The sequence below is a fragment of the Brevundimonas sp. P7753 genome, from assembly GCF_013386595.1.
In the GTDB taxonomy this organism is placed as follows: Bacteria; Pseudomonadota; Alphaproteobacteria; order Caulobacterales; family Caulobacteraceae; genus Brevundimonas; species Brevundimonas bullata.
Genome location: NZ_JACARP010000012.1, coordinates 56,525 through 112,322, shown reverse-complemented (window position 1 = coordinate 112,322; position 55,798 = coordinate 56,525). Strand labels below are relative to the sequence as shown.

Below are 55,798 nucleotides of genomic sequence, written 5' to 3'. Positions count from 1 at the left end.
GTCGGTGATGGCGGCGGCGTTTTTCAGGATGGGGACCAGGTTCTCCATGTCGTGACCGTCGATCGGCCCGATGTAGTAGAAGCCCAGCTCCTCGAAGAAGGTGCCGCCGACGATCATGCCGCGGGCGTATTCCTCGGCCTTGCGCGCCGCGTCGCGGAAGGGGCGCGGCATGTGGTCGACGAACTTCTTTCCGACCTTGCGGATGTTCTGATAGGCGCCGCCCGAGACCTGCTTGGCCAGATAGGCGCTCATGCCGCCGACCGGCGGGGCGATCGACATGTCGTTGTCGTTCAGCACCACCATCAGCTGGCCGCTGGTGGCCTCGGCGGCGTTATTCATCGCCTCATAGGCCATGCCCGCCGACATGGAGCCGTCGCCGATGACGGCCACGACGCGGTTCTTCTCGCCCTTGGCGTCGCGGGCGGCGGCGAAGCCCAAGGCCGCCGAAATCGAGGTCGAGGCGTGGGCCGCGCCGAAGGGGTCGTATTCGCTCTCGGCCCGCTTGGTGAAGCCCGACAGACCGCCGCCCTGACGCAGGGTGCGGATACGGTCGCGGCGCCCGGTCAGGATCTTGTGCGGATAGCACTGATGGCCGACGTCCCAGATCAGGATGTCCTTGGGCGTCTCGAACACATGGTGCAGGGCCACGGTCAGCTCGACCACGCCCAGCGCCGAGCCGAGGTGGCCGCCGGTGACGGAGACGGCGTCGATGGTCTCGGTCCGCACGTCGTCGGCCAACTGCTTCAGCCGCGCGATATCGAACCCGCGCATGTCGGCGGGAACGGTGACGGTGTCGAGAACGGGGGTGTCGGGCATCGTAAACGGGGGCCTTTGACGCGGATCGTCAGTCATTTAACCCGCGGACGGCGGGGGCGTTTCCTATCAGGACCTGCGCTTGAGCACAAAGTCCACGCTGGCCTTGAGGATTTCGGCCTCGTGGCCGAACAGGTCAAGATGGGAGCGGGCCTGATCGGCCAGGTGCGCGACCCTGTGACGCGCCGCGTCGACGCCCAGCAGGGTGACGAAATTGGTCTTGCCCAGCGCCGCGTCCTTGCCGCCGGCGGCCTTGCCCATCTCTTCGGCCGAGCCTTCCGCGTCCAGAACATCGTCGATGATCTGATAGGCCAGGCCCAGGTCGTGGGCGAAGCTGGTCAATGCGTGCCAGGCGTCTTCGCCGCCGCGCGAGATGATCAGCGGGATTTCGAAGGCGTAGGCGAACAGGGCGCCGGTCTTCAGCCGCTGCATCCGGGCCACGCCGCCCAGGTCGTCGCGGACGCCCAGCAGGTCGATCATCTGACCGCCCGCCATGCCGCGCGCGCCGGACGCAAAGGACAGGCGCCGGGCCAGCTCGCAGCGTACGCCTGCGTCGTCGTGCGTGTCTTCGTCCAGGATGATGTCGAAGGCGGCGGTTTGCAGGGCGTCGCCGGCCAGGATGGCGGTCGCCTCGTCATAGGCGATGTGCAGGGTCGGACGGCCGCGTCGCACCTTGTCGTCGTCCATGGCCGGCAGATCGTCGTGCACCAGGGAATAGGCGTGGACGCATTCCAGGGCGCAGGCGGCGCGCAGGACGGCCTGCTCGTCCACTTGCAGCATCCGGCCCGCCTCGATGGCGAAGAAGGGGCGCAGGCGCTTGCCGGGGCCGAGGGCGGCGTAGCGCATGGCCTCGGTCAGGCGCGATTCGGGGCCGTCGGCGCGGGGCAGCAGTTCGTCGAGGGCGACCGTGACCAGATCGGCGATCTCGCCCACCCGGTCGATAACGGCTTGTTCCGGGGAGTTGGCGGCGAGCAGGGTCACAGCCTCAGCCGAACTCGGCGGGTTCGACGCCCTTGGCCTGGCCGTCGGCGCCGACGACGATCTTCTCGACGCGCAGCTGGGCGGCTTTCAGGCGGGCCTCGCAGTGGGCCTTGAGGCGCGCGCCCTCTTCGTACAGGGCGATGGACTCTTCCAGCGGGGCCTGGCCGGACTCCAGTCGCGAGACGATGCCCTCCAGACGCGACAGGGCGTCCTCGAAGCTGAGATCGGTGGAAACGGCGGGGGAAGCGGGGGCGTCGGTCATGATGCGGGCAACCTAGAGACGCCCGCGCGGCGCATCAACGACGAAAGGCGCCGCACCCGCCCCCTTTGGGGCTCAGCGCTTCTCGAAGCGACGCTGGGACCAGTATTTGAAGCCTTGGTTCTCGGCCAGGCGCCAGCCGTGGAACTTCAGCTTCTGGCCGACCATGTGGTTGAAGTAGCCGTGGGCCAGGACCAGGACGTCCTGACCTTCGCTCGCGCGGGCGATCAGGATGCGGGCGGCCTGATCGGCGCGGACCTCGGCCTCGGCGCGGGTTTCCTGGCCTTCGTGGTGGTTGAAGACGTGCCACCAGAAGCGCGAGATCACGCCCCAATAGCGCGGCGACAGCTTGATCCACGACGGGAAATGCGGCGGCGGCAGGGGCGCCTCGATGAAGAGGGCGTCGACCAGGACCTCGCGGTCGCGGGCCACGGCGCGGGCCGTTTCCTGAGCGCGAAGACGAGATGAGGCGTAGATGGCGCCCGCGCCTTCGGCGGCGGTCAGCAGGGTCTGGGGCGGCGTCTGCCCGGCGCGCAGACCGCCGACCTCGTAGCGGCCCCACCAGTCACGATATTCGTCCGAGGTGATCAGACATTTGCGCGACAGGGCCGGTTCGCCGTGGCGGGCGAGGATAATCGCGCCGAGCGCCGGCGTCGCCTGGGCGGCGGAGGGCGCCTCTGAAGGCGTCGATGCGACGGATTCGGTGTGAGTCATGAGTGCGGGAGACGTCATAGCACGGGGAGCGGCCTGTGAAATCAAGGCTTTGGCGTCCCTCAATCCCCCCGAATGCGGTTGACGGGGCAGGCGTGTCGTCCGCCCCTTGGAACATGGTGGTAGCTCCCGCCGCCCGCCCCTGCAACCACCAAGCGATGACAGCCTCGCGAGCCCTCGACCGACACGCCTTGCGAGGCTATGGCCGAAGCCATGACCGAAGCCCTGATCCGCCCCGCCCGACCCGACGACGCCGCCGCCCTGGCCGTGCTGGGGCGGCAGACCTTCGTGGACACCTTTGTCGAGGGATTCGGCATCCCCTACCCCGCCGACGACCTGGCCGCCTTCCTCGACAAGAGCTTCAGCGTCGAGACCATTTCCGCGAAATTGGCCGAGCCCGGCGCCGCCTGGTGGGTAGCCGACCGCGACGGCGCGATCCTGGGCTTCGCCAACACCGGGTCGAACACCCTGCCCCATCCCGACGCGCGCCCCAGCCACGCCGAACTGCGCCGCCTCTACATCGGCCGCGACGCGCAAGGGCTGGGCCTTGGGACCAAGCTGCTGAAGCTGGCGCTGGACTGGATGGAGGCCCACACCGACGGCCCCCTGTGGGTCGGCGTCTGGAGCGGCAACGAGAAGGCCCAGAAACTGTATGCCGCCTATGGGTTCGAGAAAGCCGGCGAGTACGATTACCCCGTCGGGACCTGGAACGACCACGAGTTCATCTTGCGGCGCGGCTGATCGCGGCCCAGTCTGATCCCATGCTCCTGCCCTTCTTCACCGCCCTGCGCGAAGCGCGTGTTCCTGTTTCGCTGAAGGAATGGCTCCATCTGATGGAGGCCATGGACAAGGATGTGGCCGGGCGGGAGGTCGAGGCCTTCTATCACCTGTCGCGGGCGGTGCTGGTCAAGGACGAGAAGCACTATGATCGGTTCGATCAGGTGTTCGCCAAGGTGTTCAAGGGGCTGGAGACGGTCGGCGCGGGCGAGGACCTGACCACCGAAATCCCCGAGGACTGGCTGCGGCTGCTGACCGAGAAGTTTCTGACCGACGAGGAGAAGGCGCAGATCAAGGCGCTCGGCGGCTTCGACAAGCTGATGGAGACGCTGAAACAGCGTCTAGAGGAGCAGAAGGGCCGGCACGAGGGCGGCAACCGCTGGATCGGCACGGGCGGGACCAGCCCCTTCGGCCACGGCGGCTATAATCCCGAGGGCGTGCGCATCGGCGGGCCGGGGAAACAGGGCCGCGCGGTCAAGGTCTGGGAAAAGCGCGAGTATCGCAATCTGGACGACACGGTCGAGCTGGGCACACGCAACATCAAGGTGGCCCTGCGCCGTCTGCGCCGGTTTGCGCGTGAGGGCGCGGCCGAAGAACTGGATCTGGACGGCACCATCGACGGCACGGCGCGTCAGGGCTGGCTGGACATCCAGATGCGACCCGAGCGGCGCAACACCATCAAGGTCCTGCTGTTCCTCGACATCGGCGGCTCGATGGATGGACATATCAAGCTGTGCGAGGAGCTGTTCTCGGCGGCCAGGACCGAGTTCAAGAACCTGGAGTTCTTCTACTTCCACAACTGCCTCTATGAGGGGGTGTGGAAGGACAACCGGCGTCGTCACAACGAAAAGATTTCGACCTGGGACGTGCTGAACAAATACCCCGGCGACTGGCGCGCCATCTTCGTCGGCGACGCGACCATGTCCCCCTATGAGATCACCATGCCGGGCGGCTCGGTCGAGCACTGGAACGAGGAGGCCGGCGCCGTCTGGCTGAAACGCGCCCGGCAACAGTGGGACAAGTCGGTCTGGCTGAACCCCGTCACCGAACGCTACTGGAGCTATACTCAGTCGGTCGGCCTGATCCGCGAGGTCATGGACCAGCGGATGTATTCGCTGACGCTGGACGGGCTGGACAAGGCCATGCGGGCGCTGACGCGGTAGGGGGAGTTTCGACCCGTTGCAGACATTCGCCCTTTGGCGTTCACTCAAGCGATGGCCGACAACATCGCGCGATCAGAAGAGGCTATCCGCAACCATGTGATCAGCGCGCTGGACCGCATCACTATGCGAGGGGATGCAATCACCGAAACGACGGAACTATATTACGATCTGGGTCTCGCCGGTGAGGATTTGGGCAATGCCATAGACTCGATTAGGGAGCCGTTCGGCGCCGACTTTAGCCTGATGGACCTGAGACAATACGCACCGAACGAGGTGGCGCATAACTTCGGGCTAAACCTCTTTCGAGCCTTTCGCGAATGGCGCGGCGAGCGAACCTATCGCAGTCTGACCGTTGGTAGCCTCATCGCGGCGGTTCACGACGGATCATGGAACGTCCGCTAGCCACCCATAAGCGAACTTCGGTTCACGATCCTTTGGCGACCTTCTATCTTTCACTGTCACCCACGATAGGACTCACAAGCCAGACCATCCCCGTCTCCGTCCATGCTTTGGCGGTATGAGGGGTCCCATGACGGAATGTTTTCCCGTCCGGCGGCGCGTGCAGCGTTACATCCTGAGAAATGCTGATCGGGTATCGGTTCTGGGTTCACCCTGTCGATCATCATTTTCGCGGCGGCTATCGGGGCGGTCCAGTCGGCTATTGCGGCGACGAAGACGGTGACAAAGACGACTGCGGGCAGGACCACGCTGCGCCAACGCCACCTGTGGAGAGGACGTTGTTTCAAATCCAGAGGGCGGACGTAGGGAGCAATGCAGCCACATTCGGCTACCCCAGTTACTCAAGTTTTGAAATAGACGCTTAATTCCCCACGACACCGTGGCGAAGCCCGCTCTCCCTCGACGACAGACGCAGCCGGGGCTCTGGATGATGCGGACATGAAAAGGCCGCCGCTCCTTTCTGGAACGGCGGCCTGATCGGTGCAAACGGGGTTAGTTGCGGCCGTCGCGCAAAGTGTCCTTGAGGCCGCCGACGGCGTTCTGGACCTTGCCTTCGACTTGCTCGGCGCGGCCTTCAGCTTTCAGTTTTTCGTCGCCGGTCACCTTGCCGGCGGCTTCCTTGATCTTGCCGCCGATATTCTTGGCGGCGCCTTCGACACGGTCATGATCAGGCATGGGAAACCTCTGTAATGACGCCGTCGGACTGACGACGCTTCGACAGAAACAACCGTTCCCGCGCCGTCAGGTTCCCTGAATTCTTGACCGCAGCCATTTGGCGACGGCCCAGGCGTGGGCTTCGTGGCGCAGGTGAGAGAGGGCTTCCAGCGGGTCCAGCCAGACCAGTTCGTGGTCGGCCTCGCACTGGGTCGAGGCGTCGAAACCGGTGACGCGGGCGGTCCAGAAACCGCCGGCGTTGTTGACCGGAGAGCCATCGGTCTTGCGGAAATACTGGGCGGCTTCGGTCAGGCGATCCTCGGGCTCGACGATCAGGCCGGTCTCCTCGGCGAACTCGCGCACCAGGGCCTGCTGCTCGCTTTCCTCGCCGTCGACGGCGCCGCCGGGCAGGTCGAAATAGCTGCCCTCGCCCCGGTCCACACGCACGCAGGCCAGCTTGCCGTCCTGTTCGACCAGACCGAAGGTCGCGGCGCGGTGGATATAGTCGAGGCCGGGGCGGGCCGTTCCAAACTGAAGCTTCATTGACGCAGACTAACGCGCGTCGCGACCGATGCGAAAGGGCCTAAAGGTCAAATGGGGGGGGCGGCCCAGATTTGAGCCACGCGTTCGCCAGCGTCGTGCTTGCAGCCAAAGCACTGGATCCCGGCGTCCGCCGGGATGAGCGGTGAGAGGGAGGTGGACTGCTAAAGGTCGAAGACCAGTTGCGCCCGCACGCCGCGGTGCTCGGCGTCGAACTGAACGGCCGAGCGCAGGCCGCCGGCCATGGCGGAGACGATCTTGGCGCCCAGGCCGGTGCCCTTCGGCGTCCCGTCGCCCAGGCCAGGTCCGTCGTCCTCGACGGTCAGGATCGCGCGGCCCTCGACGGCGGCTTCCAGGACGACGCGGATCTCGCCGCCCACGCCCGGCTCGTAGGCGTATTTGACGGCGTTGGTGACCAGTTCGGTGACGATGACGCCCAGCGACACCGCCTGATCCGTGGTGACCCGCATCGGCTCGGCGCGCAGGCTGAGGTGCGGCGAGCCGTCGCCGGGTCCGATCGACTTGCCCAGTTCCTCGACCAGGCCGGTCAGGTATTCGTCCATCGCCACGGTGGCGAGGTCGGACGAGGTGTAGAGGCGGCGGTGGACGTGGGCCACGGCCTCGATCCGCACCTGGGCCTCGCGCAGGGCCGAACGCGCGCCCTCGTCGGCGAGTTGGCGCAGTTGCAGCGAGATGAAGCTGGAGACCAGTTGCAGGGAGTTGCCGACGCGGTGGTTGACCTCGCGCAGCATGGCCTCGGCGCGGTCGCGGGCCAAGCGGACCTCTTCCTGGGCGGCTTCGTTTTCGCGCTCCAGACGACGGCGCAGCAGGGCGTCCTCAAGCGCCGAGCGCAGCAGGGCGGTGAAGTCCTCGGAGACGTCCTTGATGACATAGTCGGCGGCGCCGGCGCGCAGGGCGGCCACGGCGATCCGGCCGTCCTGCGCCCCGGTGACGTAGACCACCGGCGGCGGGCTGGGCAGGTTCAGAATGTCGGGCAGGACGTCCAGCCCCTCGCGGCCCGGCATGTAGTGGTCCAGGGCGCAGACGTCGAACGCGCCCGCCTGAAGCGCGGCGTAACCGGCGTCGGCGTCGGGGGCGCAGGTCACGTCATAGCCGTGACGGCCCAGTTCCTTCTGGACCAGCCGTGACAGACCCCGGTCGTCGTCGATGTAGAGCAGGCGGATAGGGGCGCTCAAATCTCGGGCGCCTGCATGACGGACAGGAAGAGGCCCAGTTGCTGGATGGCGCCGGCGAAGGCTTCGTAGTCCACCGGCTTGGTGATGTAGACGTTGCAGCCCAGATCGTAGCAACGCTGGATTTCGATCTTGTCGTCGGTCGTGGTCAGGATGACGACGGGGGCGCGGCGCAGGCGCTCGTCCGACTTCACCTTTTCCAGGATGTCGGTGCCCGACATGTCCGGCAGGTTGAGGTCCAGCAGGATCAGCAGCGGCCCATGGGCGCGAACCTCGTCGCTGAACAGATAGTCCAGGGCGGCGTCGCCGTGATCGAAGTGAACGATGTCGTTGGCGATGTTGGCGCGGCGGATGTTCTTTTCGATGAGCTTGGCGTGGCCATGGTCGTCCTCGACCATGACGATCTTCACGGAATGGCTCATAGACGGTCTCCTGCGTCCCCCGACACGATCAATCGTGTGGGGAATTTCAGATGGAATGTCGAGCCTTGTCCCAGCTCGGACTCCAGCTCCATCACCCCGCCGAGGCGGCGCACGCTGTTGCGCACGAAGGCCAGACCCAGGCCCTCGCCCGGCTGATCCTGTTTGCCCGCCCGGCGGAACAGTTCGAAGATGCGTTCGTGGTCCCGCGCCGAGACGCCGCGTCCGTTGTCGGTGATGCGGTAGTGGACGCGCCCGTCGTCGGTCAGTTCGCCATCGACGACGATGCGGATGGGGCGGTCCGGCTGCTGATACTTGACGGCGTTGTCCAGCAGGTTGCCGAAGATCTGCTCGATCGACAGGCGGTCGCTCTCCAGCGTCGGCAGGTCGCGCACCACGATCTCACCCCCGTTTTCCACGACCTGATGATGCAGGCTGTCGGCGATGGACTGGACCACGGCGCTCATCGGCAGGACCTCGGGCGCCAAGGCCCGCCGCCCCTCTCGCGACAGCTTGAGGATGGCGTTGATCAGCCGGTCCATCTTGGCGGTCGAGGCGCGAATGAAGCCGACCGCCTCGGGCACGTCCTCGCGCACGGCGCGGATGGCTTCGGGTTCGATGTCTTCGGGGTGTCGCTCAGCCAGGGTCGTCAGCTGGTGGTCGAAGATCTTGCCGACCTGCTCCAGCTCCGACGTATAGCCCATGATGTTGACCAGGGGCGCGCGCAGGTCGTGGCTGACGATATAGGCGAAGCGCTGGATTTCCTCGTTGGCGCGGGTCAGTTCGGCGGTGCGGTCGCGGACCTGGTTTTCCAGCCCGGCGTTGAGCCGATCCAGCTCCAGACGGGCGCTCTCGATCTCATCGACATAACGGCGCACCAGCCAGACGCTGATCCCGGCCAGGATCAGGATCAGCAAGGCGGCCAGGGCGTTGACCGAGACCGTCACCGCCGAGGCGCGTTCGGACTGGCGGGTGCGCTCGGCCAGACGCCGGGCCTCGACGGCGTCGATAGCGGTCAGTTCGACCCGCATGGCGTCCATCAGGGCCTTGCCCTGACCGCTGCGGATTTGCGACACGGCCTCGCCGATCCGTCCCGTGCGGGTCAGGTCGATGGTGTGGTCCATCAGGGCCATACGCTGGCGATAGAGGGTCTGAACTCGCGCAATGCGGGGCTTCAACTCCTCGTCGTCGCCGATCAGGCCGTCCAGACGCGCCAGCACGGCCGGAAGTTCGGCCACGGCGCGGCGATGGACCCCCAGATATTCCGCGCGCGCCGTCAGCATGAAGCCGCGCTGACCCGTCTCGGCGTCGGCCAGCAGGCTGAGCACGTCCTTGGAGGCCAGGCGCACCTGCTGACTGTGATCGACGGTGTCGTTATAGGCCGACGTCCGCTGGATCATGACGAAGGTGGCCGCGTTCACCGCCAGCAGCAGCAGGATGGCCAGGGCCAACAGGGCGATGATCGAACGACTGAGGGTCGGCGTGCGCAGAAAGCCGCCAAAGGTGCGCAGGGCCAGCCGAATGCGTTTCATGACCGCCAGCTTATCGACCGAACCCCTTGAGTCCAGTCGTTAACCTCGATCCCGGTCAGACCGTGCCGACGGTCCGCAGCCGGGCCTTGGGGTGGACCTCGTTCTGGCTCATCACCACGGTCTGGCCGCGGAAACGCTCGATGATGGAGCGGACATAGGGGCGGACCTGGGGGCCGGTCAGCAGGACGGGATTTTCACCCGACATGGCGGCGCGCTCGAACACGTCGCGGACGTTGCGGATGAAGTCCTGAAGGCGGCTGGGAGCCATGGCCAGCTGCTTGTCCTCGCCGGGGCCGATCAGGCTTTCGGCGAAGGCCTGCTCCCAGTCGGGCGACAGGGTGATGATGGGCAGGGCGCCGTCGTCGCCGCGGTTGGCCCAGCACAGCTGGCGCGCCAGACGCGTGCGGACGTGCTCGACCAGGGTGGTGACGCTGGTGGTGTGGGGCGCGGCCTCGGCCAGGCCTTCGAGGATGGCGGGCAGGTCGCGGATCGAGACCTTTTCGCGCAGCAGGCTTTGCAGGACCCGTTGCAGGGTGGTGACGGTGACGACCGTGGGGATCAACTCCTCGATCAGCTTGGTCTCTTCGCCCTTCAGCTCATTGAGCAGCTTCTGCACCTCGGCGTAGGACAGCAGCTCGGCCATGTTCTCCTTGAGGATCTCGGTCAGGTGCGTGGTCAGCACCGTCGAGGGGTCGACCAGGGTGTAGCCGCGGAAGGTGGCCTCTTCGCGCAGGGATTCGTCGATCCAGGTGGCGGGCAGACCGAAGGCGGGCTCGCGCGTGTGCTCGCCGGGCAGTTCGACCTGACGGCCCGCCGGGTCCATGGCCATCAGGGATGACAGGCGCACCTCGCCGGCCCCGGCCTCCATCTCCTTGATGCGGATGGCGTAGCCCTGATTGGGCAGGCGCATGTTGTCGAGGATGCGCACGCTGGGCATGACGAAACCGTATTCCTGAGCCAGCGAGCGGCGCAGGGCGCGGATCTGATCGGTCAGGCGACGGCCCTCCAGATCATTGATCAGCGTCAGCAGGGCGTAGCCCAGCTCGATCTTGACCTCGTCGATGGTCAGGGCGGTGGAGATCGGCTCCTCCACGTCCTCCTTGGGCTTGCCCAGGTCCAAAGCCCCCTCGACCACGGCGGGCCTGAGCCGGTTGCGGCCCAGACGCCAGGCCATGAAGCCGGAACCGATGGCCAGGGCGGCGAAGGGGATCAGCGGCATGCCCGGGATCAGGCCGATCAGGCCCGCGGCGCCCGAGACGACGCCCAGCGACACCGGGTTGGTGGCCAGCTGCGCCACCAGGGCCTTGTCCGCCGTGCCCTCGACGCCCGCCTTGGACACCAGGAAGCCGGCGGCGATGGAGATGATGATGGCCGGGACCTGGGTCACAAGGCCGTCGCCGATGGTCAACTGGACATAGGTGTTGGCCGCTTCGCCCACCGGCATCTGGTGTTGCAGCACCCCAATCAGCAGGCCGCCGATGGCGTTGATGAAGGTGATGATCAGGCCGGCCACGGCGTCGCCGCGCACGAATTTGGAGGCGCCGTCCATGGCCCCGAAGAAGGTGGATTCCTGTTCCAGCTCCTTGCGGCGAAGCTTGGCCTGTTCCTCGTCGATCAGGCCGGACGACAGGTCGGCGTCGATGGCCATCTGCTTGCCCGGCATGGAGTCCAGGGTGAAGCGGGCCGAAACCTCGGCGATGCGGGTCGAACCCTTGGTGATGACGACGAAGTTCACCACCAGGACGATGGCGAAGATGATCACCCCGATGATGAAGTTGCCCCCCATCATCAGCTGACCGAAGGCGTTGATGACCTCGCCGGCGGACTCGTGACCTTCGTGGCCGTGGGTCAGGATCAGGCGCGTCGAGGCCAGGTTGAGGCCCAGGCGGAACAGGGTCGAAACCAGCAGCACCGTGGGGAAGATGGCGAAGTCCAGCGGCCGCTTCATCATCACGGCCGTCATCAGGATCAGCACGGACGAGACCAGCGAGATCGCCAGCAGCAGGTCCAGAAGCATCTTCGGGACCGGCAGGATCAGCAGCATGATGACGCCGATCACGCCGACCGCCATCATCACTTCGCCGCGCATCACCCAGCCGAGCGCGTCACGCCCGGTGGGGCGCGCATAGCCGTCCTTCATCAGGATCGGCGCATCAACCATGGCGGCGGGCGAAGCTCATCCCGCCTGATGACAGGATTCGCGCGGTCTCAACCATGGCCGAGGGCTTTCAACGCCAGACGGGTGGCGTCGGCGATGACCGCCTCGCGCTGGGCGTCGGTCGAATCCCGCGTGGCGTGGAAATAGACGGCGATGACGATGGACGCGCCTTTGGGCGGCTGGATCAGGCCGATGTCGTTGGTCGGGCCATAGCCGCCGGTGCCGGTCTTGTGCGCCACGGTCCAGCCGGCGGGCACGCCGGCCTTGATGCGGCCCTGCCCGGTCGGCGTGTCGATCATCCAGCGCATCAGCAGGGCCTTGGAGGCGGCGTTCAGCGGGGTTTCCGGCGAAACCAGCAGGCGGCTGATGTTCTGAACCGACTGGATCGGGGTGATGGTGTCCTTGTCGCCGTCGGCGCGGTTCATCTCGGGCTCGAGACGATCGACGCGGGTGCTGTCGTCGCCGATGCCGCGATAGAAGGCGCGCAAGGCCTCCAGCCCGCCCATCTCGCGGATCAGGATGTTGGCGGCGGGATTGTCGCTCAGCTCGACCGTGGCCTTCATCAACTGCTCGACCGTCAGGGTCGAGCCGACCGCCGGTTCCGTGGTCGGGGCGTGGTTGATCATGTCGGCGGCGGTGATGGGGATGGCGCGATCCAGCCGCTCCTGCCCGGCCTGGACGCGCAATAGGGTGGCGGCGGCCAGGTACATCTTGAAGGTGGAGCAATAGACGAAGCGTTCGTCGCCGCGCCAGGCGGCGTTGACGCCCGCCGAGGCGACCGCCAGGCCGAGGCGGCCGCCGTGACGGGCCTCGAGATCCGACAGGTCCAGATCCAGCGCTGCGCCGTCCGCCGCCATGTCGGCGTCGAGATCGGTCTCGGCGGACTTCACCTCGCGCGAGCAGGCGGCCAGGGCCAGAGTCAGCGTCAAGGCGCCGGCGCCCAGCAGGAGGGTTCGACGGTCGGCGCGCATGGCCCTAGCCCGCCGCGCTGTAGGCGGCGGCGACGCCCGACTGCGGCGCCGGGATGGCCGTGCCTTCGTCGGCGTATTCGTTCAGCTTGTTGCGCAGGGTGCGGATCGAGATGCCCAGGATGGTGGCCGCATGGGTGCGGTTGCCCAGGCAGTGGTTCAGGGTGTCGAGGATCAGGGTCTTTTCCATCTCGGCCACGGTCTGACCGACGAAGCTGCGGGTCATGGCGTCGGCCATCTGGGCCGCATGACCGGCGACGCCGGCGTCATAGGTCGAGGCGGTCGGCGACGGCGCGGTCGAGCCGCCCTCCAGCAGCGGACGACCGTCCGGCAGGCGGATGGCGTCGATGTCGATCTCCGGCCCCGTCGCCAGCAGGACGGCGCGGTGCATGGCGTTTTCCAGCTCGCGCACGTTGCCGGGCCAGCGGTGGCCGACCAGGGCGCGGCGGGCGTCGACCGAGATCGGGCGCGGCGGCACGCCGTTGGCGGCAGCGTACTTGCGGATGAAGTGGTCCGACAGGACGGCGATGTCGCCCGGGCGTTCGCGCAAGGACGGCAGGCGCAGGTTCACCACGTTCAGGCGATAGAGCAGATCTTCGCGGAAGGTCCCCTCGGCCACGGCCTTGGCCAGGTCGCGGTTCGAGGTGGCGATGATGCGGATGTTGACCGGCACGGGCTTGGAGCCGCCGACGCGGTCGATGACCCGCTCCTGGATGGCGCGCAGCAGCTTGGCTTGCAGGCGGGCGTCCATCTCGCTGATTTCGTCCAGCAAAAGCGTGCCGCCGTCGGCCTCTTCGAACTTGCCGATGCGGCGGGCCACGGCGCCGGTGAAGGCGCCCTTCTCGTGGCCGAACAGCTCAGATTCCAGCAGGTTGTCGGGAATGGCGGCGCAGTTGACGCTGATGAAGGCGCGGTCGGCGCGCTTGGAGCCGTTGTGCAGGTGACGGGCCATCACCTCCTTGCCGACGCCGCTTTCGCCGGTGATCAGGATGGAGGCGTCCGAACGCGCCACCTGATCGGCCAGGGCCACGACGGCCTTCATCGCCGGATCGGCGGAGATCATCGGCCGTTCGTCGTCTGCCACGGCGGACAGGACGGCGGCGATTAGGTCCGCCTCGGGCGGCAGGGGGATGAACTCCTTGGCCCCGGCGCGGATGGCGTCGGCGGCTTCCTTGGCGTCGGCGTCCACGCCGCAGGCGACGATGGGCACGAAGATGCGCTCGGCGTCGTTGGCGGCGATCAGGGCGGCGATGTCGATGCGGTAGTCGACCATCATCAGGTCGGCCCCCTGCCCGCGACGCAGTTGCTCGGTCGCCTGATCGGCGCGCTCGACGTGCTGAACCTTGGCGCCGTGCGCCATGGCCATCTTCACCGCCGTCGCCAGCTGTCCGCTGAGCCTGCCAACCACCAGAAGCCGCATGGGTCTTCTCCTCTAGATCTCTACTTCGAAAACCGGGCCGCCGTCACTTTGCTGCGCAATGCCTGCGCGGCATTGCTCTAGGCGCCCGAGTCCTCGGTCTTGATGATTTCCGTCATGGTCACGCCCAGGCGATCCTCGACGACGACGACCTCCCCGCGCGCGACCAGACGGTTGTTGACGAAGATGTCGATGGCCTCGCCGACCTTGCGGTCCAGCTCCAGCACCGAGCCGCGGTTCAGCTTCAGCAGTTGGGCGACCGACATATGGGCCTTGCCCAGCACCGCCGAGATATTGACCGGGACGTCGAAGACGGTGGCCAGGTCGGCGGCGGACTTGTCGCCGCCCTCGTCGGCGAGGTTCAGGGCGGTGGAGTCGCCGAACTCTTCCAGGGCGAGATCATCGGTGGCCATCAGAAGGCGCTCCTGTCGAGGGGTTCAGCATGGCCGGCCTCGGCGGCCAGGGCGGCCTCCAGGGCGGCGGAGACGCGGGCGGCGACGCCCTCGGGATCAAACTCGGCGCGACCGTCGGCCCATTCCAGAGTGAAAGCGGCGGCGGGGGCGCCGGCGTCCTCGCGGAAGGCGATCAGGCCGCTGAAGCCGGCGTCGGCGCACAGGGCTTCGATATGGGCGCGGGTCGTCTCATCCAGCCCGGCGGCGCGAACCTGCAACCGCGGCGAGGCGTCGATTTCCTGGGCCAGTTGTTCGATGGCGGCCTCCAGCGGACGACGCGGGAAGCGGTCGAAGGCGGCGGAGGCCAGGGTGCGGGCGGCGGCCACCGACAGTTCGGCCGACTGGCGACGATGTGCCTCGGCGACCGTGCTCAGGGCGCCGGCGGCGTGAGAGACGGTCTGGGCCAGGGCCGACAAGGCGTCGGCGCGCAGGGCCTCGACCTCGGCCAGGGCCTGCTGACGCGCCTCCAGCCGCGCCTGCGCCACCAGGGCCTCGACCTCGGCGGGCGCGAACGAACGCTTGGTCGGCTGCCAGGTCGAGGGGCGAACGACGTCGCCCGCCGCATCGAACTCGGTGTCGAAGATGAAGGGCCGAGCCGTGGAAAGCAAAGCGGTCATGTCAGTAGATCAACTCGTCGTCGCCGCCCTGGCCGGTCAGCATGATGTCGCCGCGCGCGGCCAGATCCTTGGCCACCTGGACCATGGTCATCTGGGCGGCGTCGACGTCCTTGAGGCGGACAGGCCCCATGGATTCCATATCTTCGCGCATGATCTTCGAGGCGCGCTCGGACATGTTGGAGAAGAACATCTCGCGCAGGGCGTCCGACGCCCCCTTGAGCGCCAGCCCCAGTTGATCCTTCTCGACCGCGCGCAGCAGGGTCTGGACCCCGCCGGGGTCGAGCCGCGACAGGTCCTCGAACACGAACATCAGGGCGCGGATGCGTTCGGCGGAATCGCGGCTGCGTTCCTCCAGAGCGCCGATGAAGCGGGCCTCGGTCTGGCGGTCGAAGCTGTTGAAGATGTCGGCCATCAGTTCATGGCTGTCGCGCTTGGACGTGCGCGCCAGGTTGGACATGAACTCGGTGCGCAGGGTCTGTTCGATCTTGTCGAGGATGTCACGCTGGACCGGCTCCATGCGCAGCATCCGCTGAACGCATTCCAGAGCGAAGTCCTCGGGCAGGGCCGTCAGCACGCGCGAGGCGTGGTCGGGCTTGACCTTGGACAGGACCACGGCGACCGTCTGCGGGTATTCATTCTTCAAATAGTTGGCGAGAACGGCCTCGTTCACATTGCCGAGCTTGTCCCACATGGTCCGACCGGCGGGGCCGCGGATTTCCTCCATCAGGGCGTCGACGCGGTCGCCGGACATGAAGGAGGCCAGCAGGCGCTGGGTCTGTTCATAGCTGCCCATCAGGGCACCCGAACCGCCGATGCCCGAGACGAATTCGACCAGGACTTCCTCGACCACCGAGGCCGTGACGGCGCCCAGACCGGCCATGGCCTGAGAGACCTCCTTGATCTCTTCCTCGTCGAGCTGCTGCCACAGGATCGTGTGCTCTTCTCCGAGCGACAGCAGGACCACCGCGGCCTTTTCAGGCCCCGTCAGCTTACGGATATCGTCGACTGCGCCCTTTTTGCTCACGAGACGGGTCATGAGGTCTCATGCACCCACGACCGGAGGATCGCGGTCGATTCCTCCGGGTGGGAGTCCACGAAGTCGGCGACCTTCTTGATCGAGGAGGCCTTCACCTGTCCCTCGATGCGGGCGATGTCGATCCGCTGGTCCATCTCCGACGGCCCGGCCAGCATCTGCGGCGCGCCGGGCAGGGTTCCGCCGACCAGCTGGGTGTCCAGCGGCGTGACCGGCAGGCCGTTGGCGCCAGCCAGGGCGGGCACGCCGCCGCCGCCCGAAGCGGTCTTCAGCAGGGGGCGGACGACGAAGAAGATCAGCAGCAGGCCAGTGACCAGCAGGACCAGCAGCTCGACCCCGCGCATGATGTCGTTCTTGTCGAAGTTGAACATCGACGAGCCTTCGTCCGCGCCCGGCGCCGCCGAGGGCTCGCGGTTGAAGCGGACGTTGACCACCTCGATCTTGTCGCCGCGCGTCTCGTCGATGCCGACGGCGGCGGCGACCAGGGTCTTGATCTGCTGGACTTCTTCCGGCGTGCGCGGGGCGTAGGTCGGCTCGCCCTTGCCGTCAGCGGCAGGGGTGTACTTGCCGTCCACGGCGACCGAGACCGACAGCTTCTTGACCTCGCCCGGCTCCTTGACCGTCGTCGTCGTGGTGTTGGAGATCTCGTAGTTGGTCGTCTCGGTGTTTTCCGAGTTGGTCGAGCCGACCGGCGTGGCGTTCGGGGCCTGACCGCCGGGGATGTTGTTGGTGGCGGTGACGCCGCCGTCGGCCTGACCCGTCGTGTCCTGCGACTGCGAGCCGTTGGTCGAGGTCGAGCGGACGACCTGGCCGTCGGGATCGAACTTCTGTTCCTGGGTGGTCGAGCGGCTGTGGTCGATGTCGGCCGTGACCTGGACGCGGGCCGCGCCGGCGCCGACGACGCCCTCGACGATGTCCTTGATGCGGGTCTGCAGCTGGGACTCGGTCGTGGCCTTGGCGGCCTCGGCGTTGGCCGAGGTGAAGCCGGTGTCTTCCGAGCCCGCCGCCAGGGTGCGGTTGGACTGGTCCGTCACCGTGACCTTGTCCGGCTTCAGGTTCGGCACGGAGGAAGCGACGACGTTGCGGATGGCGCGGACCTGATCGGCGCTGAGGTCGCGACCGCCCACGCCCACGACCACGGCGGCGGTAGGATCGGTGGCGGCGGCCTGGAACATTTCCCGGCGCGGCATGGTGATGTGGACGCGGGCCGAGGTGATGCCGCGCATCGACATGATGGTGCGCGACAGCTCGCCTTGCAGAGCGCGCTGCTCGTTCAGATTCTGCTGAAACTCAGTCTGGCCCAGCACCGACTGGTTGTCGAAGATTTCGTAGCCGACGCTGCCCGAGGTCACGAGACCCTTGCCCGCCAGCAACAGGCGCGCGGTGCCGACTTCGTCGCGGCTGACGAAGATGGTCGAGCCGTCGCCCTTGGAGCTGTACTTGATGCCCGCCTGGTCCAGGGCGGCGCTGATCTCGGAGGCTTCGCGCAGGTCGAGGTTGGAATAGAGCAGAGCGTCGGGTGCCTGGCCCACACGCAGCATGACAGCGACCAGCACGGCCGCGACGCCGGCGGCGACGCCTAGCACTGCGGCCAAGCGGCCGATCCCGAACTTCTGCAACGCCGCCGTGAAGCCGCCCACGCGTCCCCGCCCATCCACTGGCGGGTCGAACTGGCCCCGCTAGGCAGAAACTGCCGCCTGGATGGTAAACGCCGCGTTAAGATGCGTTAAAGATTGAGGGAATCTCTCTCCCCTTCTCCCCTTGAGGGAGAAGGTGGCTCGCGCAGCGAGACGGATGAGGGGTGTCAGCGCGACCGCCTCCCGTTAGGCGCACCCAAACACGAAAAAGGGGTGCGGCCCTGCCGGAAACGGCAATGCTCACACCCCTCATCCGAGCGCCTGCGGCGCCCACCTTCTCCCTCAAGGGGAGAAGGGCTTTATTTAGCCTTAGGCCGCCTTCAGCAGCTCGGCCTTCTGGTCCGCCGCCGCCTTGATGCGGGCTTCGGCGATGGCGTCGGCGATCAGGTGGGTCGGCTTGTTCTCGGCCACCGAGCGCTCGAGGATTTCCTCGAAGGTCTCCATCAGGCGCGACAGCTTGCCTTCGACCCAGGAGGGGTCATAGGCGCCGCCCGACTGGCGGGCGTTCATTTCCGAGGCGACGTTGATGATGCCGCCCCCGTTGACGACGTAGTCCGGGGCGTAGAGCACGCCGCGACGGAACAGCTCGTCGCCGATGTCGGCCGTGGCCAGCTGGTTGTTGGCGGCGCCGCAGACGGCCTTGACCTTCAGACGGTCGAGCGTCTGCAGGTTCAGCGTCGCGCCCAGGGCGCAGGGCGCATAGATGTCGGCGGCGACGTCATAGATGGCGTCGGGCGCGACGATCTCGGCGCCGGTCTTGGCGGCGACGGCGTCCAGGTTGGCCTGGTTGACGTCGGTGATGATCAGCTTGGCGCCGGCCTTGTGCAGCTTCTCGGCCAGATAGGCGCCGACATGGCCCACGCCCTGGATGGCGACGGTAAGGCCGGTCATGTCGTTCTGGTTGAACAGGCGACGGGCCACGACCAGGTTCGAGCGGAACACGCCCTCGGCGGTGACGGGGCTGGGGTCGCCCGAGGCTTCGGGGCCGTCTTTGAGGCCGAGCACGTATTCCGTGACCTTGCGGGCCTCGGCGATGTCCTCGACCGAGGTGCCGACGTCTTCAGCGGCATAGTAGTTGCCGCCCAGGCCGTTCAGGAAGCGACCGAAGGCGCGAAACAGCTCCGGCGACTTCTGGGTGCGGCTGTCGCCGATGATGACCGACTTGCCGCCGCCCATTTCGAGGTCGGCGACCGCGTTCTTGTAGCTCATGCCCTTGGACAGACGAAGCACGTCTTCCAGCGCTTCCTCAGCGGTGGCGTAATTCCACATGCGGGTGCCGCCGACGGCGGGGCCGCGCGCGGTGGAGTGAACCGCGACGATGGCCTTCAGGCCGGTTTTCTCGTCATGGAAGGCGTGGACGCCTTCATGGTTCGCGAAAGAGGGAGAATCAAACAGCGTCTTGCCCATGACAGGCCTTTCCTGGGGTATTTTTTATTGCGCGAGGAGATACGCCGCGCCCGCCTAAACGGCAAGCATGACGGTTTCGCGTCAGGAAAAGACTCAGCGCGCCTTGGGATCAGCCCGCAGCGCCGGGAGCACCGGCCCGGCCCCCGACGGCAGGGGCGCTACAGCGTCGCGCAGCCAGGCCTCGACGTCGCGATAGACGACCTCGCCTTGCAGGTCGCGGTTCAGGATGTGCCAGCCGTTCGGATAATAGGCGGTGCGCAGGTTGGGCCGCTCGCCCGCCCGCTCCAGCGCCAGACGCATCGGTCCCTTGCGCACGATCTGGTCATGGGCGCCGTAGAGCAGCAGGGTCGGTTTCTCGATCGCGCCGAGACGCATCGAGGCCGCCTCCATCAGATCGACCAGGCCGTGCATGGAATCGAAGCGGGTGGAGAGGATGCTCTGCGGATCGCGCCCGTTGCGGATCAGCTCCAGCGTATTGTCCGAGGCGCGGATGTTGCGGACGGCGAAGGCGGGGGGCTCGACCGCCCTGTCGCCCATCAGACGGGCGGCGGCCCAGAGACCTGCGCGGTTGAACGGGCTCTGGCTGGACCAGCCCCAGACGCCGGGGGCCAGCAGGATCACCCGGTCGGCGTCGGGCGGGGCCGCGCCCCCGAAGGCGGCGATGGTCGAGGACCCGCCCATGCTCTCGCCCGCCACAACGATCATAGCATTGGGGCGCTCGGCGCGGACCAGGGCGACGATGGTGCGCAGGTCGGCGCTGGTCAGGCTTTCGGGGGCAAACTCGCCGCGATGGGGCGACAGGCCAAAGCCGCGCTGGTCATAGGCCCAGGTCTCGATGCCGCGCGTCGCCCACCACGGCCCGGCCAGGCGGAAGGAGGCGTAGTGGTCGTTGAAGCCATGCAGGGCGACGATGACGGCCCAGGGCTGCTGGCCGCTCTCGGGGCTCCAGCGCAGATAGGGCAGCCGGGCTCCGTCCTGCACGACGAAGGCGCCGCGGCCGAGGGTTCCGGCCTCGATGCGCGGGCCGTTGAAACCGTTGGGCGGGGTCTGGGGCGTCTGAAGATGGGGCGTGGCGCAGGCGGACAGGGCGAGAGAGAGAAATAGGGCGGCGATCAGTCGTCCTTCTCCCCTCGCGGGAGAAGGCGGCGCGCGCAGCGAGACGGATGAGGGGGCGGCCAGCCGCATCCACACCGTCAGCCGCTTTACGAGCAGATAAAGCCCCCTCATCCGAGCGCCTCCGGCGCCCACCTTCTCCCACGAGGGGAGAAGGGCCATAAAGCGTCGCATCACGCCAATATCTCCGCTGTCCTCTGGCGAAGGTAGGGCAGAACCTCGGCCTCGAACCACGGGTTTTTGCGCAGCCAGGCGGTATTGCGCCAGGACGGGTGCGGCAGGGGCAGGATGGCGGGGGCGTAGTCGCGCCAGGCACGGACGGTCTCGGTCATGTTGGACTTGGCCCGGTCGCCTAGCGCCCAAGTCTGGGCGTAGCCGCCAACCAGCAGGGTGAGCTCGACGTTCGGCAGTTCGGCCAGCAGCCGGGGCCGCCACAGCTCGGCGCAGCGACGCGGCGGCGGGTAGTCGCCGCCCTTAGGGTTCGTGCCGGGAAAACAGAAGGCCTGGGCGGCGACGCCGAGACGCGGATCGCCGTAGAAGGTCGCCTCATCGACGCCCATCCAGTCGCGCAGACGGACGCCGGACGGATCGGTGAAGGGCAGACCGCTTTCATGCACCCGCCGCCCCGGCGCCTGACCGCAGATCAACAGGCGCGTTTCGGGCGCGACCATGACCACCGGGCGCGGCGTGTGGGGCAGATGACCCAGGCAGGCCCGGCAGGCGCGGATGTCGGCCAAGACGTCGGCCAGGCCGTTCTCCGGGCCGGTGTCCGGTTCAGTCGAAATCGTCATCCGATTTTTCGACCGGCGGCAGGGCCGCCAAGGCTGCAGCCGTCTCGGCCTCGGTCGGCAGGCGCAGACGAATCACGCCCTTGAAGGCGTTGGGGTCGACCGCCTTGCCCTTCTTGGTGATGGTCAGCTTGCCCTGACGCATCAGGCCCAGGGCCGTGGCGCGCACCTTGGGCAGCATCCGCTGCCACTGCTCGGGCTGCAGCTCTTTGGCCACGTCCGAGGGTTCAATGCTCTTGCCGCCGACGTTCTTGGGGTCGGCCTTGGCCAGTTTTTCAAAAATGGCCGCTTCGATTGGATCGCTCATTGCGCCTATATGCTGCACTGCAGGACCGGAAAGAAGGCGAAACCGACATGGTTGAGAAAATCACAGTCACCGAAGGCGAGTTCGCCGGCTGGACGACCTATGAAATCTCCAACACCACCTTCGACTCCACCGTCGGCCCCTTCTATCGCAAGCCAGACCCCGACGGGTCGATGCGCTGCGCCTTCCGGGCCGAACAGAAGCACATGAATTTCGGCGGCCGGATGCACGGCGGCTGCCTGATGACCTTCGCCGACATCGCCATGTTCCAGATCGCCTATCAGGAGATGGAGGGCGCATCCGGCGTGACGGTGCAGCTGGATTCCACCTTCATCGACGGCGCCTATGTCGGCGAACTGATCGAAGCGACCGGCCAGGTGACGAAGGCCGGCAAGAGCCTGATCTTCGTGCGCGGCCAGATCAACACGGGCGAGCGGCTGCTGATGACCTTCTCGGGCGTGATTCGGAAGTTCACGCCGCGCGACTGAGGCCGCCTACTTCGCAGGCGCTGCGTAAACCACGCGGCATTCGCCGTCGACGGTGGTGTAGCGACCGTTGGCGGCGTCCACGAAGGCGATGCGGCCGCCGTCGTTGTATTCGACCTTGCCGGTCGAGCGGCCCTTGAAGGTCTCGACGCCATAGGTCCAGCAGGTGATGTCCGCCGGGCGGTCGCTGAAGGTCGCGTCATTGCGCGCGCGTCGGCTTTCGGTGCAGGCGGCGGCGGAGACGGCGAGACCCAGGGCGAGGGTGATCGTGAAAGCTCTGTTCATGCCGCCCAGCTTGGCATGACGAACAGCGTCCGAAAAGCGCTTAGACGCCCGCCTTGGCCGCCGGGCGCGCGCGGCAGTCCTCCATCCAGCGGGCCAGATGGGTGAACTCTTCCGGCGGGCGGTATTTGACCAGACGGGCGAAGTCCAAACCGACCGCCGCGACGATGTCGGCTATGGTGAAGCGGTCGGCGGCGATGAAGGCGTGCTCGGCCAGTTGGCGGTCCAGCAGACGCATGAACTTCTCGGCGCCGACGCGGCTGTATTCCGCCACCTGCGGCTGAGGGGCTTCCAGAGCGGCCAGGGCCGGGTGGCTGAAGCGGACGTTCAGCATCATCGGATTGGCCAGGTAGATTTCGCAGCGGCGGGTCCACATCTCGATCAGCGCCTGTTCCCTGGCGTCATGACCGAACAGGTTGGGCTCTGGATACAGGGCCTCCAGATAGCGGCAGATGGCGATGGATTCCGAGATGCAGGTCCCGTCGTCCAGTTCCAGCGCCGGGACGTGGGGCACGCCGACCTTGGCGCGGTAGTCCGCCGTGCGGTGCTGACCGGACAGCAGGTCGATCTCGACGAACTCAACGTTGTCGACGCCCTTCTCGGCCATGACCCAGCGGACCCGGCGCGGGTTGGGCGCGCGATGCGAGGTGTAGAGCTTCATCCGACGATACCCCCTCAGTTTCTGGAAAACGCTTTACTGGCCGAACACCGAGGCCGGCATGGCCCCGACGATGCAGGCGGTCATCAGGGTGGCCAGGAAGCCGGCGAACAGGGCCTTCCAAACCAGACCCAGAACCTCTTCGCGGCGCTCGGGCATCAGCACCGACAGGCCGGTGACGGTGATGCCGACCGAGCCGATGTTGGCGAAGCCGCACAGGGCGTAGGTCATCAACATCCGCGTGCGCTCGCTCATGTCGCCGGCGGGCACCTCGCCCAGTTTGATGAAGGCGACAAACTCGGTCAGCGTCAGCTTGACGCCCAGCAGCCAGCCCGCGGTATGGGCGTCGGCCCATTCCACCCCGATCAGCCAGGCGACCGGCGAGAAGACCACGCCCAGGATGCGCTCGACGCTCAGTTGCTCGCCGCCGATCCAGAAGGCGCCCAGCATGACGTTGGCCAGAGCCACCAGGGCCACGAAGACGATCAGCACCGCCGAGATGTTCAGCACCACCATCAGGCCGTCCGAGGTGCCCTTGACGATGGCGTCCACGGCCCCGTCGTATTTCAGGGCCGAGTTGTAGTCGGCGACCGCCCCGCCCTGCCCCGGCTTCTCGGGGATGATGATGCGGGCCAGAAGGATGCCCGCCGGGGCAGAGACGATGGAGGCGACCAGGACGTGGCCCGCCGCATTGGTCAGGACGGGGCCGAGGATGGTGGCGTAGGCCACCATGGTCGAGCCGGCGACGGTGGCCAGACCGACCACCATCATCAGGAAGACTTCCGACCGGGTCAGCTTGTCCAGATAGGCGCGGATGACGATGGGACTTTCGATCATGCCCAGGAAAACGTTGGCCGCGACCGCCAGGGCCGAGGCGCCGCCCAGCCCCATGGTCTTCTGGAACAGGAAGCCGAAGCCCAGGGTGATCCACTTCAGGATCTTCCAGTGCCACAGCAGGGCCGACAGGGCCGAGATCACCAGGATCAGCGGCAGAACCTTGAAGGCGAAGGTGAACAGGGCGCCCTCGTTGGCGACGGCATAGGGCTGAGCCCCGCCCGCCAGATAGCCGAAGACGAACTTGGTCCCCTCTTCGGTCGCCAGTTCCAGCCCCTTCACCGCATTGTTGATGCCGTCCAGCACCACCTGGGAACCCGGAATGGCGAAGGTCGCCAGCACCAGGGCCGCCTGAACCGCCACAGCGCCGATCGCCAACCGCCAGGGGAAGACCTTGCGGTTCTCGGACACCGCCCAGCAGAGGGCGATGATGACGACCAGGCCGAACAGGCTCTGGAGGTTCAGGAGGGTGAACATGGGAAAGGCGGCTCCGGGAGCGACCGACGGCCGAGAGCCGCCTTTAAAATCTGCTTGAACGCTACCGCGCGGCTTCTGGTCAAGTGCGCATGCGGCGTCCTGCCGCGCCGAAGCCTCGCTGCAGTCTAAACTTCGCCGTTATGCAGGCGGCCAATCACCGTTACGTCATCAATGGGGAGAGGTCGGATGCGCAAGGAACTGATCTGGGCGGCGGCGGCGAGCGCCCTGCTCGCGGGGTGTCAGGACGGGTCGCGCCAGTACGCCGACGCGTCGGTGGACGTGGCCCTGATGGAGGCGGCGCCGCCAGCCGATGCGGCGGCTTCAGCGCCGACGGCCGCAGCCAGCGCTGCGCCGGTTGTCGCGCCCAGCATCGCCTACGCCTATCGCTTCGGGCTCGAGCTTCCGGCCGAAGCGGCGACGCGCCTCATGGCGAAACACGAACAGGCCTGCACAGCCGCCGGCCTGTCGGCCTGTCAGGTGATCGGTTCGAACTCCAGCCGCGTCGGTCGCGATTCCGTCGAGGCCCGTCTGGAGATGCGCGCCACGCCCGCCTACGTCGCCCGTTTCCGCGCCGCGCTGGACGGCGAGGCCAAGGGGGTCGGCGGCCGGGTGGCCGAACAGGCCGTCGAGAGCGAGGACCTGACCCGACAACTGGTCGACACAGAGGCGCGGATGCGGGCGATGGAGACCCTGCGAGACCGGCTGCAGCAGCTTCTGGCCACCCGCAGCGGCCCGCTGGAGCAACTGCTGCAGGTCGAACGTGAACTGGCGCGGGTGCAGGGCGAACTGGACGCGACGCGTTCGGCCCTGGCGGTCATGCGGACGCGGGTGCAGACCTCGAAGCTGGACGTGACCTATCGCGCGGCGGGGCAACTGGCGCCCGACAGCGCCCTGAGGCCTGTCACCGACGCCCTGGGCCAGGTGGCCTATCTGTTCATGTCGACGTTGGGCGCGCTGATCATGCTGCTGGCCGGGGCCCTGCCGCTGTTGCTGGTGTTCGCGCCCCTGGCGTGGCTGGGGTGGCGCTGGCGTCAGAAACGCGCCGCGCAGCGCCGAGCCGCCGAGGCGGCGCGCAAGAAAAAGGCGGAGGGTGAGCCCTCCGCCTGATCACTTCGTTCTTCTTTCCTCCCCATGGAATGGGGAGGAAATCCCTTCGCTTACAGCTGGCCGCGGACCAGCTTGCCGTAGTCGTCCATCAGGGTCAGCGACAGGTCGCCGGGCGTGAAGCGGTAGTCGCCGATCTCGCTGACCGGCGTGACCTCGGCGGCCGAGCCGGTGAGGAAGCATTCTGAGAAGTTGGACAGTTCTTCCGGCAGGATGTCGCGGACCACGACCTCGATGCCCTTGGCCTGGGCCATCTCGATGATGGTTTGGCGGGTGATGCCGTCCAGGATGTGATCGACGCGCGGCGTGTGCAGAACGCCGTTCTGGACGAAGAAGACGTTGGCGCCGGTGGCCTCGGCGACATAGCCGCGCCAGTCCAGCATCATGGCGTCGGCGAAGCCGCGCTTTTCAGCCGCCGTCTTGGACATGGTGCAGATCATGTAGAGGCCGCCGGCCTTGGCCGTCGAGGGAGCGGTGGCCGGGTCGGGGCGGCGCCACTTGGCCCACTCCAGACGGATGCCCTTCTTCTTGACCTCGGGGTCGAAATAGCTGGGCCATTCCCAGGCGGCGATGGCCAGGTGGACCTTGCTGTTCAGCGAGGAAACGCTGAGCTGTTCGGCGCCCAGATAGGCCACCGGGCGGATGTAGCACTCGGTCAGGCCGTTCTTTTCGCAGGTTTCCTTGCAGGCCGCGTCGATCTCGGCCACGCTGTAGGGAATGTCGAAGTCCAGCAGCTCGGCCGAGCGTTTCAGCCTTTGGCTGTGCGCCGTCAGCTTGAAGATTTCGCCGCCGTACATACGCTCACCCTCGAACACCGACGAGCCGTAGTGAAGGCCATGGGTCAGAACGTGCGTTTTCGCGTCCCGCCAGGGCACGAATGCGCCGTCAAACCAGATCCAGCCGTCACGATCGTCGAAAGGAACGAAGGCCATTGAATAACGTCTCCCGGGGATGTGATCCGGTTACACTCTTCTCTCCCGCCGCCGTCAACGCCTTGCGTTCGGCAGGATCGCCCAAAGCATGACTGACACCCGTTCTTCCAGCCGTTCCGGCCCCGTCGCAGCACCCGGCACGGGTCGCCATCTGCTCGTGGTCGATGACGACGACAGAATCCGCGAACTGCTGAAAGAGTTCCTGGCGCGCGAGGGCTATCGCGTCACCGGCGCCGCCCACGCGGGCGCGGCGCGACGGCTGGTGGAACTGATCGAGTTCGACCTGATCGTGCTGGACGTGATGATGCCGGGCGAGAGCGGGTTCGACCTGACCACCTGGATCCGCAGCCAGGCGGCCCTGTCCAAGACCCCGGTCCTGCTGCTGACCGCCAAGGGCGACCCCAACGACCGGATCGAGGGCCTGTCGCGCGGGGCCGACGACTATATGTCCAAGCCCTTCGATCCGCGCGAGCTGGCGCTGCGGATCGAGGCTATCCTGCGCCGCACCGGCGGCAAGCCGCTGACGCCGCGCGAAATCCACATGGGACCGGCGGTGTTCGACATGGAGCGGCTGGAGCTGACCCGCGACGGCGTGCTGCAACGCCTGACCGAGGCCGAGGCGCAACTGTTGAAGACCCTGGCCATCCACGCCCACTCGCCGGTCGAGCGCATGAACCTGTCGCCCGACACCGCCGATATCACCGGGCGCGCGGTGGACGTCCAGGTGACGCGCCTGCGCCGCAAGCTGGAGGCCGACCCCAAGAACCCGCGCTATCTGCAAACCGTACGCGGCGTCGGCTATATGCTGGCCCCGGATTGATCCGCCGATGAGGCTGCTGCCCTTCAACGTCTGGGCGCGGATGATCAAGCGCCGCCTGCCCTCCTCGCTGTGGGGGCGGTCGCTGCTGATCATCGTCCTGCCGGTCCTGATCATGCAGGGGGCCGTGACCTGGGCCTTCTTCGACGCCCACTGGCAGGCCGTGACCGCGCGCCTGTCCGAGGGCCTGGCCGGGGACGTGGCCTGGGCCGCCGAGAGCTATCGCGACCAGCCGACGCCGCAGAACCTGACCGTCATCGCCGACCGGGCCGAACGGTCGATGCAGCTGTCCATCGCGTTTCAGGAAGGCGCCGTCCTGCCCAAGGAACAGCGGCGCGGGGCTTTGGGCGTCGTCGACCGGACCCTGGAGAAGGCTCTGGCCTCCCGGCTGGATCAGCCCTTCTGGTACGACACCACCCGCTATCCCGCCTATGTCGACATCCGGGTGCAGGAACCAGGCGGGGTGCTGCGCGTCATCGCCCCGCGCGAACGGGCCGTGGCGACCCAGGCCCACATCTTCGTCCTGTGGCTGACGGTGGCAACGGTGCTGCTGCTGGGGGTGGCGGTGCTGTTCATCCGCAATCAGGTGCGGGCCATCGAGCGTCTGGCCGACGCCGCCGAGGCCTTTGGCCGGGGCGAGACCGTGCCGCGCTTCAAGCCCCACGGCGCGCGCGAGGTGCGGGCCGCCGCCAGCGCCTTCCTGGATATGCGCGCCCGCATCCAGCGCCATATCGAGCAGCGCACGGCCCTGCTGGCCTCGGTCAGCCACGACCTGCGCACGCCCCTGACTCGTCTGCGACTCGAACTGGCCTTGGCCCCGCCCTTCAAGCGGGCCGAGGCGATGAAGGGCGATCTGGACGAGATGGAGCACATGATCGACGAATACTTGGCCTTTGCGCGCGGCGAGGCCGGTGAAGCGATCCAGGCCGTCTCTGTGCCCGAGATGCTGCGCCGCGCCGCCGAGGACGCCCGCCGCGCCGGCGCCGAGGTCACGGTCGAGACGCCCGATGAACTGGACACCCAGTTGCGCCCCCTCGCCTTCCGCCGCGCCCTGAACAATCTGGCGGGCAACGCCGCCGTCCACGGCGAGCATGTGCGCCTGTCGGCCCGCCCCCTGCCCTCCGGCGGGCTGGAGATCGCCGTCGAGGACGACGGGCCGGGCATTCCCGAGGACATGCACGAAGAAGCCTTCCGGCCCTTTTCCCGGCTGGACGCCTCGCGCAATCAGAACAGCAAGGGCGTGGGTCTGGGCCTGGCCATCGCCCGCGACGTGGCGCGCGGTCACGGCGGCGACATCACCCTGAGCCGCAGCGACCTGGGCGGCCTGAAGGCCTCGATCCGCCTGCCGGGATAAATCGTCGCGGCCTCTAGCGTGACTGTAAAATCAGGCCCATCTTGCCACTGTTCCAGGGGGGCCTGGATCAGGAGACCTATCATGCGTCGTTTCGCATTCCTTGCACCGCTCACCGCCGCTATGGCCCTGGCCGGCGCTGTGGCCGCTCAACCGTCAGCCGTCGTCGTCACGGTCAGCCCCGACTTCGCCAAGACCGCTGCTGAACTGGGCGAGCGTGAGGTCCAGCAGCAGGCCGATGACCTGGCCCGCACCGTCGAACGCGTCCTGAACGAGCAACAGGCTCTGGACGGCGCCCGGATCGAGCTGGTCATCACCGACTTGAAGCCCAACCGCCCGACCATACAGCAGGCCACCGACAAGCCTGGGCTCGACATGATGCGCAGCATCTCGATCGGCGGCGCCGCTATCGAGGGCACGATCACGACCGCTTCGGGCGAGGTTCAGCCGGTGAAGTATGAACGCTATTCCAACAACCTGGCCGACGTGCGCGGCTACAGCACCTGGCAGGACGCTGGCACTGCGTTCAACCGGCTGGCGCGCAACCTGGCTGAAGGGCGCTACGTCGTCCGCTAAGGATCAGCCGCTAAGCTCGGTCGACTTGGCCACAGCCGCCTGAACGGCGCTCTCGACCGCCCGGTCGAGGGCGCCGTCTGCGTTCAGGGCCACAAGACCGGCCTGGGTCACGCCGCCGGGCGAGGCCACGCGGTCGATCAGGGCGTCCAGCGCCTCGGTTCCCTCCATGCCCGCCGCGGCGGAACGCAGGGTGGCGCGCGCCAGCCGCACGGCGGCGTCGGGCGACAGGCCCTCCTCGACCCCGGCCTGGGCCAGGGCGCGGGTGAAGGCGAAGAAGTAGGCGGGGCCACAGCCGGACACGGCGGTCGCAGCGTGCATGGCGGCTTCGTCGTCCAAATGGACGGTCTCGGAGATGGGGGCGAACAGGGCCTCGCCCACGGCGCGGGCGGCGGCGTCGGCGGCCCAGATGGTCGCCACGCCCTGAGCCTGGGCCACGCCGGTCGTCGGCATGATGCGGACGACGGAACGACCGTCGAAGCCATCGGCAATCGTCTGCCCCCTCACCCCGGCCATGACCGAGACGATCACGGCGTCGGGAGCAAGATGAGGCAGGACCGGGCGCGAGGCCTCGAACCACTTGGCTGGCTTGACGCCGATGACGAAGGCGCGGGCGTCCTTCAGGGTTTCCAGCGGCGGATTGATCCGCGCGCCCAGGGCCCGTGCCGTCTCGGCGGCGGGCTTTTCGGACGGGGTCAGGATGATGAGGTCGGCGGGATCGACGGCGCCGGTCTTCAGCCAGCCTTCGAGGATGGCCGAGCCCAGCCGCCCTACGCCTTGCAGGACAACAGGCCCCATCTTCCCGCCTTTGACCATGTCAGGCGGTGCCGACGGTTTCGAACAGGCAGGCGTCGATCGCCTCCTGCGGCTTCTTGGACCCGCGCACCATGAAGTCGAAGGCGGGGTAGTAGCGGTCGGCGGCCTCGATGGCGGCGTCGATCATGGAGGCGGCCTGGGCCAGGGTCGGACGTTCGCTGTGCGGCAGGGCCAGCGAATGACGGAAGACGATCTCGCCCTCGTCCGGCCAGACCTCGAAATGCCCCAGCCAGGTGCGCTGATTGATCATCGCCACCAGTTCATATGCGGCTGCGCGGCGCGTCTTCATGACCCGCAGATCCAGGGCGCAGCACAGCTGAAGGCAGTCGCCCTCGGGACGCCAGGCGAACCACAGCTCATAGTCCTTCCAGTCGCCGGCCAGCGCGAAGGCGAGGTCGCCGTCGTCCGTGCGGTCGAACGGCAGGTTCTCCGCGTTGAGGACATGCTCCACGACATCCAGGGGGTCGTAGGGAACGTCGACCTCTTCGGGTCGGGCTGCATCCATCAGGGATTCACATTCTTACTCAGGGGTCGCGACTCACGACCTGCAAACGAACGGTAAACGTGTTCGGAGATTCGGCTCAACCGGCTGTATGGGCGTCAGGCGCCGCAGCTGTGGACGTTCCGCTCGACGCTTTTTTCGCGGGCGATTTCTGAGCCTTAAGCTCAGCGATCTCGGCGCGCAGGGCGGCGATCTCGTCTTTCAGCACGTCGAACTCGTCGCGGCGGACCAGATCCATCTCGGCGACGAAGCGGTCGGTCTGGGCGCGCCAGGCGGCCTTGGCCTCGTCGCCCGCGGCCTGGGCCAGGCCCATCGCGCCGGTGGTCAGCTTGGCGAACTCGTCGAGGATCGGATTGCGCGTCTGCATGATGAAATCTCGCGTCTCTGCCGCACCAGTATATGGTTAATGGCGTCTTAAATTGGGTGAACGAAACCTTTCCGTCCGAACCGGCTATAAACTGCTTCGCTGGAAAAGCGCGCGACGAATGCAGTCTCACTTGCTAGAGATTTTCGGTCCCAAACGGCGCTGACGGAGGCCCTGTGCCCTTCCCCGAATTCGACCCTGTTCTGATCCATCTCGGCCCCTTGCCCATCCGCTGGTACGCCCTGGCCTATGTCGCCGGGATCGTGCTGGGCTGGTGGTACGCCTCGCGCCTGGCCAAGACGGAGCGGCTGTGGTCGCCCGGCAAGCCGCCGGTGACGGGACCGCAGCTGGACGACCTGGTGCTGTGGATCACGCTCGGCGTCATCCTGGGCGGGCGTTTCGGCTACGCTCTCTTCTACAAGCCGGCGATGTTCGCTCAGTTGTTCACGGGCGACAGCTGGGGCGAGCGGCTGGAGCTGCTGCAGCTATGGACCGGCGGCATGAGCTTCCACGGCGGTTTCCTGGGCGTCGTCGTCGCCATCGCCCTCTACGCCAACCGCCAGAAGATCAATCCGCTGAGCCTCGGCGACCTGATCGCCCCGGTCGCACCCATCGGCCTGCTGTTCGGGCGCATCGCCAACTTCATCAACGGCGAGCTGTGGGGCCGCGAGACGACGGCGCCCTGGGCCATCCGCTTCTGCAACGCCCGCATTGAACAGATGTACGGCTTCTGCCCCGCCGGCAATGAACCGCGCCACCCCAGCCAACTGTATGAAGCCGGGCTTGAGGGCCTGTTGCTGCTGATCATCCTGTCGCTGGCCATCTGGAAGTGGAAGATGCTGAAGCGTCCGGGCTTCGTCACCGGCCTGTTCCTACTGGGCTACGGCGTCTGCCGCGCCGCGCTGGAGAACGTGCGTCAGCCGGACGCCGGCCTGGAGCACCTGCCGCTGGGCCTGACCATGGGCATGATCCTGTCGATCCCGATGATGCTGGTCGGCGCCTGGCTGATCTGGCGGGCGCTGAAGAAGCCGGTCGTGGCGGAGGCGTAAGGCATCATGGCGGAGACGCTCAAGGACCGGCTGGTCCGCGAGATCGTGCTGACTGGGCCGATGACGGTGGCGGACTATGTCACCCGCTGCCTTCACGACCCAAAGGGCGGCTATTACTCGACCCGGCCCGCGCTGGGCGAAGGGGGCGACTTCATCACCGCGCCCCTGGTCAGCCAGATGTTCGGCGAACTGATCGGTCTGTGGGCCATCGAGGTCTGGAGCCGTCTGGGCGCGCCGGAGCGGGTGCGGCTGGTCGAGGTCGGGCCGGGCGACGGGACCTTGATGTCCGACGTGCTGCGGGCGGCGCGGCTGGTCCCCGGATTCCTTGAGGCCGTGGACCTGATCCTGATCGAGCCCAGCGCGCCGCTGCGGGCCGAACAGGCGCGGCGGCTGGCCGACGCCGACGTTCACCCGCGCTGGCTCAGCGCCCTGCACCAGATCGAGACCGACGCCCCCGTCATCCTGATCGGCAACGAGGTGCTGGACTGCATGCCCGCGCGCCAGTTCATGAAGACCGAGGGCGGCTGGGCCGAGCGGCGCGTCGGCGTCACCGACGACAACGAACTGACCTTCGGCCTGGTCGCCATCTCCGGCGGCTTCGAGCGCCCCGAGTACGAGGTCGAGCCGGGCCAGGTGGTCGAGATTTCGGAACAGCAGGCGGCCTTTGCGCGCGACCTGGCCGCGCTGGTCAAGGCGGCCTCGGGCGCTGCCCTGCTGATAGACTATGGCCGCGCCAAGCCGGGCGCAGGCGACACCTTGCAGGGTCTGCGACGGCACCAGAAGGTCGATCCGCTGTCGACGCCGGGAGAGGCCGACCTGACGCAGTGGGCTGATTATCCGCTGGTGCTGGAGGCCGCCGTGCGCAGCGGCGCCGACGTTACCGGCTGCGTCAGCCAGGGCGCCTTCCTCAAGGCCCTGGGGATCGAAGCCCGCGCCCAGAAGTTGATGCAGGCCCGCCCCGACGCCGCCCCGGCTATCCAGCGCCAGTTGGACCGCCTGACCGCGCCGGACCAGATGGGCGAACTGTTCAAGGCGGCGGCGATCTTCTCGCCCCGTTCGCTGGCCCTGCCGGGTTTCTGAGGACTGCGGCCTGTGTCCGCAGGGAGTGTACGATGCGTTTTTCCGAGCAGGAACGGGCCATTCTTCTGTCCGTAAAGGGCGTGGGGCCCAAGGTGGTCGAGCGGCTGGAGGAACAGGGCCTGGGCGGCTTTGAACGCCTGGCCCAGGCCGATCCCGCCGTCGTCTGCGCCGGCGCCGCCGCCAGCGTCGGCTCGACCTGCTGGAAGAACAGCCCCCAGGCGCGCAAGGCCGTGGAAGCCGCCGTCGCCGCCGCCCGTTCGTCGCTGGAGGCCGCATGAGCCTGAACCCCATCACCCACCCCCTGCTCGACAAGGCCGGGGTGCGCCACGGCTTCTTCACACGTGAGGGCGGCGTTTCTGAAGGCATCTACTCCGGGCTGAACGCCGGCGTCGGGTCCAAGGACGATCCGGCACTGGTGGCCGAGAACCGCCGCCGCGTCGCCGAATGGATGGGCGGGGGACTGGACGACCTGTGCGGCTGCTATCAGATCCACTCCGCCGTGGCCCGCGTGGCCGAGAGCGGCTGGGCTGGCGAGCGGCCGGAGGGCGACGCCGTCGTCAGCGCCGTGCGCGGCCCCATCGCCTCCGTCCTGACCGCAGACTGCGCGCCGGTCCTGTTCGCCGACGCCGAGGCTGGGGTGGTCGGCGCGGCCCACGCGGGCTGGAAGGGGGCGCTGGGCGGGATCATCCACTCGACGGTGGCGGCCATGGAGGCCCTGGGCGCGCGGCCCGAGCGCATGGTCGCCGTGGTCGGCCCTTGCATCGCCCAGGCCAGCTATGAGGTCGGCGCCGACTATCAGGCGCGGTTCGCCCACCACGACCCCGGCAGCGAACGTTTCTTCGCCCCCGGCGCCGCCGAGGACAAACGCCTGTTCGACCTGCCCGGCTTTGTCCTGTGGCGGCTGGAGCAGGCTGGCGTCGGCGACGCTGCCTGGACCGGCGACGACACTCGCGCGGACACGGTGCGGTTCTACTCGAACCGGCGGGCGTTTCTGACGAGAGAGCCGGATTTCGGGCGGTTGGTGAGCGCGATCGCCCTCACCTGATCATTCCTCCCCATGAAATGGGGAGGGGGACCGCGTAGCGGTGGAGGGGGCGACACAGAGGGCTGACGTCGAGACGCCCCCTCCGTCACGTCGCTAACGCGCCGCGCCACCTCCCCATGAAATGGGGAGGAAAGCGTGATTAGCCCGCCATCGCCATGTCGAAGACGCGGGTGGTTTCGCGCCAGGCGTCGGGCTGGGCCAGCAGGGCGCGGACCAGTTTATTGTTCAGGGCGTGGCCGGCCTTGACGCCTTCGTAGCGGCCCAGCAGGGGGGCGCCGAGGACGTAGAGGTCGCCGATGGCGTCCAGGGCCTTGTGACGCACGAACTCGCGTTCCATGCGCAGGCCGCCGGGATTCAGGATCTCGTCGCCGTCTATGACCACGGCGTTTTCGAGGCTGCCGCCGCGCGCCAGACCGGCCTGACGCAGAGCCTCGACCTCGTGGGCGAAGCCGAAGGTGCGGGCGGCCATGATGTCCGAACGGAAGGTCGCCTCGTCCACGACGAAGTCCACCACCTGATTGCCGATGACCGGCGTGGGGAAGTCGATCTCGAAACGCATCTCGTAGCGGTCGCAGGGCAGAAGGACGGCGGACTTGTCGCCCTCCTCCACCCGAACCGGCTTGAGGATTTCGATGTAGCGAACCGGGGCTTCCTGACGGCGGAAACCGGCGCGGTCCAGAAGCTGCACGAACTGAAGCGCCGAACCGTCCAGGATCGGCAGCTCGGGGCCGTCCACCTCGATCACGGCGTTGGAGACGCCCAGCGCACACAGGGCGGCCATCAGGTGCTCGATAGTCGACAGGCGCACGCCCGCCGCGTTCTCGATCATGGTGTTCAAACGGGCGTCGACGACGGCCTCGCCCGAGACGGGGATGCGGTTGTCGCGGTCGGTGATGTCGGTGCGCACGAAGGTGATGCCCGTGCCGGACGCGGCCGGACGCACGACCAGCTTGACGCGCTGGCCGGTGTGAACGCCGACGCCGGCGCAGATGGCCGGGGCGACGATGGTCTGTTCGTGATGGTCGTTACGGACCGACAAGGGGAAGCTCTCTGTGTTGCGCGGCTCCGCGCAACGGGTGCGGAGTTCGCCTCGCCTGTCGTTTAACCACGACGGCTCAAGCGCGAAATGAAAGATGGGTTTCGAAATGTTTCGGTCTGGCGACAGCCGACCGTGCAGCGCCACAAAGCAAAACGCCCCGGAGCCTGGCTCCGGGGCGTTTCGATCAGCGTTTGGTCCGATCAGTTCGCGAGGCGGCGAAGAAAGGACGGGATTTCCAGGTCGTCGTCTTCAGCGTGACCGGCCTGATACTCCTGGGTCGGCTGAGCCGACTGGGACTGACGCAGTTGCTGGGTCGTGCGGTTCGACGACGGCTGCGGCGCGTAGGACGGCTGCTGCTGTTGCGGCTGCTGGCGCTTCTTGCCGAACAGGCTCCAGCCGCTGCGGCGGTGATCGCGGTCGTCATAGTATTCTTCTTCAGCGACCGGCTCCTCGCGGCGCGGGGCCGGACGGGCTTGCGGCTGCTGTTGCTGGCCGCGGTCGAAGTAGAGGTCGCCCTGCTCGGCCGAAGCGGCCGCCGGCTGAGCGCGGACGGCGCCGGATTCGTATTCCTCGACCCAGGGATCGACGATGGGCTCCAGATTGCGGGGCGCGTCGTGGATTACCGGCTCAGGGCGCGGCTCGGGCGCGGTGCGGGCGGCCGGGGCCTCATAGACCGGGGCCGGCTCGGGCGCGCGGGCCGTTTCGCGAACCGGGTCGATGCGGACTTCGGGCTGGCGCGGGGCCATCGTTGTATTGGGGCGGCGGTCCGAGAAGGCCGAACCCTGGGGCTCGATCTTCTGGATCACGGCTTCATCCATGCCGGTGGCGACGACCGAGACGCGGATCTTGCCGTCCAGAGCAGGGTCGAAGGCGGCGCCGAAGATGATGTTGGCGTCGCCGTCCACTTCGGCGGCGATGGCGTTGGCGGCCTCGTCCACTTCCAGCAGAGTCATGTCCAGACCGCCGGTGATGTTCACCAGAACGGCTTTGGCGCCCTTGAGGCTGGTTTCATCCAGCAGCGGGTTGGCGATGGCGTTCTGAGCCGCCAGCAGGGCGCGGTCGTCGCCCGTGGCTTCGCCCGTGCCCATCATCGCCTTGCCCATTTCGGACATGACGGCGCGGACGTCGGCGAAGTCGAGGTTGATCAGGCCCGGCAGGATCATCAGGTCGGTGATCGAACGGACGCCCGAGTGCAGCACCTGGTCGGCCATGCCGAAGGCGTCGGCGAAGGTGGTGCGCTCGTTGGCGACGCGGAACAGGTTCTGGTTCGGAATGACGATCAGGGTGTCGACGTAGCGTTGCAGCTCGGCGACGCCGGAGTCCGCCAGACGCATGCGGTGACGGCCTTCGAAGGTGAAGGGCTTGGTGACGACGCCGACGGTCAGGATGCCGCGGTCACGGGCGCACTTGGCGATGACGGGGGCCGCGCCGGTGCCGGTGCCGCCGCCCATGCCGCAGGTGATGAAGACCATGTGCGCGCCGTCCAGGTGCGCGTGGATTTCGTCAGCGCTTTCCTCAGCGGCGTTCATGCCGACTTCGGGGTGGGCGCCGGCGCCGAGGCCCTGGGTGATGGTCTCGCCCAGCTGGATGCGACGGTCGGTCTTGGCGAAGCTCAGGTGCTGAGCGTCGGTGTTGGCGACGACGAACTCGACCCCTTCAAGGCCGGCGTCGATCATATTGTTCACGGCGTTCCCGCCCGCGCCGCCGACGCCGAAGACGACGATCCGGGGCTTCAGTTCCGTGTGTTGCGGCTTCACCAGCGAGAGAGACATGATTGTTGTTCCGAACTTTCCGACCCTGCCCGTTAACCCCAGTGCGAAATCCCCGCCGAATCGCATTGGTTATGAGCGCGTTAAGGAAAACCCCTTTTGCGTTAACGGAGTGTTACCCCGGTACTATGAGTCGGCGGATTTCAAAGCCCGCTCCCCTAGCTTGGCCGCAGATTTTCTTCATTTTTCCAACCCCTGATCCGGAAAGCAAAAAGGGCGGCCCTTGCGAGCCGCCCTTTTCACTGGATGATCAGACCAAACTTACCAGGGACGGTAGTTCAGGCTGATCGAGTAGCGACGACCGAAGGGGTCGAAGTTCGAGTAGACGGCGGCGCCCAGCCAACGAGCCTGTTCAGCATCGAAGACGTTCTGGACCGTGGCCGTGACCGCCAGATTGTCGCGAACCTGATAGCGGGCCGACAGGTCGTTCCGCACGAAGTTCTCAGTGTTGGCGTACCGGGCTTCGCGCTGGTCGGCATTGTTCACGAAGTCGCGCATCTGGACGATATCCTGGGCCGTTTGCCAGTCAGCCGTCCACGTCACGCGCAGAGGTTCGTGCGGGGTCTGCCAGGCAAGGGTCGAAGTCATACGCACACGCGGGTAGTAAAGCGTGCTCGACAACTCCGTATAATCCGCCGGGTTGTCGATGTTGTTGAAGTTTTTCTGCTCAATCAACCACGAGCCATTCAGCGTGTGGCTGAAACGACCCCAGTTACGACCCAACATTTCTTCAGTGTCGAAACGATAGTTCGTAGTGAAGTCGAGGCCGCGAACGTTACGCTTCGCATAGTTGATCGAGGACTGAATGAAGTCGACCAGCAGGAACTTGTCGTCAGCGGGCGTGACGGGGTTGTCGACCTTCGAACGCGTCAGAGTGGCGCAGGCGCTTGCGTTCAGGCCCGGGCCGTCGACGCAGTTGTTAGCTGCAACCTGAGCCGTAACGGCTGCAATGACGTTATCAATCCGGATTTCATAGTAGTCGAGCACCAGAGAGAAGTTCGGGATGAAACGCGGCTGCAGAACGGTCGAGAAGGTGAAGGATTCCGACTCCTCAGGCTTCAGGAAGGGGTTTCCGCCGTTATTGCCCGGAACGCTAGACGCGTAGACCGGCTTGTAGGCGTCGGTCGCGGTCGGATCGGAGAAGTCGAACTTAAGGCCGTATTGAGCCGCCAAGGCGGCGCAGTTCTTGATACGGTTTGCAGCCTTCGTACGATCGCCGAGGTTCTGAATATTCTGAGTGGCGCAGGGATCGGTGAATTGCAGGAAGGTCTGCGACAGGGGCGCATTGGTTTCCGACAGGGTCGGAGCACGGACCGAGGTGTTGAAGCTGGTCTTGAATGCGATGTCGCGGATCGGGCGATAAACCAGGTTCACGCCGTACACTTCGCTACCGCCGAAGGTCGAGAAGTCGCTGTAGCGGTAAGAACCGCTCAGTTCGGCATACTCACCCAGGACGGAGTCGCGAATCAGCGGAATGGAGATTTCCGCGAAACCCTCCTTGGTTTCGTAAGAGGCCGGCAGGAAGTCGCCGCCGCCGTTCAGCTGGGCGTAGGTTGTGCCGAGCGAGGAGCTGCGACCCAGACCTTCAGTATACTCGCGACGATATTCGGCGCCGAGCGCGACGCCGATGCTGCCTGCTCCCCAGAAGTCCCACAGCTGACCCGAAACGCTACCCAAGACGTCGTGCTGTTCGTTCAGTTGCTTGATCGACAGCTGTGCGCGGACGTAGTCGATCGCTTCTGCGCTCTGATTGCCGGCGCCGAACACGTTCAGCGGCTTACAATCCTTAACGATTTGCGAGTTTGCCGTCAGCACGCCCGGAACCTTCGGGTTGCGGCTCGCAACTTCGTAAGGCAGGCCCGTATTCGGGTCGATACGCGAGGTTAGGTCTTGTACGCGGCAGACGATCTGGCCCTGCGCGTTGCGAACAGCGTCCATCGCGTACGAGAAGCGCTCGATGTCCAGACCACGTTCAACGTTCTTGTTGTCAACGCGACCGTAGGTGTAGCCCAGATCCCAGTCGATGTTCTTGATGAAGCCGAAGTCACCGGCATCGCCGTTCAGACCGATGACGTAGCGTTGCATTTGCTTGTCGTTGGTTTGAGAGCGGTCAAGTAGCCAAGCGCTGTAGCGGGCGAACGGAGCAGCGACAGTACCCGTAACGGCGCCCGGCGAATTCGCCGACGCCGGACCGTAGGTCACGGCCATGTTGTCGCGGATAGCAGCAGCCAAGTTTGCGGGCAGGAAGGCGTTGTCGGTGCGCGTCGTATAGGCCGACGTGCTAAGAACCGCCATCGAGTTGTTCGGGTTATACGTATCCGAAATATAGATGTCGCCGAAAGAATTACCTGTAGCTAAATGGGTACGTTCTTGAACGTATTTAGCTTCGACGTACAGATTGATGTTCGGCGTGACCTTGAAGTTCGCTCCGACTTGGAAACGCGAGCTTTCAGACTGCGGCAGGGTCGAGTCGACGTTAAACGTCGTGTTCGGGTTTTCGCCGTCGCCGCCAATGCTGATGGCCTTGTTGGTGCCGGTTCCGCTGATGATCTGACCGAAGTCCGCCAGACGTGCGGAGCCTCCCTCGAAAATGTAGGTCTTGCCTGGCATGACGCCGAAGCACGATGACGTCGTAATCGTGGTCGTGGCGCAGTTTGCAACCGGGATCGTCAGCGGGTTGTTCAATTCGCTCGGCTGGTAGTTGTTCGCCAGGGTGACCTGACCCCACTTGCGCATCTGCATGCTGCGGCGATCACGATAAAGAACCGAGTCCGTTACGCCGTCGTACGGCTGCGACACCGGGTCGGCATCACGCCCCACCAAGCCCCAGGCGTCTCCCAGCCAATCGATGTCCGACGCCAGAACTTCGTCCAGGCGCTCGTATTCAGCGAAGGCGTAGACGTTCAGGCGACCGTCAAGGAGGTTCTTGCCGCCCAGGACCGAAAGGCGTTGCGAGTCTTGGCCACCGTCGTTCAATTGACCCCAGCGGGTGTCGACTTCCAGGCCGTCAAAATCTTTGCGCAGCTTGAAGTTCAGAACACCCGAGACGGCGTCGGCGCCGTAGACCGACGACGCACCGCCAGTGACGATCTCGACGCTTTCGATCAGAAGACGCGGAATGGTGTCGACGTCGACAGCCAGGGTGCCTTGCGGCGAACCGACATGACGACGACCGTCGACCAGGGTCAGCGTACGACCCGAACCCAGCGAACGCAGGTTGGGAAGCGACAGGCCGCCAGCATTCAGCGAGCCCGTCGTATCCGACGGAACCTGCGAGTTCATCAGGGCCGGAACCGTGGCCAGGTAGTCGATGACCGTATTCTGGCCCGTGGTGAGCAGCGCTTCACGGCTCACTTGGATCAGGGGGGTCGGGGCGGTCGTCGGGTCGCGACGGATACGCGAACCCGTGACGACGATCTCCTCGACCATGGTGGCTTCTTCGTTCTGAGCCGCCGGTGCGGTCTGAGCAAAGGTCGGAGCCGAGGTGGCGATAACGCCAGCCAGGACCGTGGTCCCGAACAGATGGCTACGCTTCAAATTCATACTAACTTCCCAACTAAACATACTCGGCGGTGTCCGCCTTGGGCGCTCTGAGCACCTCACCCCGTTCCCTAGTCGGAAGAACGAAGAAATCCAGCATCTTGGCGAAAATCCGCCCGTTAAACGACAATATGTAGCAGCTTTGACACAATGTAGCCCAGCAACAATAACCCACGTTCGATGAACGAAAAGATTCGATACCATTGATATACTTGAAGCTAGCGCGTTGCCTCTAGGTGCGAAAATAGAAAATCGCAGTTAGGCGAACTATGATTGAATATGTTTTCTAAGAGCGCGCCAATTAAACTTGGATCATCTGTCACACTAAGCATGCGCTCTGGATGCAGACGCCAAGCACGCTTTCAAGGTCGCCACGCACAGGCTGGCCTGTCCGCCTATCAAGGCCGCCACGGCACAATACGTGCCTCCCGGCAGACGTCTTACAGATTGTCGCGTAGCCAGCCGGCGGCGCGGGCGACCATGCCGCCGCGGTGGACCTTGGGGGCGTCGGCGGCGGTGATCTGACGGGACATCAGCTTGCGGGCCGAGACGGCCTCGCGCGGGCCGTAGGCGGCGCGCAGCAGGACGCCGGAGGCCGAGCAGAAGGCGGGGCCGGAGGCGGCGTCGGCCAGGTGGGGCGCGCGTTGCGGCTTGCCCAGGCGGACCGGGCGGTCGAAGACGCGCACGGCCAGTTCACGCACGCCGTTCAGCTGGCTGGCGCCGCCGGTCAGGACGATGCCCGCGCCCGGGTCCATGCCGACGCCGGCGTGCTTCAGCCGGTCGCGCAGCAGTTCGAGGGTTTCCTCGACGCGCGGGGCGATGACGGTCTTGAGCATGGCGCGCGGGACGATGACGGGGCCGGCGGACGGGTCCTCGCCGCGCGGCGGGGCCTCCAGCATCTCACGGTCCTCGTTGGCGCTGGCCATGGCCGAGCCGTGCAGGGTCTTCAGGCGCTCGGCGCCGACCTTGGAGGTCGACAGGCCGCGCGCGATGTCGGCGGTGACGTGATCGCCGCCGACGTTCAGGCTTTCGATGTGGAGCAAGGACCGTCCGCCCCAAACCGCCGCCGAGGTCGAGCCGCCGCCCATGTCGATGCAGACGCTGCCCAACTCCATCTCATCCTCTTCCAGCGCGGCGAGCGAGGAGACGACGGGGGCGGCGGCGACGCCTTGCAGGTCCAGGTGGGCCAGTTCGAGGCAGTGGCTGAGGGCGCCGAACGAACCTTCGGACATGGAGACGACCAGCAGGTCGAGACCCAGCGAGCCGCCGCGCATCGAGCGCGGGTCATGCACGCCGCGCGCCCCGTCCACCGACCAGGCGATGGGCAGGACGTGGATCGGGCGGCGGTTGGGCAGACGGATCTGGGCCAGGGCCATGCCGATGGCGCGGGCCAGGTCGCCGTCGCTGATCGGATGGGCGCCCAGGGAGACGCGGGCCTGGACCCGGTGGCTGGCCATCTGGCCGATGGCCGTGGTGACGATGACGCCGGAGACGGGCGAACCGGCGGCGCGCTCGGCGCGCTCGACCGCGTGGCCGATGGCCTGAGCGGCCTCGTCCATGTTGACGATGGCCCCGCCGCGCACGCCGCGCGACTGGACGTGACTGGCGCCCGCGACGCGGATGGTGCGGTCGGCGTGGCGCACGCCCTCGGGCTTCATGATGAAGCAGGCGACCTTTGACTGACCCAGGTCGAGCGCGGCCACGGCCGGAGCGCGCGGGGCGCCCTTGGCTTGATCCGTGTTCGTGTCTCGGCTGCGTCCGGCCATGATGATCGTGTCCTGGATATTCGGTTCAGACGGCGCCTTCGGAGGGCCGGACGGCGACCTCCTCGGGCGTGCGGAGATCGACCCGGGCGAAGCCCAGGTCGAGAAGGCGTTCGCGCTGGTCCAGCGCGTCGAGACGGATCAGGGCGCTGTCCTGATCGACGGCGGGCAGTTGGATCAGACTGCCGTCCTTGAGGCGCAGGTCCCAGCGGCGCTCGTCCACCCGGACCAGGGCCTCGATGCGCGCCATCAGGCGCGGGCGCTGGGCCAGAAGCGGCAGGATTTCAGACGCGGTCTGATCGGCGCCCTTGCCGACCACCAGCGGCAGCTTGGGATAGCGACCGGCGTCGGCGCCCTGAATGACCTGGCCCCGGCTGTCGATGACATAGGCGTGGCCGCCGGTCTGCCAGACGGCCAGGCGGTCGTGTTCCTTGACGTCGACGATCAGGGTGTCGGGCAGCAGGCGCACCACGCGCGCCTCCTTGACCCAGCCCACGGCCTGGACCCGGTCGCGCACGGCGTTGAGGTCCAGACTGACGATGGGCTGATCGGCGCGGACGCCGACGGCCTGCTGGATGGCGGCGCGGGCCTCGGGCGAGGCGCCGGTGACGTGGACCTGCCTGACCTTCAGGCCCATGCCCGAGGTGACGCTGTCGAACTTGTTGGAGACCGAGTTGGAGATGCGCTCGGCCCGCGCGCCGGTGGCCAGGACCCCGCCCAGCACCACGACGCCCGCCACAATAGAGATCAAGACGGCGCGCGGCGACAGGTCCAGCCGACCGATGGCGGCGACCTTGCCCGGCGTGGCCGGCACCTTGCGGGACCCCTGCCCCTTGCCCTTTGTCGAACCCTGTCGCCGACCGCCACGCACTACCGCGGGCATGAGGCGTCCTCCACCATCCACCGAACCAGATCACGATACGCCATCCCGACATAGGCCGCCTGCTCTGGACTGAGCGAGGTCGGCGTCATGCCGGGCTGGGTGTTGACCTCCAGAAGAACGAGAACGTCGTTAACATCGTCATAACGGAAGTCGGATCGGGACACGCCGCGACAGCCCATGGCCGTGTGGGCCAGCTCGGACTGACGTAAAGCCTTGTCAAAGACGTGGGCGGGCAGTTCGGCGGGCAGGACATGCTTGGAGCCGCCCGGCGCGTATTTGGCCTCGTAGTCGTAGAAGCCCTTGGTCGGAGTGATGTCGGTGACGGTCAGGGCGCGCGGGCCAGCGGCTTCGCCCAGGACGGTGACGGCCAGCTCCTTGCCCGCGATGAAGGGCTCGACCATGACCAGGTCGCCATAGGTCCAGCTGTCGTCGCCGACGATGGCGCAGGGCGCGTCGCCGGGCTGGATGACATAGACGCCGACCGAGGAGCCCTCGGCGTTGGGCTTGATGACATAGGGGGGCGGGATGACGTGGTCCGCCGCCACCGCCTTGCGGTCAAACAGACCGCCGCCGGGGACGACGACGCCCGCCGCGCGCAGCACGGCCTTGGACTTATCCTTGTCCATCGCCAGAGCCGAGGCCAGGACGCCGGAGTGGGTGTAGGGAATGCGCAGGGTCTCGAGAATGCCCTGGACGCAGCCGTCCTCGCCCCATTCGCCGTGCAGGGCGTTGAAGACGACATCGGGTTTCAGGGCGGTCAGAACCTGGGCCAGATCGCGACCGGCGTCGACACGCGTGACCTTGGCGACCTGCCCCTCCAGGGCGTCGGCGCAGCCGCGACCGGAGGACAGCGAGACCTCGCGTTCCGACGACAGGCCGCCCATCAGGACAGCGACGTGAAGAGTGTTCAGGGGCGCGCGCATGGGACGATCCGACTACTAGCCCGCCCCTATGCCCTGAATACGGTTAACCGGTTGGAAACGATAGCGGGGCGGGAGGGGGAATTTCAGCGCCTTCCTGCGGTAGAGCCCCTCTCCCGATGGGAGAGGGCTTGAGCCTCCGAGAGCGCCAGCGATTGGTAAGGCGAAAGGGTGAGGGTTCTCGCCAACCGTCGGCGCAAGCCGCGACGCGACGGCGGACGCCGACTGAACCCTTAGCCCCTCACCCTTTCGCGCAAGAACGATCCCTTCGCTCTCGTGCGCTCAAGCCCTCTCCCGCCGGGAGAGGGTTAGGGGCGGCCGATGCGCTTGATTTCCCAGTCCAGCTGGACGCCGGTCTTGGCCAGGACGTCGGCGCGGACGGCTTCACCCAGGGCTTCGATGTCGGCGGCGGTGGCTTCGCCCGGGTTGATCATGAAGTTGGCGTGCAGTTCGCTGAACTTGGCGCCGCCGCCGGTTTCGGCGCGCAGCTTGCCGCGCCAGCCCGCCTCGTCGACCAGCTTCCACGAGGAATGGCCTTCGGGGTTCTTGAAGGTCGAGCCGCCGGTCTTTTCACGGATCGGCTGGGTCGTCTCGCGGCGGCTGGTGATCTCGTGAATGCGGGCGGCGACGGCCTCGGGCGCGTCGGGTGTGCCGCGATAGGTCGCCTCCATCCAGATGATGTCGGCCGGGGCGTTGGAGTGGCGGTAGGTGTAGCCGAAGTCGGCCAGCGTCAGCTCGATCCGCTCGCCTTGACGCGTCAGGCCCCAGGCCGAGACCAGAACATCCTTGGTTTCCGCGCCGTAGCAGCCCGCGTTCATGGTCAGGGCGCCGCCGATGGTGCCGGGAATGCCGGCGTAGAACTCCAGCCCGGCGATGCCCGCCTTGGCCGAGGCCTTGGCCACCATGGAATCCAGCGCGCCCGCGCCGACAGTGATGGTCTCGCCTTCGGTCGTGATGGCGGCGAAGGCGCGGCCGGCCAGACGGATCACCACGCCCTCGACCCCGCCGTCGCGGACGATCAGGTTGGAGCCGACGCCGATGATGGTGACGGGGACGCTTTCGGGCAGGGCCTTGAGGAAGTCGGCCAGATCGTCCGCGTCCGCCGGAATGAACAGGGCGTCCGCCGCCCCGCCGACGCGGAACCAGGTGTAGGGCCCCAGCGGTTCGTTCAGCAGCAGCTTGCCGCGCACGGTGGGGAGGTTATCGCGCCAGGACATCGTTATTTCCGCTCATCCCCGCGGAGGCGGGGACCCAGTAAGAGCTACTGCGATGCCCGGTTGGGCATTTCCGCGCAAGACCCTGAGCGTCGCGGCTGGAGGCCAAAGCACTGGGTCCCCGCCTCCGCGGGGATGAGCGGATGGTGGAAAGCTTCAGGCGAGGGCCTCCAGCTGCGCCGGCAGGGCATAGGCCCAGCTGGTGATGTCGCCGGCGCCCAGCAGGACGACCAGATCGCCCGGCTTGGCTTCGTCCTTGATGACGCGCGGCAGGACGGCGGCGTTTTCCAGGGCGGCGACGTTGCGGTGGCCGTAGCGACGGATGCCGTCGGCCAGGGCGTGCTTGTCCACGCCCTCGATCGGCTGTTCGCCCGCCGGATAGACGTCGGCGACCAGGACGACGTCAGCGTCCGAGAAGCAGGTCGAGAACTCCTCCATCAGGTCGCGCAGGCGGGTGTAGCGGTGCGGCTGGACCACGGCGATGACGCGGCCGGGATTATCCGCCGACTGGACCACCTGACGCGCGGCCTTGAGGACGGCAGCGATCTCGACCGGGTGGTGGCCGTAGTCGTCGATGACGCGCACGCCGCCGACGACGCCCGTGGTGGTGAAGCGGCGCTTGACCCCGCCGAAGCCGGCCAGACCGGCGCGCAGGGCGTCGTCGTCCACGCCCAGTTCGCGCGCCACAGCGATGGCGGCCAGGGAGTTGGAGACATTGTGCCAGCCGGCCATGGGCAGATAGAGGCCCTCGATGCGGATCGGCTCGTCCAGGGCGGCCAGACCCTGGCCCTGCACCACCACGTCGAAACGGGCGCCGTCGGGCGACATCTGCACGTTCTCGGCGCGGACCATGGCCTGGGGGTTCAGGCCGTAGGTGACGAGGCGGCGGTTGTCGATCTGAGCCGCCAGCTTCTGCACTTCCGGGTGGTCCAGGCAGACCACGCCGAAGCCGTAGAAGGGAATGTCTTCGATGAAGTCGCAGAAGGCCTTCTTGACCGCGTCGAAGTCGCCGTAGTGGTCCAGATGTTCAGGGTCGATATTGGTAATGATGGCCACGGTGCATTTCAGGCGCAGAAAGCTGCCGTCGCTCTCGTCGGCCTCGACCACGATCCAGTCGCCCTCGCCCACCTTGGCGTTGGTGCCGTAGGCGTTGATGATGCCGCCGTTGACCACGGTGGGGTCCATGCCCGCCGCGTCCAGCAAGGCCGCGACCATCGAGGTCGTCGTGGTCTTGCCGTGGGTGCCGCCGACGCCGATCGAGAATTGCAGCCGCATCAGTTCGGCCAGCATCTCCGCCCGGCGGACCAGGGGGATGCGGCGCTCGCGGGCGACGACCAGTTCCGGGTTCGCCGCCTTGACCGCCGTGGAATAGACCACCGCCGAGACGCCCTCGGTCACGTGCGCGGCGTCATGGCCGATGTAGATGCGGGCGCCCAGACGCTCCAGCCGCTCGGTGTTGGCGCTGGCCTTGGCGTCCGAGCCGGACACCTGATAGCCGATCTTCAGCATGATCTCGGCGATGCCGCTCATGCCGATGCCGCCGATACCGACGAAGTGGACAGGCCCAAGGGCGAACGGAACGGGACGGAGGCGTGCGATCATCCCCGCCTCATAGCTCAGACGGGATGCGATTTGCACCATCTTTGCCTTCTCCCCTTGCAGGAGAAGGCGGCAGAGCAGGGTGAGGTCGAATGAGGGGTAACGCCGGGCTGCGACCGTCCGCCTTCATCCGCCGTAGCGAGACCCCTTCATCCGTCAGGCTTCGCCTGCCACCTTCTCCCGCAAGGGGAGAAGGATTCTATCGATCAGTCGGGATCTTAAGTTTGGTTACTCCGCCTTAACCGTAAGGATTCACCATAAGCGTCTCATCTGTCCGGGGCCGCTTATTCCATGTCCGAGTTGAAGACCGACGTCATCCTGCGTGGCGACTGCATCGAGGTGCTGAAGGGCCTGCCGGACAAGTCGGTGGACATGGTCTTCGCCGACCCGCCCTATAACCTGCAGCTGGGCGGCGACCTGCTGCGTCCGGACAATTCCAAGGTCGATGCGGTCGATGACGACTGGGACAAGTTCGACAGCTTCGCCGCCTATGACGCCTTCACCCGCGCCTGGCTGACCGAATGCCGCCGGGTGCTGAAGGACGAGGGCTCGCTCTGGGTCATCGGCAGCTATCACAACATCTTCCGCCTGGGTTCGGCGATGCAGGACCTGGGCTTCTGGGTGCTGAACGACATCATCTGGCGCAAGTCCAACCCCATGCCGAACTTCAAGGGCACGCGATTCACCAATGCGCACGAGACCCTGATCTGGGCCGCCAAGTCGCGAGAACAGAAGCGCTACACCTTCAACTATGACGCGCTGAAGGCCTTCAACGAAGACACCCAGATGCGCTCGGACTGGACCCTGGCCCTGTGCACGGGCAATGAGCGCCTGAAGGACGAGAACGGCGACAAGGCCCACCCGACCCAGAAGCCCGAGGCCCTGCTGCACCGGGTCATCCTGTCGGCCAGCCGCGTCGGCGACGTGATCCTGGACCCCTTCTTCGGCACCGGCACCACGGGCGCCGCGGCCAAGCGCCTGGGCCGCCGTTTCATCGGCATCGAACGCGACGAAGGCTACGCCAAGGTGGCCGAGAAGCGCATCAAGGCCGTCATCCCCGCCGCGCCCGAGGACCTGGTCGTCACCGGCTCCAAGAAGGCCGAGGTCAAGGTGCCGTTCGGCGCCCTGGTCGAAGCCGGCCTGCTGGCCCCCGGCGACAAGCTGTATTGCCCCAAGGGCGACCATGAGGCCCGCGTGCGCGCCGACGGCTCGCTTGTGTCCGGCTCCATGAGCGGGTCGATCCACAAGCTGGGCGCCCTGCTGGAAAACGCCCCGGCCTGCAACGGCTGGACCTACTGGCGGTTCAAGACCGACACGGGCCTGCGCCCCATCGACGCCCTGCGCGCCGAGATCCGCGCCGGGATGCAGTAGGGCTGAACGCTTTCCTCCCCATTTCATGGGGAGGTGGCGCGGCCGCATTGCGGACGTGACGGAGGGGGCGTCTCGACATTTGCCCGCTGTGTCGGCCCCTCCACCACTTGGCAGCTACGCGCCCCCCTTCGGGTCGCGGTCCCCCTCCCCATAAAATGGGGAGGAAAGAGCCAGCGCGCCGCTGACGACTATCGTTGCGGCCAAGCTGGAACCCCCGTTCATCGACCCGTGTTGAGGACTGCAGTGCGCCATCGGGGGCGCAGGAGTCCGATCATGAAGATTGCTCAGGTCACGCCCCTCTATGAGGCTGTGCCGCCGCGCCTCTACGGGGGCACGGAAAGGGTGGTCGCCCACTTGACGGACGCCCTGGTCGAACTGGGTCACGACGTCACCCTGTTCGCCAGCGCCGAGGCCGAGACACGGGCGCGCCTGATCCCGGTGCGCGATCAGGCGATCCGACTGGACCCCGAGCCGCTGAAGTCCGACCTGGCCGCGCACATGACCCTTCTGGCCGCCGTTCTGGACCGCGCCGACACGTTCGACGTCATCCATTTCCACACCGACATCCTGCATTTCCCCTTCTTCCGGGATCTGGCGGACAAGACCATCACCACCCTGCACGGACGGCTGGACCTGAAGGATCTGCCCGAGGTTTATGAGCGCTGGCCCGAGTTCGGTCTGGTCTCCATCTCGGACGATCAGCGCCGCCCCCTGCCGCACGCCAACTGGAAGGCCACGGTGCAGCACGGGATGCCCGGCGACCTCTATCGCTTCTCCCCCACATCGCAGGGCTATCTGGCCTTCCTGGGCCGCATCTCGCCCGAGAAGCGCCCCGACCGCGCCATCGAGATCGCCACGTGCCTGGGCAAGCCGCTGAAGATCGCGGCCAAGGTCGATGCCGCGGACAAGACCTATTGGGAGACGGTCATCAAGCCGCTCGTTGAGGCAAGTCCGATGATCGAGTTCGTCGGCGAGATCGGCGACCATCAGAAGTCGGCCTTCCTCGGCGGGGCCGAGGCCCTGCTCTTCCCTATCGACTGGCCCGAGCCCTTCGGTCTGGTGATGATCGAGGCCCTGGCCTGCGGCACGCCGGTCGTGGCCTTCCGCTGCGGCTCGACGCCCGAGATCATCGAGGACGGGGCCACCGGGTTCCTGGTCGACACCATGGAGCAGGCGGTCGCCGCCGCTGCAAAGGCGCACGAACTGGACCGCGAGGCGATCCGCGCGCGGTTCGACCTGCGCTTCTCGGCCACGGCCATGGCCCGGCGCTACCTCGACGTCTACGGCGACCTGCTGGCGCGCCGTCCGTTCGCGGCGCACGTTCTGGATGGCGACCCCATCCTGCCGCTGCTTGAGGAACACAGTTTCGCCTTCCGCGCCTGAACCCTTCGCCTCCCTGGTCATTAGGTAGAGCATGGACGACGCCTATTCAGTCCAGACCACCGCCGCCGACAACAACGACCAGGACGGGCTTGAAACCCTGATGGCGTTGAAGGATCGCGACACCTTTCTGGTCGCGGACCACTGGGGCGATGTGAAGAGCGGCGCCGACGGCCTGTTCGATCAGGACACGCGGCTGCTGTCGCACTTCGTCCTGACCGTGGGTCGGGCGCGGCCGTCGCGGCTCAGTTCCGGCGTGACCGAGGACAATGTCTTCTTCACCTGCCATTCGACCAACCGGCCCCTGCCCCCCATGGGCGGGCGTTCCGCCCCGGCGGGGGTGCTGCATCTGGAGCGGCGGCGCTTTCTCTGGGACAAGAGGCTGTTCGAGCGGGTGCGGATGGTCAACCACGGCATCGAGGACATCCTGCTGCCTCTGGCCTTCGAGTTCGGGGCCGACTTCGCCGACATCTTTCAGGTGCGTGGCACGCAGCGGGCGGCGCGCGGCGAGATCCACGCCCCGGTCATGGACGGGCGCCGCGTCACCTTCGGCTACACGGGACTGGATGGTGTTCTGAGGACCAGTTGCCTGGCCTTTTCCGAGCCGCCGGCGCGGCTCAGCCCCAACCGGGCGGAGTTCATGTTCAGCCTGCCCAAGGGCAAGAAGCTGGAGTTGTTCATCGAATGCGGGCTCGACGTCTGCGAAGCGCCGGACAAGGACCGCTGGCGCTGGAACGCCATCCAAGCCCGTTTGGCCATGCGTCGGCGGCTGAGGCGCGGCGCCAGCGTCCAGGCACCGCGCAATCCGCGCGTCAACGACTGGCTGACCCAGTCGCGGACGGACGTAGCCCTGCTGACCACCGACCTGCCGACCGGCCCCTATCCTTATGCCGGCGTGCCGTGGTTCTCGACCCCGTTCGGGCGGGACGGCATCATCACCGCCTGGCAGATGCTGTGGATCGACCCCAGCTTGGCCAAGGGGGTCCTGACCTATCTGGCGGCGCGACAGGCGACCGAGGTCGACGCTTTCATGGATTCCGCCCCCGGCAAGATTATGCACGAGACGCGCGGCGGAGAGATGAGCGCGCTGCGCGAAGTCCCGTTCGGCCTCTATTACGGCGGGGTCGACACCACCTGCCTGTTCATCGCCCTGGCCGGCGCCTACGCCAAACGCACCGGCGACCTGGAGACCATCCGCGCCCTGTGGCCCAACCTGATCGCGGCGGCGGGCTGGATGACCGACTACGGCGACAGTAACGGCGACGGGCTGATCGACTACGCCCGGGCGGCGGATACAGGCCTGGCCAACCAGGGCTGGAAGGACAGCGAGGACTCCATCTTCTACGCCGACGGTCGCTTCCCCAAGGGGCCAATCGCCCTGCTGGAGGTCCAGGGCTACGCCTTCGCCGCCTGGAAGGCCCTGGCCGAGATGGGCGCCCATCTGGGAGACGAGCGGACGCCGCAATGGCAGGCGCGAGCCGAGGCGGTGCGCGCCCTGGTCGAGGATCGCTTTTGGATGGAGGACGAGGGCTTCTACGCCATAGCCCTCGACGGCGACGGCGAGCAGTGCCGCGCCATCGGCTCCAACGCCGGGCATCTGATGTTCAGCGGCCTGCCCACGCAGGAGCGGGCGCATCGGGTGACGCGGCGGATGCTGACGGCCGAGTTCCGCTCGGGCTGGGGCCTGCGGACCCTGGGCAAGGGCCAGACGCGCTTCAATCCGATGAGCTATCACAACGGCTCGGTCTGGCCGCACGACACGGCCATGGCGGCGGCGGGCATGGCCGGCTACGGTGAGCGGCGGGCGGTGGCCATGCTGCTGGGCGAGGTGTTTGGCGCGGCGTCGCATTTCCACCTGCGCCTGCCCGAGCTGTTCTGCGGCTTCATCCGCGAGACAGGCGAGCCGCCCATCGCCTACCCGGTCGCCTGCCTGCCCCAGGCCTGGGCGGCGGGGTCGGTTTTCCTGATGCTGCAGGCCGTGCTCGGCGTGTCGATCAACGCCGCCGAAAGTCTGGTCGAAATCACCAAACCCGCCCTGCCGATCGGCCTGGACCGGCTGACCGTCAGCGATCTGGAGGTCGGCGGCGGCGTCATAGACCTGAATTTCCAGCGCCTGGACGGCCGGGTCGTCGTCATGCCCCACGAGAAGAGCGGCGTGGTCAACCTGCGGGTGGCGGGTTAGGCCGCCAGCCCCCGTTCCAGCGCCTTCCTGAACACCGTCGGCAGAGAGGCCAGCGCGTCTTCCGCCTCGGTCCAGAGGAAGTCATCGCCGTCCCCGGCCCCGACGTGAACCGTCAGGGTCAGGCTGAAGTGGGTGAAGACGTGTTCGACGGCCCCGACTTCGACCCAGTCGGCGTCGACAGGGGCCATAAAGTCCGGCGTCGCGCTCCAGTCCGAGGTGGGCAGGCCGACCATGCCGCCCAGCAGCCCCTTGTCGGGCCGTCGCACCAGACCGATCCGGCCCTCGCCGTCGCGCAGGACAAAGGCGTGGCCCAGGCGATGCGGTCGCTCCGCCTTTTTGACCTTGAGCGGGTAGCGGGCCGGCTCGCCAGCCTTCAAGCCCTCGCAGCCGAAGGCCAGGGGACAGAGCTCGCACGACGGCGACTTGGGCCGACAGACGCCCGAGCCCAGATCCATCAGGGCCTGGGGCCAGTCGCCGGGACGCTCGTCGCTGACGAACAGGGCGGCCAGACGCTTCAGCTCGGGTCGGGCGGCGGGCAGCGGCGTCTCGACCGCGAACAGGCGGCTCATGACCCGCTCAACATTGCCATCGACGACGTTGGCCGGTTGGTCGAAGGCGATGGTGGCCACGGCGGCGGCGGTATAGGCGCCCACCCCCGGCAGGGCCAGAAGCGCCGCCTCGCTGTCGGGAAAGACGCCGCCGTGATCGCGTGCCACGGCGCGGGCGCAGGCCAGAAGGTTGCGCGCCCGGGCGTAGTAGCCCAGCCCCGCCCAGGCGGCCATCAACTCGGAATCCTCGACCGCCGCCAGATCGCGGACCGTCGGCCAGCGCGTCGTAAAGCGCTCGAAATAGGGGGCGGCGTGCGGCACCGTGGTCTGCTGCAGCATGACCTCGGACAGCCAGACCCGGTAGGGATCGGTGCGCGTCCCCGACCCCGGCGGCGCGCGCCACGGCAGGCTGCGCGCATGGGCGTCGTACCAATCAAGCAGGGCGGCGCGGAGGGAAGAGACGTCAGGCATGAGCCGCCTTCATAGCGTCATCCCGGAAAGCGCGCAGCGCTTATCCGGGACCGCAGGAAACGACAGCATCTGGGGCGGTCGCGGCTCTACGCCCTTCGGCTTCGGCCGGGATGACGCTATGGTGCGCGAATGCGTCGTCCTCTGCCCACCGAAAGCGAAGCCCGCGAAATCCTGGCCCGTCGCCGGACACGCCCGCCATTGCGCCCGCCGCCCCCGGCGGGTCGGTCGCTGGCCCCGCTGATCAAGAAGCTGGACGCCCAGTTCGGGCGTGGCGCCGGCGCCTTGGAGCCGCGCTGGGTCGAGATCGTCGGCGAGCGCCTGGCGCGAGTCACCCGCCCGCAGAAGCTGACCAAGGGTCGCGGGACCGCCGGCGGCACGCTGGAGCTGCGCGTGGCCGGCCCCGCCGCCCTGCTGGTGCAGCACCAGTCCGAGGACATCATCCAGCGGGTGAACCTGTTTCTCGGCGCCGGATCGGTCGAGCGGCTGCGCATCGCCCAGGGGCCGGTCAAGCCCCTGCCCGTCGCCGGCGCCAAGCCGAGGGCGCGCGGCAAGAGGGTCCTGCCGCCACTGCCCGCCTCGGTCGAGGCCGAACTGGCCACCTCGGTCGAGGATGCGCCGGACAGCCTGAAAGCCGCCTTGCGCAAGCTGGGTCGCGCGGTGCTGTCGCAGCCCCCCGAAAACGAGCGCCGTTGACAAACCTTCGCCGCACCTGTTCTCGAGAACTAAGCGGATCGCGCGCGTCCCAGGGAATCGCGCCATCCTTCAGAGTCACACCCTCGCCCAAGGACGATCCATGGCTACGTTCCGTTACGCTTCGATGAGCCGCCGCGCGGCCCTGACCGCCGCCGCCCTGGCCGCCATGGCGACCGTCGCCGGCTGCACCGCCAAGACCGGCGGCGAGGCCAAGGGCGACATGGCCCTGGGCGCCGGCGCCGACGCCAAGGTCACGGTCGTCGAATACGCCTCGGTCACTTGCGGCCACTGCGCCGTGTGGAACGAGGAAGTCTGGCCCGAGTTCAAGACCAAGTATGTGGACACCAATAAGGTCCGCTACGTCTTCCGCGAGTTCCCGACCCCGCCGCAGGACATCGCCGTCGCCGGATTCCTGATCGCGCGCTGCGCCGGTGAAGACAAATACTTCGACGTCATGCACGACATCATGGCCAGCCAGAAGGAATGGGCGGCCGGCGTTCCGCCGCGCACCACCCTGTTCCGCACCGCAGCCGCCGCCGGTCTGACCCAGGAGCAGACCGAGGCCTGCATCAGCGACAAGGCCGCCATCGAAGAGATGAGCAACCGCATCAAGGCCGGCCTCGACGCCGGCGTGACCGGCACCCCGACCTTCATCGTCAACGGCGCCAAGGTCGTCGACAGCAGCCTGTCGGGCCTGTCGGAAGCCATCGACGCGGAACTGGCCAAGTAAAATGATGAAGCAGGCGCGACCGGATATGCTCAAAACCCTGGCCTCGACCGTCCTGGCGACGGTCGTCGTGCTGGCCGTCGCGCCTGCCGCCTTCGCCGCCGACACGCCTTCGGCGAAGGCGACGACCGCAACCCTGGCCGCCGTTCCGGCGGTGACCGCCGCGGACCGGGTGCTGGGTCGCGCTGACGCCCCCGTGACGGTGATTGAGTACGCCTCCTTCACCTGCAGCCACTGCGCGGCCTGGACCAATGATGTCCTCCCGGCCTTCAAGGCTCGCTATATCGACACGGGCAAGGTCAGGCTGGTGTTCCGCGACCTGCCGACCCAGCCGGTCCAGGTGGCGGCTACCGCCGCCGCCATCGGACGCTGCGCCGCGCCGGGCAAGTTCTTTGACGTGGCCCACTACCTGATGGCCGCTCAATCCGCCGCCTTCGCCAGCGGCGACGCCCGCGACTGGTACACCGGCGCCATCAGCGTCAGCGGACGCACCCAGGCCCAGATCGAAGCCTGCCTGGGCGACCCCGCCACGGGGCAGGCCCTGCAACGCGACGTCGAGGCCGCCGTGGCGGCAGGCGTGGAAGGCACCCCGTCCTTCTTCGTCAACGGCGTGCGCGCCTCAGACCATTCGCTCGAAACCCTGTCGGCGGCCATAGACCCGCTGCTCAAGGGGCGCTAAGCCCCCGCCGATGCAGTTCCAGAGACTGAAGCTCGTCGGCTTCAAATCCTTCGTCGACGCGGCGGAAGTCCAGATCGAGGCGGGCCTGACCGGCGTCGTCGGGCCTAACGGCTGCGGCAAGTCCAACGTGCTGGAAAGCCTGCGCTGGGTCATGGGCGCCAACTCGGCCAAGGCCATGCGCGGCCAGGGCATGGACGACGTCATCTTCGCCGGGGCTGCGGGCCGTCCGCCGCGCAGCCACGCCGAAGTCGTCCTGACCATCGACAACGCCCAGAAGCGCGCGCCCCAGCCCTTTACCGACAGTCCTGTGCTGGAGGTCTCGCGCCGCATCGACCGGGGTCAGGGCTCGACCTATCGCATCAACGGCAAGGAGGTCCGCGCCCGCGACGTGCAGCTGCTGTTCGCCGACGCCTCAACCGGAGCCAACTCCCCCGCCCTGGTGCGGCAGGGCCAGATTTCCGAACTGATCGCCGCCAAGCCGCAGAATCGTCGACGGATTCTGGAAGAGGCCGGCGGCGTGTCGGGTCTGCACACCCGGCGGCACGAGGCCGAGCTGCGCCTCAAGGCGGCGGAGGCCAATCTGGACCGGCTGGACGACATCGGGCGCGAGCTTGAAACCGCGCTGAACCGGCTGAAGCGCGAGGCGCGTCAGGCCGAGAAGTACAAGAAGATCTCGGCCGAGATCCGCGCCTTGCAGGCCGCCCTGCTCTATGTCCGCTGGAACGACGCCAAGGCGGCGGCGGAAATCGCGGCCCAGGAACTGCGCGACGCCGATCGCGCCGTGGCCGAGGCCGGCGCGGCCGCGACCAAGGCCGAGGCCGAGGCCCTGAAGGCGCAGGACGCCATGAAGCCGGCGCGGGAAGAAGACGCCGTGGCCGGCGCCCTGCTCCACCGGGCGACGCTGGAGCGCGACCGCCTCGACATGGCCGAACAGGCCGCCCGCGCCGAGGTCGACCGGCTGAAGGCCGAGGCGGCCCGCATCGCCGCCGACGTCGAGCGCGAGGAGGGCATGGCCGCCGACGCGAAGCGCGAGCTGGACCGGCTGGATCACGAACTGACCAGGCTCAAGGCCGAGATCGCCGCCGCGCCGGAGCGCGGACCCGAGCTGGAAAAGGCGCTGCTGGTCGCCGAAGACGCGCGCAAGGCCGCCGACGGCGAGGTCGAACGACTGGCCGGGACCCTGGCCGCCGTGGAGGCCCGCGCCAACGCCGAGAGCGCCAGGAAGCGCGACGCCGAGGCCCGTCTGGCCCGCGTCG

Annotated in this window: 56 protein-coding genes (2 of these 56 cut by a window edge); 19 read left to right on the top strand and 37 right to left on the bottom strand. The window is 67.2% G+C overall.

Annotation, left to right across the window (positions count from 1 at the left end):
- From dxs to HX774_RS03030, 4 genes are all read right to left on the bottom strand, one after another.
- Positions 1–816: the 5' end (the start) of a 1-deoxy-D-xylulose-5-phosphate synthase gene (dxs, locus tag HX774_RS03045; RefSeq protein ID WP_178824100.1), read on the bottom strand. Its footprint begins 1,095 nt before the window's first position; the window shows 816 of its 1,911 coding nt (coding positions 1–816); its start codon is at positions 814–816; the stop codon falls past the left edge of the window.
- 66 nt (positions 817–882) lie between these two features.
- Entirely contained in the window at positions 883–1,755 is an 873-nt protein-coding gene (locus tag HX774_RS03040) for a polyprenyl synthetase family protein (RefSeq protein ID WP_114816226.1), read from the bottom strand.
- Between the two features lie 43 nt (positions 1,756–1,798).
- Positions 1,799–2,056, bottom strand: a complete 258-nt coding sequence (locus HX774_RS03035; RefSeq protein WP_178824098.1) for an exodeoxyribonuclease VII small subunit — start codon at positions 2,054–2,056, stop codon at positions 1,799–1,801.
- Positions 2,057–2,128: 72 nt separating this feature from the next.
- Positions 2,129–2,767 carry a histidine phosphatase family protein gene (locus HX774_RS03030; RefSeq protein ID WP_178824096.1) on the bottom strand — a complete coding sequence of 213 codons (639 nt, stop codon included), beginning with the start codon at positions 2,765–2,767 and terminating at the stop codon, positions 2,129–2,131.
- Between the two features lie 210 nt (positions 2,768–2,977).
- Here HX774_RS03030 and HX774_RS03025 point away from each other — a divergent pair, with 210 nt between their 5' ends.
- Genes HX774_RS03025 through HX774_RS03015 form a run of 3 tightly spaced genes read left to right on the top strand, consistent with a single transcriptional unit; the run spans position 2,978 to position 5,106 of the window.
- Complete coding sequence (locus HX774_RS03025) at positions 2,978–3,505, top strand: GNAT family N-acetyltransferase (RefSeq protein ID WP_178824094.1); 528 nt, start codon at positions 2,978–2,980, stop codon at positions 3,503–3,505.
- A gap of 20 nt (positions 3,506–3,525) precedes the next feature.
- Entirely contained in the window at positions 3,526–4,704 is a 1,179-nt protein-coding gene (locus HX774_RS03020; protein ID WP_178824092.1) for a VWA domain-containing protein, read from the top strand.
- Between the two features lie 51 nt (positions 4,705–4,755).
- A complete protein-coding gene (locus tag HX774_RS03015) occupies positions 4,756–5,106 on the top strand; it encodes a DUF1493 family protein (RefSeq protein WP_178824090.1) in 351 nt (116 codons plus the stop codon).
- 56 nt (positions 5,107–5,162) lie between these two features.
- Here HX774_RS03015 and HX774_RS20345 read toward each other — a convergent pair whose 3' ends face one another.
- The 17 genes from HX774_RS20345 to HX774_RS02930 form a co-directional block, all read right to left on the bottom strand.
- Positions 5,163–5,327, bottom strand: coding sequence for an excalibur calcium-binding domain-containing protein (locus HX774_RS20345; RefSeq protein WP_370523328.1), 165 nt, complete (start codon positions 5,325–5,327; stop codon positions 5,163–5,165).
- A 328-nt stretch (positions 5,328–5,655) separates the two neighbouring features.
- Positions 5,656–5,838 (bottom strand): CsbD family protein, encoded by a 183-nt coding sequence (locus HX774_RS03005; protein ID WP_178824088.1) that lies wholly within the window; start codon positions 5,836–5,838, stop codon positions 5,656–5,658.
- A gap of 66 nt (positions 5,839–5,904) precedes the next feature.
- Complete coding sequence (locus tag HX774_RS03000) at positions 5,905–6,360, bottom strand: NUDIX domain-containing protein (protein ID WP_178824086.1); 456 nt, start codon at positions 6,358–6,360, stop codon at positions 5,905–5,907.
- Positions 6,361–6,521: 161 nt separating this feature from the next.
- Complete coding sequence (locus HX774_RS02995; RefSeq protein WP_178824084.1) at positions 6,522–7,553, bottom strand: sensor histidine kinase; 1,032 nt, start codon at positions 7,551–7,553, stop codon at positions 6,522–6,524.
- Positions 7,550–7,972, bottom strand: coding sequence for a response regulator (locus HX774_RS02990; protein WP_114816200.1), 423 nt, complete (start codon positions 7,970–7,972; stop codon positions 7,550–7,552). Before HX774_RS02990 ends, HX774_RS02995 begins: the two co-directional genes overlap by 4 nt.
- On the bottom strand, positions 7,969–9,501 hold the full coding sequence (locus tag HX774_RS02985; RefSeq protein ID WP_178824082.1) for a CHASE3 domain-containing protein: 1,533 nt from the start codon (positions 9,499–9,501) through the stop codon (positions 7,969–7,971). The genes HX774_RS02990 and HX774_RS02985 overlap by 4 nt, the downstream gene beginning before the upstream one ends.
- A 55-nt stretch (positions 9,502–9,556) precedes the next feature.
- On the bottom strand, positions 9,557–11,641 hold the full coding sequence (gene flhA, locus HX774_RS02980) for a flagellar biosynthesis protein FlhA (protein ID WP_255499958.1): 2,085 nt from the start codon (positions 11,639–11,641) through the stop codon (positions 9,557–9,559).
- Between the two features lie 68 nt (positions 11,642–11,709).
- Entirely contained in the window at positions 11,710–12,630 is a 921-nt protein-coding gene (gene bla, locus HX774_RS02975) for a class A beta-lactamase (RefSeq protein WP_178824078.1), read from the bottom strand.
- A 4-nt stretch (positions 12,631–12,634) separates the two neighbouring features.
- Positions 12,635–14,047, bottom strand: a complete 1,413-nt coding sequence (locus tag HX774_RS02970) for a sigma-54-dependent Fis family transcriptional regulator (protein WP_178824076.1) — start codon at positions 14,045–14,047, stop codon at positions 12,635–12,637.
- A gap of 77 nt (positions 14,048–14,124) precedes the next feature.
- Entirely contained in the window at positions 14,125–14,457 is a 333-nt protein-coding gene (gene fliN / locus HX774_RS02965) for a flagellar motor switch protein FliN (RefSeq protein ID WP_114816195.1), read from the bottom strand.
- On the bottom strand, positions 14,457–15,113 hold the full coding sequence (locus tag HX774_RS02960; protein ID WP_178824074.1) for a flagellar assembly protein FlbE: 657 nt from the start codon (positions 15,111–15,113) through the stop codon (positions 14,457–14,459). The genes fliN and HX774_RS02960 overlap by 1 nt, the downstream gene beginning before the upstream one ends.
- A gap of 1 nt (position 15,114) precedes the next feature.
- A complete protein-coding gene (fliG, locus tag HX774_RS02955) occupies positions 15,115–16,137 on the bottom strand; it encodes a flagellar motor switch protein FliG (protein WP_114816223.1) in 1,023 nt (340 codons plus the stop codon).
- Between the two features lie 8 nt (positions 16,138–16,145).
- Positions 16,146–17,786: a flagellar basal-body MS-ring/collar protein FliF gene (gene fliF, locus HX774_RS02950; RefSeq protein WP_178824072.1), complete on the bottom strand. Its 1,641-nt coding sequence runs from the start codon at positions 17,784–17,786 to the stop codon at positions 16,146–16,148.
- A gap of 306 nt (positions 17,787–18,092) precedes the next feature.
- The gene (locus HX774_RS02945) at positions 18,093–19,190 is read right to left on the bottom strand and encodes a Glu/Leu/Phe/Val dehydrogenase (RefSeq protein ID WP_178824070.1); all 1,098 of its coding nucleotides are present in this window, start codon (positions 19,188–19,190) and stop codon (positions 18,093–18,095) included.
- A gap of 93 nt (positions 19,191–19,283) precedes the next feature.
- Positions 19,284–20,417 (bottom strand): alpha/beta fold hydrolase, encoded by a 1,134-nt coding sequence (locus HX774_RS02940; RefSeq protein ID WP_255499948.1) that lies wholly within the window; start codon positions 20,415–20,417, stop codon positions 19,284–19,286.
- Between the two features lie 59 nt (positions 20,418–20,476).
- Entirely contained in the window at positions 20,477–21,094 is a 618-nt protein-coding gene (locus tag HX774_RS02935; protein WP_178824068.1) for a uracil-DNA glycosylase family protein, read from the bottom strand.
- Complete coding sequence (locus HX774_RS02930) at positions 21,078–21,398, bottom strand: DUF3253 domain-containing protein (RefSeq protein ID WP_114816190.1); 321 nt, start codon at positions 21,396–21,398, stop codon at positions 21,078–21,080. The genes HX774_RS02935 and HX774_RS02930 overlap by 17 nt, the downstream gene beginning before the upstream one ends.
- 47 nt (positions 21,399–21,445) lie before the next feature.
- Here HX774_RS02930 and HX774_RS02925 point away from each other — a divergent pair, with 47 nt between their 5' ends.
- Positions 21,446–21,883, top strand: coding sequence for a PaaI family thioesterase (locus tag HX774_RS02925; protein ID WP_178824066.1), 438 nt, complete (start codon positions 21,446–21,448; stop codon positions 21,881–21,883).
- 6 nt (positions 21,884–21,889) lie between these two features.
- On the opposite strand, the gene HX774_RS02920 is transcribed toward HX774_RS02925, so the two are convergent.
- From HX774_RS02920 to HX774_RS02910, 3 genes are read right to left on the bottom strand one after another with little or no spacing between them, the layout of a single operon-like run.
- A complete protein-coding gene (locus tag HX774_RS02920) occupies positions 21,890–22,165 on the bottom strand; it encodes a hypothetical protein (RefSeq protein WP_114816188.1) in 276 nt (91 codons plus the stop codon).
- A gap of 40 nt (positions 22,166–22,205) precedes the next feature.
- On the bottom strand, positions 22,206–22,823 hold the full coding sequence (locus HX774_RS02915; protein WP_178824064.1) for a glutathione S-transferase family protein: 618 nt from the start codon (positions 22,821–22,823) through the stop codon (positions 22,206–22,208).
- A gap of 33 nt (positions 22,824–22,856) precedes the next feature.
- Positions 22,857–24,131 carry a NupC/NupG family nucleoside CNT transporter gene (locus HX774_RS02910; protein WP_178824062.1) on the bottom strand — a complete coding sequence of 425 codons (1,275 nt, stop codon included), beginning with the start codon at positions 24,129–24,131 and terminating at the stop codon, positions 22,857–22,859.
- 186 nt (positions 24,132–24,317) lie between these two features.
- Between HX774_RS02910 and HX774_RS02905 the strand changes: the two genes are divergently transcribed.
- Positions 24,318–25,238, top strand: coding sequence for a DUF4349 domain-containing protein (locus HX774_RS02905; protein WP_178824060.1), 921 nt, complete (start codon positions 24,318–24,320; stop codon positions 25,236–25,238).
- Between the two features lie 50 nt (positions 25,239–25,288).
- Here HX774_RS02905 and HX774_RS02900 read toward each other — a convergent pair whose 3' ends face one another.
- Complete coding sequence (locus tag HX774_RS02900; RefSeq protein WP_178824058.1) at positions 25,289–26,167, bottom strand: branched-chain amino acid aminotransferase; 879 nt, start codon at positions 26,165–26,167, stop codon at positions 25,289–25,291.
- An 88-nt stretch (positions 26,168–26,255) separates the two neighbouring features.
- Here HX774_RS02900 and HX774_RS02895 point away from each other — a divergent pair, with 88 nt between their 5' ends.
- The 3 genes from HX774_RS02895 to HX774_RS02885 all read left to right on the top strand — a co-directional run bounded on the left by HX774_RS02895 (position 26,256) and on the right by HX774_RS02885 (position 28,911).
- On the top strand, positions 26,256–26,987 hold the full coding sequence (locus tag HX774_RS02895) for a response regulator (RefSeq protein WP_114816183.1): 732 nt from the start codon (positions 26,256–26,258) through the stop codon (positions 26,985–26,987).
- 7 nt (positions 26,988–26,994) lie between these two features.
- On the top strand, positions 26,995–28,338 hold the full coding sequence (locus HX774_RS02890) for an ATP-binding protein (protein WP_178824056.1): 1,344 nt from the start codon (positions 26,995–26,997) through the stop codon (positions 28,336–28,338).
- Between the two features lie 81 nt (positions 28,339–28,419).
- Positions 28,420–28,911 (top strand): hypothetical protein, encoded by a 492-nt coding sequence (locus tag HX774_RS02885; RefSeq protein ID WP_178824054.1) that lies wholly within the window; start codon positions 28,420–28,422, stop codon positions 28,909–28,911.
- Between the two features lie 3 nt (positions 28,912–28,914).
- On the opposite strand, the gene HX774_RS02880 is transcribed toward HX774_RS02885, so the two are convergent.
- The 3 genes from HX774_RS02880 to HX774_RS02870 all read right to left on the bottom strand — a co-directional run bounded on the left by HX774_RS02880 (position 28,915) and on the right by HX774_RS02870 (position 30,593).
- Entirely contained in the window at positions 28,915–29,706 is a 792-nt protein-coding gene (locus HX774_RS02880) for a pyrroline-5-carboxylate reductase (protein WP_178824052.1), read from the bottom strand.
- 19 nt (positions 29,707–29,725) lie between these two features.
- The gene (locus HX774_RS02875) at positions 29,726–30,229 is read right to left on the bottom strand and encodes a YbjN domain-containing protein (protein ID WP_114816180.1); all 504 of its coding nucleotides are present in this window, start codon (positions 30,227–30,229) and stop codon (positions 29,726–29,728) included.
- Positions 30,230–30,305: 76 nt separating this feature from the next.
- Positions 30,306–30,593, bottom strand: coding sequence for an accessory factor UbiK family protein (locus HX774_RS02870; RefSeq protein WP_178824050.1), 288 nt, complete (start codon positions 30,591–30,593; stop codon positions 30,306–30,308).
- A 173-nt stretch (positions 30,594–30,766) separates the two neighbouring features.
- Between HX774_RS02870 and lgt the strand changes: the two genes are divergently transcribed.
- The 4 genes from lgt to HX774_RS02850 are packed head-to-tail and all read left to right on the top strand — an operon-like array spanning position 30,767 to position 33,764.
- On the top strand, positions 30,767–31,639 hold the full coding sequence (lgt, locus tag HX774_RS02865) for a prolipoprotein diacylglyceryl transferase (RefSeq protein WP_178824048.1): 873 nt from the start codon (positions 30,767–30,769) through the stop codon (positions 31,637–31,639).
- Positions 31,640–31,645: 6 nt separating this feature from the next.
- Positions 31,646–32,719 (top strand): class I SAM-dependent methyltransferase, encoded by a 1,074-nt coding sequence (locus HX774_RS02860; RefSeq protein ID WP_178824046.1) that lies wholly within the window; start codon positions 31,646–31,648, stop codon positions 32,717–32,719.
- Between the two features lie 32 nt (positions 32,720–32,751).
- Positions 32,752–32,997, top strand: coding sequence for a helix-hairpin-helix domain-containing protein (locus HX774_RS02855; RefSeq protein ID WP_114816176.1), 246 nt, complete (start codon positions 32,752–32,754; stop codon positions 32,995–32,997).
- The gene (locus tag HX774_RS02850) at positions 32,994–33,764 is read left to right on the top strand and encodes a polyphenol oxidase family protein (RefSeq protein WP_178824044.1); all 771 of its coding nucleotides are present in this window, start codon (positions 32,994–32,996) and stop codon (positions 33,762–33,764) included. The genes HX774_RS02855 and HX774_RS02850 overlap by 4 nt, the downstream gene beginning before the upstream one ends.
- 139 nt (positions 33,765–33,903) lie before the next feature.
- Here HX774_RS02850 and lpxC read toward each other — a convergent pair whose 3' ends face one another.
- The 8 genes from lpxC to murC all read right to left on the bottom strand — a co-directional run bounded on the left by lpxC (position 33,904) and on the right by murC (position 46,494).
- Positions 33,904–34,803 (bottom strand): UDP-3-O-acyl-N-acetylglucosamine deacetylase, encoded by a 900-nt coding sequence (gene lpxC, locus HX774_RS02845; protein ID WP_114816174.1) that lies wholly within the window; start codon positions 34,801–34,803, stop codon positions 33,904–33,906.
- A 200-nt stretch (positions 34,804–35,003) separates the two neighbouring features.
- Positions 35,004–36,575 (bottom strand): cell division protein FtsZ, encoded by a 1,572-nt coding sequence (gene ftsZ, locus HX774_RS02840; RefSeq protein WP_178824042.1) that lies wholly within the window; start codon positions 36,573–36,575, stop codon positions 35,004–35,006.
- A gap of 258 nt (positions 36,576–36,833) precedes the next feature.
- Positions 36,834–40,115, bottom strand: coding sequence for a TonB-dependent receptor domain-containing protein (locus HX774_RS02835; protein WP_178824040.1), 3,282 nt, complete (start codon positions 40,113–40,115; stop codon positions 36,834–36,836).
- A gap of 437 nt (positions 40,116–40,552) precedes the next feature.
- Positions 40,553–41,878 carry a cell division protein FtsA gene (ftsA, locus tag HX774_RS02830; protein ID WP_105563928.1) on the bottom strand — a complete coding sequence of 442 codons (1,326 nt, stop codon included), beginning with the start codon at positions 41,876–41,878 and terminating at the stop codon, positions 40,553–40,555.
- A gap of 25 nt (positions 41,879–41,903) precedes the next feature.
- Positions 41,904–42,758, bottom strand: a complete 855-nt coding sequence (locus tag HX774_RS02825; RefSeq protein WP_178824038.1) for a cell division protein FtsQ/DivIB — start codon at positions 42,756–42,758, stop codon at positions 41,904–41,906.
- Complete coding sequence (locus HX774_RS02820) at positions 42,746–43,681, bottom strand: D-alanine--D-alanine ligase (protein ID WP_178824036.1); 936 nt, start codon at positions 43,679–43,681, stop codon at positions 42,746–42,748. The genes HX774_RS02825 and HX774_RS02820 overlap by 13 nt, the downstream gene beginning before the upstream one ends.
- A 305-nt stretch (positions 43,682–43,986) precedes the next feature.
- On the bottom strand, positions 43,987–44,895 hold the full coding sequence (gene murB, locus HX774_RS02815; protein ID WP_178824034.1) for a UDP-N-acetylmuramate dehydrogenase: 909 nt from the start codon (positions 44,893–44,895) through the stop codon (positions 43,987–43,989).
- 153 nt (positions 44,896–45,048) lie between these two features.
- The gene (gene murC, locus HX774_RS02810) at positions 45,049–46,494 is read right to left on the bottom strand and encodes a UDP-N-acetylmuramate--L-alanine ligase (RefSeq protein ID WP_178824032.1); all 1,446 of its coding nucleotides are present in this window, start codon (positions 46,492–46,494) and stop codon (positions 45,049–45,051) included.
- A 288-nt stretch (positions 46,495–46,782) separates the two neighbouring features.
- On the opposite strand from murC, the gene HX774_RS02805 reads away from it, so the two are divergent.
- The 3 genes from HX774_RS02805 to HX774_RS02795 all read left to right on the top strand — a co-directional run bounded on the left by HX774_RS02805 (position 46,783) and on the right by HX774_RS02795 (position 51,424).
- The gene (locus HX774_RS02805; protein ID WP_114816168.1) at positions 46,783–47,862 is read left to right on the top strand and encodes a site-specific DNA-methyltransferase; all 1,080 of its coding nucleotides are present in this window, start codon (positions 46,783–46,785) and stop codon (positions 47,860–47,862) included.
- Positions 47,863–48,135: 273 nt separating this feature from the next.
- On the top strand, positions 48,136–49,245 hold the full coding sequence (locus HX774_RS02800; RefSeq protein ID WP_178824030.1) for a glycosyltransferase family 4 protein: 1,110 nt from the start codon (positions 48,136–48,138) through the stop codon (positions 49,243–49,245).
- Between the two features lie 31 nt (positions 49,246–49,276).
- Positions 49,277–51,424 (top strand): amylo-alpha-1,6-glucosidase, encoded by a 2,148-nt coding sequence (locus tag HX774_RS02795; RefSeq protein WP_178824028.1) that lies wholly within the window; start codon positions 49,277–49,279, stop codon positions 51,422–51,424.
- On the opposite strand, the gene mutY is transcribed toward HX774_RS02795, so the two are convergent.
- Positions 51,421–52,443 (bottom strand): A/G-specific adenine glycosylase, encoded by a 1,023-nt coding sequence (mutY, locus tag HX774_RS02790; protein WP_178824025.1) that lies wholly within the window; start codon positions 52,441–52,443, stop codon positions 51,421–51,423. The genes HX774_RS02795 and mutY overlap by 4 nt on opposite strands.
- A 129-nt stretch (positions 52,444–52,572) precedes the next feature.
- Here mutY and HX774_RS02785 point away from each other — a divergent pair, with 129 nt between their 5' ends.
- The 4 genes from HX774_RS02785 to smc form a co-directional block, all read left to right on the top strand.
- Positions 52,573–53,136 carry a DUF721 domain-containing protein gene (locus tag HX774_RS02785; protein ID WP_178824023.1) on the top strand — a complete coding sequence of 188 codons (564 nt, stop codon included), beginning with the start codon at positions 52,573–52,575 and terminating at the stop codon, positions 53,134–53,136.
- A 100-nt stretch (positions 53,137–53,236) separates the two neighbouring features.
- Positions 53,237–53,866, top strand: coding sequence for a DsbA family protein (locus HX774_RS02780; RefSeq protein WP_178824021.1), 630 nt, complete (start codon positions 53,237–53,239; stop codon positions 53,864–53,866).
- A 25-nt stretch (positions 53,867–53,891) separates the two neighbouring features.
- Positions 53,892–54,542, top strand: coding sequence for a DsbA family protein (locus tag HX774_RS02775; protein WP_114816162.1), 651 nt, complete (start codon positions 53,892–53,894; stop codon positions 54,540–54,542).
- A gap of 10 nt (positions 54,543–54,552) precedes the next feature.
- Positions 54,553–55,798, top strand: partial view of a chromosome segregation protein SMC gene (gene smc / locus HX774_RS02770; RefSeq protein ID WP_178824019.1) — the 5' end (the start) only. The gene runs 2,195 nt beyond the window's last position; 1,246 of the gene's 3,441 nt are visible here — the first part of the coding sequence; its start codon is at positions 54,553–54,555; its stop codon lies off the right edge, out of view.

Coding starts and splice junctions, on each gene's coding strand:
- HX774_RS02875 (WP_114816180.1), bottom strand. CDS start 30,229: ATGGATGCAGCCCGACCCGAAGAGGTCGACGTTCCCTACGACCCCCTG.
- HX774_RS03030 (WP_178824096.1), bottom strand. CDS start 2,767: ATGACTCACACCGAATCCGTCGCATCGACGCCTTCAGAGGCGCCCTCC.
- HX774_RS02855 (WP_114816176.1), top strand. CDS start 32,752: ATGCGTTTTTCCGAGCAGGAACGGGCCATTCTTCTGTCCGTAAAGGGC.
- HX774_RS02820 (WP_178824036.1), bottom strand. CDS start 43,681: ATGCGCGCGCCCCTGAACACTCTTCACGTCGCTGTCCTGATGGGCGGC.
- HX774_RS02960 (WP_178824074.1), bottom strand. CDS start 15,113: ATGACCGCTTTGCTTTCCACGGCTCGGCCCTTCATCTTCGACACCGAG.
- HX774_RS02915 (WP_178824064.1), bottom strand. CDS start 22,823: ATGAAGCTCTACACCTCGCATCGCGCGCCCAACCCGCGCCGGGTCCGC.
- HX774_RS02935 (WP_178824068.1), bottom strand. CDS start 21,094: ATGACGATTTCGACTGAACCGGACACCGGCCCGGAGAACGGCCTGGCC.
- HX774_RS02920 (WP_114816188.1), bottom strand. CDS start 22,165: ATGAACAGAGCTTTCACGATCACCCTCGCCCTGGGTCTCGCCGTCTCC.
- HX774_RS02805 (WP_114816168.1), top strand. CDS start 46,783: ATGTCCGAGTTGAAGACCGACGTCATCCTGCGTGGCGACTGCATCGAG.
- bla (WP_178824078.1), bottom strand. CDS start 12,630: ATGCGCGCCGACCGTCGAACCCTCCTGCTGGGCGCCGGCGCCTTGACG.
- HX774_RS02990 (WP_114816200.1), bottom strand. CDS start 7,972: ATGAGCCATTCCGTGAAGATCGTCATGGTCGAGGACGACCATGGCCAC.
- HX774_RS02880 (WP_178824052.1), bottom strand. CDS start 29,706: ATGGGGCCTGTTGTCCTGCAAGGCGTAGGGCGGCTGGGCTCGGCCATC.
- HX774_RS03015 (WP_178824090.1), top strand. CDS start 4,756: ATGGCCGACAACATCGCGCGATCAGAAGAGGCTATCCGCAACCATGTG.
- murB (WP_178824034.1), bottom strand. CDS start 44,895: ATGTCCTGGCGCGATAACCTCCCCACCGTGCGCGGCAAGCTGCTGCTG.
- HX774_RS02900 (WP_178824058.1), bottom strand. CDS start 26,167: ATGGCCTTCGTTCCTTTCGACGATCGTGACGGCTGGATCTGGTTTGAC.
- fliN (WP_114816195.1), bottom strand. CDS start 14,457: ATGGCCACCGATGATCTCGCCCTGGAAGAGTTCGGCGACTCCACCGCC.
- HX774_RS02780 (WP_178824021.1), top strand. CDS start 53,237: ATGGCTACGTTCCGTTACGCTTCGATGAGCCGCCGCGCGGCCCTGACC.
- HX774_RS02850 (WP_178824044.1), top strand. CDS start 32,994: ATGAGCCTGAACCCCATCACCCACCCCCTGCTCGACAAGGCCGGGGTG.
- HX774_RS03000 (WP_178824086.1), bottom strand. CDS start 6,360: ATGAAGCTTCAGTTTGGAACGGCCCGCCCCGGCCTCGACTATATCCAC.
- HX774_RS03035 (WP_178824098.1), bottom strand. CDS start 2,056: ATGACCGACGCCCCCGCTTCCCCCGCCGTTTCCACCGATCTCAGCTTC.
- HX774_RS02945 (WP_178824070.1), bottom strand. CDS start 19,190: ATGGGCAAGACGCTGTTTGATTCTCCCTCTTTCGCGAACCATGAAGGC.
- HX774_RS02890 (WP_178824056.1), top strand. CDS start 26,995: ATGAGGCTGCTGCCCTTCAACGTCTGGGCGCGGATGATCAAGCGCCGC.
- HX774_RS02775 (WP_114816162.1), top strand. CDS start 53,892: ATGCTCAAAACCCTGGCCTCGACCGTCCTGGCGACGGTCGTCGTGCTG.
- HX774_RS02795 (WP_178824028.1), top strand. CDS start 49,277: ATGGACGACGCCTATTCAGTCCAGACCACCGCCGCCGACAACAACGAC.
- ftsA (WP_105563928.1), bottom strand. CDS start 41,878: ATGGCCGGACGCAGCCGAGACACGAACACGGATCAAGCCAAGGGCGCC.
- HX774_RS20345 (WP_370523328.1), bottom strand. CDS start 5,327: ATGATCGACAGGGTGAACCCAGAACCGATACCCGATCAGCATTTCTCA.
- HX774_RS02925 (WP_178824066.1), top strand. CDS start 21,446: ATGGTTGAGAAAATCACAGTCACCGAAGGCGAGTTCGCCGGCTGGACG.
- HX774_RS02785 (WP_178824023.1), top strand. CDS start 52,573: ATGCGTCGTCCTCTGCCCACCGAAAGCGAAGCCCGCGAAATCCTGGCC.
- mutY (WP_178824025.1), bottom strand. CDS start 52,443: ATGCCTGACGTCTCTTCCCTCCGCGCCGCCCTGCTTGATTGGTACGAC.
- HX774_RS02905 (WP_178824060.1), top strand. CDS start 24,318: ATGCGCAAGGAACTGATCTGGGCGGCGGCGGCGAGCGCCCTGCTCGCG.
- HX774_RS02970 (WP_178824076.1), bottom strand. CDS start 14,047: ATGCGGCTTCTGGTGGTTGGCAGGCTCAGCGGACAGCTGGCGACGGCG.
- HX774_RS02835 (WP_178824040.1), bottom strand. CDS start 40,115: ATGAATTTGAAGCGTAGCCATCTGTTCGGGACCACGGTCCTGGCTGGC.
- HX774_RS02885 (WP_178824054.1), top strand. CDS start 28,420: ATGCGTCGTTTCGCATTCCTTGCACCGCTCACCGCCGCTATGGCCCTG.
- HX774_RS03005 (WP_178824088.1), bottom strand. CDS start 5,838: ATGCCTGATCATGACCGTGTCGAAGGCGCCGCCAAGAATATCGGCGGC.
- flhA (WP_255499958.1), bottom strand. CDS start 11,641: ATGAAGGACGGCTATGCGCGCCCCACCGGGCGTGACGCGCTCGGCTGG.
- HX774_RS02860 (WP_178824046.1), top strand. CDS start 31,646: ATGGCGGAGACGCTCAAGGACCGGCTGGTCCGCGAGATCGTGCTGACT.
- ftsZ (WP_178824042.1), bottom strand. CDS start 36,575: ATGTCTCTCTCGCTGGTGAAGCCGCAACACACGGAACTGAAGCCCCGG.
- HX774_RS02825 (WP_178824038.1), bottom strand. CDS start 42,758: ATGCCCGCGGTAGTGCGTGGCGGTCGGCGACAGGGTTCGACAAAGGGC.
- HX774_RS02870 (WP_178824050.1), bottom strand. CDS start 30,593: ATGCAGACGCGCAATCCGATCCTCGACGAGTTCGCCAAGCTGACCACC.
- HX774_RS02910 (WP_178824062.1), bottom strand. CDS start 24,131: ATGTTCACCCTCCTGAACCTCCAGAGCCTGTTCGGCCTGGTCGTCATC.
- HX774_RS02940 (WP_255499948.1), bottom strand. CDS start 20,417: ATGAGGGGGCTTTATCTGCTCGTAAAGCGGCTGACGGTGTGGATGCGG.
- HX774_RS02930 (WP_114816190.1), bottom strand. CDS start 21,398: ATGAGCGATCCAATCGAAGCGGCCATTTTTGAAAAACTGGCCAAGGCC.
- HX774_RS02800 (WP_178824030.1), top strand. CDS start 48,136: ATGAAGATTGCTCAGGTCACGCCCCTCTATGAGGCTGTGCCGCCGCGC.
- HX774_RS03020 (WP_178824092.1), top strand. CDS start 3,526: ATGCTCCTGCCCTTCTTCACCGCCCTGCGCGAAGCGCGTGTTCCTGTT.
- murC (WP_178824032.1), bottom strand. CDS start 46,494: ATGATCGCACGCCTCCGTCCCGTTCCGTTCGCCCTTGGGCCTGTCCAC.
- HX774_RS02895 (WP_114816183.1), top strand. CDS start 26,256: ATGACTGACACCCGTTCTTCCAGCCGTTCCGGCCCCGTCGCAGCACCC.
- HX774_RS03025 (WP_178824094.1), top strand. CDS start 2,978: ATGACCGAAGCCCTGATCCGCCCCGCCCGACCCGACGACGCCGCCGCC.
- HX774_RS02985 (WP_178824082.1), bottom strand. CDS start 9,501: ATGAAACGCATTCGGCTGGCCCTGCGCACCTTTGGCGGCTTTCTGCGC.